The 57,671-nt window shown below is 72.1% G+C and carries 46 protein-coding genes and 1 tRNA gene (1 of these 47 running past the window's edge); 12 read left to right on the top strand and 35 right to left on the bottom strand.

The genetic code is table 11. The features are described 5' to 3' along the window. The 6 genes from ACFY0I_RS36850 to ACFY0I_RS36825 all read right to left on the bottom strand — a co-directional run. On the bottom strand, positions 1-466 hold the 5' portion of the coding sequence (locus ACFY0I_RS36850) for an ATP-binding cassette domain-containing protein (RefSeq protein ID WP_388903997.1). The gene continues 500 nt to the left of window position 1, outside the view; 466 of the gene's 966 nt are visible here — the first part of the coding sequence; the start codon lies at positions 464-466; its stop codon lies off the left edge, out of view. Positions 467-542: 76 nt separating this feature from the next. Further along, positions 543-1,184, bottom strand: coding sequence for a PadR family transcriptional regulator (locus ACFY0I_RS36845; RefSeq protein ID WP_388903996.1), 642 nt, complete (start codon positions 1,182-1,184; stop codon positions 543-545). Positions 1,185-1,220: 36 nt separating this feature from the next. Beyond that, positions 1,221-1,733, bottom strand: coding sequence for a DinB family protein (locus ACFY0I_RS36840; RefSeq protein WP_388903995.1), 513 nt, complete (start codon positions 1,731-1,733; stop codon positions 1,221-1,223). A 109-nt stretch (positions 1,734-1,842) separates the two neighbouring features. Beyond that, on the bottom strand, positions 1,843-3,924 hold the full coding sequence (mrdA, locus tag ACFY0I_RS36835; RefSeq protein ID WP_388903993.1) for a penicillin-binding protein 2: 2,082 nt from the start codon (positions 3,922-3,924) through the stop codon (positions 1,843-1,845). A 63-nt stretch (positions 3,925-3,987) separates the two neighbouring features. After that, a complete protein-coding gene (locus tag ACFY0I_RS36830; RefSeq protein ID WP_388903992.1) occupies positions 3,988-5,445 on the bottom strand; it encodes an aldehyde dehydrogenase family protein in 1,458 nt (485 codons plus the stop codon). Between the two features lie 89 nt (positions 5,446-5,534). Further along, positions 5,535-6,413, bottom strand: coding sequence for a helix-turn-helix domain-containing protein (locus ACFY0I_RS36825; protein WP_388903990.1), 879 nt, complete (start codon positions 6,411-6,413; stop codon positions 5,535-5,537). 359 nt (positions 6,414-6,772) lie between these two features. Here ACFY0I_RS36825 and ACFY0I_RS36820 point away from each other — a divergent pair, with 359 nt between their 5' ends. Then, on the top strand, positions 6,773-7,258 hold the full coding sequence (locus ACFY0I_RS36820) for an ATP-binding protein (RefSeq protein WP_388903989.1): 486 nt from the start codon (positions 6,773-6,775) through the stop codon (positions 7,256-7,258). A gap of 134 nt (positions 7,259-7,392) precedes the next feature. Here the strand turns inward: ACFY0I_RS36820 and ACFY0I_RS36815 are convergent, their stop codons facing one another. Beyond that, on the bottom strand, positions 7,393-7,638 hold the full coding sequence (locus ACFY0I_RS36815; RefSeq protein WP_356871315.1) for a DUF397 domain-containing protein: 246 nt from the start codon (positions 7,636-7,638) through the stop codon (positions 7,393-7,395). 107 nt (positions 7,639-7,745) lie between these two features. Next, positions 7,746-9,791 (bottom strand): FUSC family protein, encoded by a 2,046-nt coding sequence (locus ACFY0I_RS36810; protein ID WP_388903987.1) that lies wholly within the window; start codon positions 9,789-9,791, stop codon positions 7,746-7,748. A 146-nt stretch (positions 9,792-9,937) separates the two neighbouring features. Here ACFY0I_RS36810 and tatA point away from each other — a divergent pair, with 146 nt between their 5' ends. Then, entirely contained in the window at positions 9,938-10,120 is a 183-nt protein-coding gene (tatA, locus tag ACFY0I_RS36805; RefSeq protein WP_388903985.1) for a Sec-independent protein translocase subunit TatA, read from the top strand. A 75-nt stretch (positions 10,121-10,195) separates the two neighbouring features. Here tatA and ACFY0I_RS36800 read toward each other — a convergent pair whose 3' ends face one another. After that, a complete protein-coding gene (locus ACFY0I_RS36800) occupies positions 10,196-11,431 on the bottom strand; it encodes a DUF2786 domain-containing protein (protein ID WP_388903984.1) in 1,236 nt (411 codons plus the stop codon). A gap of 172 nt (positions 11,432-11,603) precedes the next feature. On the opposite strand from ACFY0I_RS36800, the gene ACFY0I_RS36795 reads away from it, so the two are divergent. Further along, entirely contained in the window at positions 11,604-13,283 is a 1,680-nt protein-coding gene (locus tag ACFY0I_RS36795) for a bifunctional 3'-5' exonuclease/DNA polymerase (protein WP_388903982.1), read from the top strand. A gap of 37 nt (positions 13,284-13,320) precedes the next feature. Here ACFY0I_RS36795 and ACFY0I_RS36790 read toward each other — a convergent pair whose 3' ends face one another. From ACFY0I_RS36790 to ACFY0I_RS36765, 6 genes are all read right to left on the bottom strand, one after another. Next, on the bottom strand, positions 13,321-14,574 hold the full coding sequence (locus ACFY0I_RS36790; protein WP_388903981.1) for a hypothetical protein: 1,254 nt from the start codon (positions 14,572-14,574) through the stop codon (positions 13,321-13,323). Positions 14,575-14,650: 76 nt separating this feature from the next. Then, positions 14,651-15,169, bottom strand: a complete 519-nt coding sequence (locus ACFY0I_RS36785; protein ID WP_388903979.1) for a SigE family RNA polymerase sigma factor — start codon at positions 15,167-15,169, stop codon at positions 14,651-14,653. A 99-nt stretch (positions 15,170-15,268) separates the two neighbouring features. Continuing rightward, on the bottom strand, positions 15,269-15,814 hold the full coding sequence (locus ACFY0I_RS36780) for a GNAT family N-acetyltransferase (protein ID WP_388903978.1): 546 nt from the start codon (positions 15,812-15,814) through the stop codon (positions 15,269-15,271). An 87-nt stretch (positions 15,815-15,901) separates the two neighbouring features. Next, positions 15,902-17,122, bottom strand: coding sequence for a serine hydrolase domain-containing protein (locus tag ACFY0I_RS36775; RefSeq protein ID WP_388903977.1), 1,221 nt, complete (start codon positions 17,120-17,122; stop codon positions 15,902-15,904). Between the two features lie 85 nt (positions 17,123-17,207). Continuing rightward, positions 17,208-18,002: an ABC transporter gene (locus ACFY0I_RS36770; RefSeq protein ID WP_388903976.1), complete on the bottom strand. Its 795-nt coding sequence runs from the start codon at positions 18,000-18,002 to the stop codon at positions 17,208-17,210. 5 nt (positions 18,003-18,007) lie between these two features. Next, positions 18,008-18,958: an ABC transporter ATP-binding protein gene (locus ACFY0I_RS36765; protein WP_388903974.1), complete on the bottom strand. Its 951-nt coding sequence runs from the start codon at positions 18,956-18,958 to the stop codon at positions 18,008-18,010. Positions 18,959-19,092: 134 nt separating this feature from the next. Here ACFY0I_RS36765 and ACFY0I_RS36760 point away from each other — a divergent pair, with 134 nt between their 5' ends. The 4 genes from ACFY0I_RS36760 (at position 19,093) to ACFY0I_RS36745 (ending at position 22,340) form a co-directional block, all read left to right on the top strand. Then, positions 19,093-20,715 (top strand): sensor histidine kinase, encoded by a 1,623-nt coding sequence (locus ACFY0I_RS36760; protein ID WP_388903972.1) that lies wholly within the window; start codon positions 19,093-19,095, stop codon positions 20,713-20,715. A gap of 23 nt (positions 20,716-20,738) precedes the next feature. Continuing rightward, entirely contained in the window at positions 20,739-21,401 is a 663-nt protein-coding gene (locus ACFY0I_RS36755; protein WP_388903971.1) for a response regulator, read from the top strand. 185 nt (positions 21,402-21,586) lie between these two features. After that, positions 21,587-22,051: a hypothetical protein gene (locus ACFY0I_RS36750; protein ID WP_388903970.1), complete on the top strand. Its 465-nt coding sequence runs from the start codon at positions 21,587-21,589 to the stop codon at positions 22,049-22,051. 10 nt (positions 22,052-22,061) lie between these two features. Beyond that, complete coding sequence (locus ACFY0I_RS36745) at positions 22,062-22,340, top strand: hypothetical protein (protein ID WP_388903968.1); 279 nt, start codon at positions 22,062-22,064, stop codon at positions 22,338-22,340. Between the two features lie 17 nt (positions 22,341-22,357). On the opposite strand, the gene ACFY0I_RS36740 is transcribed toward ACFY0I_RS36745, so the two are convergent. The 11 genes from ACFY0I_RS36740 to ACFY0I_RS36690 form a co-directional block, all read right to left on the bottom strand. Next, positions 22,358-22,431 (bottom strand) — tRNA-Thr (locus tag ACFY0I_RS36740). A 126-nt stretch (positions 22,432-22,557) separates the two neighbouring features. Further along, complete coding sequence (locus ACFY0I_RS36735) at positions 22,558-24,090, bottom strand: alpha/beta hydrolase (protein WP_388903967.1); 1,533 nt, start codon at positions 24,088-24,090, stop codon at positions 22,558-22,560. A 193-nt stretch (positions 24,091-24,283) separates the two neighbouring features. Beyond that, entirely contained in the window at positions 24,284-25,495 is a 1,212-nt protein-coding gene (locus ACFY0I_RS36730) for a DNA polymerase III subunit delta' (RefSeq protein WP_388903965.1), read from the bottom strand. Between the two features lie 188 nt (positions 25,496-25,683). Beyond that, positions 25,684-28,887: a dTMP kinase gene (gene tmk / locus ACFY0I_RS36725; RefSeq protein ID WP_388903963.1), complete on the bottom strand. Its 3,204-nt coding sequence runs from the start codon at positions 28,885-28,887 to the stop codon at positions 25,684-25,686. Positions 28,888-29,142: 255 nt separating this feature from the next. Further along, positions 29,143-31,980 carry a type I DNA topoisomerase gene (gene topA, locus ACFY0I_RS36720; RefSeq protein WP_388903962.1) on the bottom strand — a complete coding sequence of 946 codons (2,838 nt, stop codon included), beginning with the start codon at positions 31,978-31,980 and terminating at the stop codon, positions 29,143-29,145. 265 nt (positions 31,981-32,245) lie between these two features. Further along, the gene (locus ACFY0I_RS36715; RefSeq protein ID WP_383990691.1) at positions 32,246-32,443 is read right to left on the bottom strand and encodes a hypothetical protein; all 198 of its coding nucleotides are present in this window, start codon (positions 32,441-32,443) and stop codon (positions 32,246-32,248) included. 152 nt (positions 32,444-32,595) lie between these two features. Further along, positions 32,596-34,113, bottom strand: a complete 1,518-nt coding sequence (locus tag ACFY0I_RS36710) for a methyltransferase (RefSeq protein ID WP_388903960.1) — start codon at positions 34,111-34,113, stop codon at positions 32,596-32,598. A gap of 240 nt (positions 34,114-34,353) precedes the next feature. Next, a complete protein-coding gene (locus tag ACFY0I_RS36705) occupies positions 34,354-34,920 on the bottom strand; it encodes a small secreted protein (protein ID WP_388903958.1) in 567 nt (188 codons plus the stop codon). Positions 34,921-35,195: 275 nt separating this feature from the next. Continuing rightward, the gene (locus ACFY0I_RS36700) at positions 35,196-37,604 is read right to left on the bottom strand and encodes a sodium-translocating pyrophosphatase (protein ID WP_388903957.1); all 2,409 of its coding nucleotides are present in this window, start codon (positions 37,602-37,604) and stop codon (positions 35,196-35,198) included. A 512-nt stretch (positions 37,605-38,116) separates the two neighbouring features. Next, on the bottom strand, positions 38,117-38,557 hold the full coding sequence (locus ACFY0I_RS36695; protein ID WP_388903955.1) for an ATP-binding protein: 441 nt from the start codon (positions 38,555-38,557) through the stop codon (positions 38,117-38,119). 117 nt (positions 38,558-38,674) lie between these two features. Next, entirely contained in the window at positions 38,675-39,010 is a 336-nt protein-coding gene (locus tag ACFY0I_RS36690) for an STAS domain-containing protein (protein WP_388903953.1), read from the bottom strand. Positions 39,011-39,091: 81 nt separating this feature from the next. Between ACFY0I_RS36690 and ACFY0I_RS36685 the strand changes: the two genes are divergently transcribed. Further along, entirely contained in the window at positions 39,092-41,557 is a 2,466-nt protein-coding gene (locus ACFY0I_RS36685) for a DEAD/DEAH box helicase (RefSeq protein ID WP_388903952.1), read from the top strand. 1,038 nt (positions 41,558-42,595) lie between these two features. On the opposite strand, the gene ACFY0I_RS36680 is transcribed toward ACFY0I_RS36685, so the two are convergent. The 7 genes from ACFY0I_RS36680 to ssd are packed head-to-tail and all read right to left on the bottom strand — an operon-like array spanning position 42,596 to position 47,537. Next, a complete protein-coding gene (locus tag ACFY0I_RS36680; RefSeq protein WP_388903950.1) occupies positions 42,596-42,955 on the bottom strand; it encodes an Rv3654c family TadE-like protein in 360 nt (119 codons plus the stop codon). Then, the gene (locus tag ACFY0I_RS36675) at positions 42,952-43,329 is read right to left on the bottom strand and encodes a TadE family type IV pilus minor pilin (protein WP_388903949.1); all 378 of its coding nucleotides are present in this window, start codon (positions 43,327-43,329) and stop codon (positions 42,952-42,954) included. The genes ACFY0I_RS36680 and ACFY0I_RS36675 overlap by 4 nt, the downstream gene beginning before the upstream one ends. Further along, positions 43,316-43,513: a DUF4244 domain-containing protein gene (locus ACFY0I_RS36670; protein WP_388903948.1), complete on the bottom strand. Its 198-nt coding sequence runs from the start codon at positions 43,511-43,513 to the stop codon at positions 43,316-43,318. The genes ACFY0I_RS36675 and ACFY0I_RS36670 overlap by 14 nt, the downstream gene beginning before the upstream one ends. A gap of 58 nt (positions 43,514-43,571) precedes the next feature. Continuing rightward, positions 43,572-44,351, bottom strand: a complete 780-nt coding sequence (locus tag ACFY0I_RS36665; protein WP_388903946.1) for a type II secretion system F family protein — start codon at positions 44,349-44,351, stop codon at positions 43,572-43,574. Beyond that, entirely contained in the window at positions 44,351-45,235 is an 885-nt protein-coding gene (locus tag ACFY0I_RS36660; RefSeq protein WP_388903945.1) for a type II secretion system F family protein, read from the bottom strand. Before ACFY0I_RS36660 ends, ACFY0I_RS36665 begins: the two co-directional genes overlap by 1 nt. Continuing rightward, complete coding sequence (locus tag ACFY0I_RS36655) at positions 45,232-46,380, bottom strand: TadA family conjugal transfer-associated ATPase (protein WP_388903943.1); 1,149 nt, start codon at positions 46,378-46,380, stop codon at positions 45,232-45,234. Before ACFY0I_RS36655 ends, ACFY0I_RS36660 begins: the two co-directional genes overlap by 4 nt. Beyond that, positions 46,377-47,537 carry a septum site-determining protein Ssd gene (gene ssd / locus ACFY0I_RS36650; protein ID WP_388903942.1) on the bottom strand — a complete coding sequence of 387 codons (1,161 nt, stop codon included), beginning with the start codon at positions 47,535-47,537 and terminating at the stop codon, positions 46,377-46,379. The genes ACFY0I_RS36655 and ssd overlap by 4 nt, the downstream gene beginning before the upstream one ends. Before the next feature lie 492 nt (positions 47,538-48,029). Here ssd and ACFY0I_RS36645 point away from each other — a divergent pair, with 492 nt between their 5' ends. Beyond that, on the top strand, positions 48,030-48,899 hold the full coding sequence (locus ACFY0I_RS36645) for an HAD family hydrolase (protein ID WP_388903941.1): 870 nt from the start codon (positions 48,030-48,032) through the stop codon (positions 48,897-48,899). A gap of 444 nt (positions 48,900-49,343) precedes the next feature. On the opposite strand, the gene ACFY0I_RS36640 is transcribed toward ACFY0I_RS36645, so the two are convergent. Then, positions 49,344-50,165: an oxidoreductase gene (locus ACFY0I_RS36640; RefSeq protein WP_388903940.1), complete on the bottom strand. Its 822-nt coding sequence runs from the start codon at positions 50,163-50,165 to the stop codon at positions 49,344-49,346. Positions 50,166-50,274: 109 nt separating this feature from the next. Between ACFY0I_RS36640 and ACFY0I_RS36635 the strand changes: the two genes are divergently transcribed. Further along, positions 50,275-51,306 (top strand): ATP-binding protein, encoded by a 1,032-nt coding sequence (locus ACFY0I_RS36635; protein WP_388903938.1) that lies wholly within the window; start codon positions 50,275-50,277, stop codon positions 51,304-51,306. On the opposite strand, the gene ACFY0I_RS36630 is transcribed toward ACFY0I_RS36635, so the two are convergent. Continuing rightward, the gene (locus ACFY0I_RS36630; protein ID WP_388903937.1) at positions 51,263-52,564 is read right to left on the bottom strand and encodes a hypothetical protein; all 1,302 of its coding nucleotides are present in this window, start codon (positions 52,562-52,564) and stop codon (positions 51,263-51,265) included. The genes ACFY0I_RS36635 and ACFY0I_RS36630 overlap by 44 nt on opposite strands. Positions 52,565-52,800: 236 nt before the next feature. On the opposite strand from ACFY0I_RS36630, the gene ACFY0I_RS36625 reads away from it, so the two are divergent. Continuing rightward, positions 52,801-55,317, top strand: coding sequence for a SulP family inorganic anion transporter (locus ACFY0I_RS36625; protein ID WP_388903936.1), 2,517 nt, complete (start codon positions 52,801-52,803; stop codon positions 55,315-55,317). A gap of 178 nt (positions 55,318-55,495) precedes the next feature. Further along, positions 55,496-57,493 carry an acetate--CoA ligase gene (gene acs / locus ACFY0I_RS36620; RefSeq protein ID WP_388903935.1) on the top strand — a complete coding sequence of 666 codons (1,998 nt, stop codon included), beginning with the start codon at positions 55,496-55,498 and terminating at the stop codon, positions 57,491-57,493. The last annotated feature ends 178 nt before the right edge of the window (positions 57,494-57,671 follow it).

The raw sequence follows: 57,671 nt of genomic DNA, 5'->3' as shown, positions 1-57,671 counted from the left end.
ACAGCACCTGCGGGTCGGTGATCAGCGACGCCGCGAGGTCCAACCGGCGGCGCATGCCCCCGCTGTACCGCGCGACCGGCTTGCGGCCGGTGTCGGCGAGTTCGAAGCGGGCCAGCAGCTCGTCGGCCCGCGCGCCGGCCCGCCGGGAGCCCAGGTGGTGGAGGCGGCCGAACATCTCCAGGTTCTGCCGCCCGTCCAACTGCTCGTCGAGGGCGGCGTGCTGGCCGAGCAGTCCGATGCGGGCGCGGACGGCCGCCGGGTCCTCGCGCACGTCGTGTCCCGCCACCCGGACCACGCCCTCGTCGTGCCGCAGCAGGGTGCTCATCACCCGGACCGCCGTGGTCTTGCCGGCGCCGTTGGGGCCGAGGACCGCGTGGACCGTCCCGGCGGCCACCTCCAGGTCGAGCCCGGCGAGGGCCCGCTTCTCCCCGTACCTCTTGTGCACTCCTTCGACGGAGATCGCCAAGACCGCTCCTCATTAGTCAAATTTGATTAGCTGGATCGGCAAAGCTATGCCCGCCTCGCGGGTTAGTCAAACTTGATTACTTGCCGTCGTCCGGAGCCTGCTGCTCCGCATAGGGGTTCTCCCGGCCGTCCGCCAGGACTCCCACGAAGGGGTCGCCGCCCTCGCCCGCGAAGGAGTACGCCCCCTCCTCGATCCGGGCGATCAGCCCCCGGGTCCACTCGGCCTCGGCGTCCGACGAGTGGACCCACATGTGCATGATCTCGCCGATGTGCCCGAGCTGACCCGGGCCGCCCTCCGGCGTGTAGTAATCGGTCACCGCGGACCGCCAGCCCGCCAGCTTCGCCAACCGCTCGCCCAGCAGCGTCAACACCTCGTCCCGCGGCAGGTCGACCATGAAACCGATCGCCGCCGACAGCACGTCCGTCTTCTGGTCGTAGGCCGCCAGGGCCTCGCGCAGAAGACGGAAGTACTCCTCGCGGCCCGCTTCCGTCACCTCGTACTCGGTGCGCGGCGGCCCGCCGGCCGCGCTCGGCGCCACCTCGTGCGCGAGCAGGACGCCCTGCTTCGCCATCTGCTTGAGCGCGTGGTAGATCGAGCCCGGCTTGGTGTTGGACCACTCGTGGGCGCCCCAGTACTCCAGGTCGTTGCGCACCTGGTAGCCGTGCGCCCTGCCGTGCTGGCGGACCGCACCGAGGACGAGGAGCCGAATCGCTGACATCGGGCCAGGCTACTCATCCCCGTCGGGCGCCCCGCCTCACCCCATGGCCTTCGTCCCGTCCAGGGACTCGCGGATGATGTCCGCGTGACCGGCGTGCCGGGCGTACTCCTCGATCAGGTGCAGCAGCATCCACCGCATCGAGACCTTGCCGTTCTCCGGGAACCAGGGGGCAGGCGGCAGCGGGAAGGTGTCGTCCAGGCTCGGGACGGCTCCGATGAAGGCCTCGGTCTCCTGCCGGACGCCGTCCCAGAAGGCCAGCACCTGCGGCATCGACTCCCCGCCGACCAGACGGAAGCCGTCGCTCCAGGACTGCTCGTCGGGCGCGTCCTCGGCCTGGCGCCGCTGCGCCATCCGCAGCCAGCCGAGCTCGCACCCGGCCGCGTGCTTGAGCAGCCCGGACAGCGAGAGCTCGCTGACGGTGGGCCGGCTCGCCGCCTGCTCCTCGGTCAGACCCCGCGCCGCCTCGCGCAGCCCCTCGCGCTGGGCCTCGACGAAGGCGAGGAGCGTCCCGCGCTCGTCACCGGGGACCTCTGTGGAAACCTGAGCCATGGCCGACCGCCTACTTCCGTGGGGTTCTTCTCCTGCTGACGAGAACCACGCTACGGAGCCTTGCGGTCAGCTTCTGTCCTCAACTCGCGGCCACCGCAGCGGCCCCGCGTCACTGGCCCTGCTCGTCCTGCCGGATCACGGGCAGCGCCGTCGCGGGCTGCGGGAGCAGGGCCTTGGAGAGGTCCTGCTTGCCCGTCGGGTCGAGCCCGTACATGGCCTCGTAGATCTTGCGGACCGCCGGCCCCGAAGCGCCGGAGCCGGTGCCTCCCTGGGAGATCGTCATGACGATCGAGTAGTCCGCCGTGTACGAGGCGAACCACGAGGTGGTCTGCTTCCCCTGGACCTCGGCGGTACCCGTCTTGGCGTGCATCGGGATCTGCTTCTGCGGCCAGCCGCCGAAGCGCCAGGCGGCGCTGCCGTTGGTGGCCACCCCGGCGAGGGCCTCGTCGATGTCGTCGCGGGTCTTGGCGTCCATCGGCAGCTTGCCCTGCTCCTTCGGCGCGATCTCCCGCACCGACCGGCCGTCGGCGCTGATGACCGCCTTGCCGACGCTCGGCTGGTGGATCGTGCCGCCGTTGGCGATGGCCGCGTACACGGAGGCCATCTGGACCGGGGTGACGAGCGTGTCGCCCTGTCCGATCGAGTAGTTGATGGCGTCGCCCTCGCGCAGCTGGTTGCCCTGGCGGCAGTTCTCGTAGGCGATCTTCTCGGCGAAGGTGCCGTTCTTCTTGCCGTCCCGGCACCAGGCGGCCTTGTTCGCCTCGAAGAAGTCCTGCTTCCACTTCCGGTCCGGGATCCGGCCCGGCACCTCGTTGGGCAGGTCGATGCCGGTGCGCTTGCCCAGGCCGAACTCGTGGGCGGTCTTGAGGAACCAGTCGTTCGGGTCCTTCTTCGGCTTGATGCCGCCGTCCTTCTTCCACTCCTGGTCGGCGATGGCGTAGTAGACGGTGTCGCAGGAGACTTCCAGCGCTCGCCCGATGGTGATGTCGCCGTGCCCCTGCGACTCGAAGTTCGTGAAGGTCTGGTTGCCGACCGTGTACGCGCTGGGGCAGGGGTAGCGCCGGTTGAACGGGTAGCCCGCGTTGACCGCCGCCGCCGAGGTGACCACCTTGAAGATGGAGCCGGGCGCCGCCTGCGCCTGGATCGCCCGGTTCAGCAGCGGGTAGTTGGACTCCTTGGCGGTGAGGCCCGCGTAGTCCTTGGCGGAGATGCCGCCCACCCAGGCGTTGGGGTCGTACGTCGGGTTCGAGGCCATCGCGACGACCCGGCCGGTCTTCGTCTCCATCACCACGACGGAACCCGAGTCGGCCTCGTAGTTGCGGCGGGTGTTCCTGTCGTACCCCTTGCGCGCCTCGATCATCGCGGCGTTCAGCTCGCGCTCGGCGACCGCCTGCACCCGCGAGTCGATCGAGGTCACGATGTTCGAGCCGGGCTGCGCCGGGTCCGTCTGCCCCTGACCGAGGATCCGGCCCAGGTTGTCCACCTCGTAGCGGGTGACGCCGGCCTTGCCGCGCAGCTCCTTGTCGTACGTGCGCTCCAGGCCGGAGCGCCCCACCTGGTCGGACCGCAGGTACGGGGAGTCCGACTTCTTCGCCTTGACGATCTCCTCGTCGGTGACCGGCGACAGGTAGCCCAGCACCTGGGAGGTGTTGGCCTGGTCGGGTCCGGCGTAGCGGCGCAGGGCCGTCGCCTCGGCGGTGATGCCCGGGAAGTCCTCGGGGTGCTCGCGGATCTGCAGGGCCTGCTCGGTGGTGGCCTCGTCACTGACCGGGATCGGCTGGTACGGGGACCCGTTCCAGCAGGGCTGCTTCGTCTTGGAGTCGCAGAGCCGGACCTTGTCGAGGACCTCCTGGGGGTCCATGCCCAGGATCCCGGCGAGCCGGGTGAGGACGGACCTGCCCTTGTCCTTCATGGCGAGCAGCTCGGTGCGGCTGGCCGAGACCACGAGGTGCGTCGCGTTGTCGGCGAGCGGAACCCCGCGCGAGTCCAGGATCGAGCCGCGCACGGCGGGCTGGATCACCTGCTGGACGTGGTTGTTCTTCGCCTCGTCCGTGTACTCCTGGCCGTTGCGCACCTGTAGGTACCAGAGCCGCCCGCCGAGCGTGAGGAGCAGCGAGAAGACGACCACCTGGATGACGACGAGCCGGTTCTGGACCCGAGGGGTCCGGCCGGTCTCCGGAATGTTGCTCAACCCTGATCTCCCCCGGACGCGAGCCGTACGCCCGGCCGAGTGTAGGGGGCCGCGACCGGCGACCTAGAACGGGAACCGGGTACGACCGTGCTGGACCGATATCCACTTCTGGGTCGTGAAGGCCTCCACGGTGGCCTCTCCGCCCAGCCGGCCCAGGCCCGAGGCCTTCTCCCCGCCGAAGGCGGTGAGGGGCTCGTCGCCGATGGTCGAGTCGTTGACGTGGATCATCCCGGTCTCGACGCGGCCGGCGAACCGCACCCCGCGCTCCACGTCACGGGTGTGCACGGCGCCGCTCAGCCCGTACGGAGTGGCGTTGGCCAGCCGCACCGCCTCGTCCTCGCCGTCGAAGACGACGAGCAGCGCGACGGGGCCGAAGATCTCCTGGGTCAGCAGCGGGGAATCCTCCGGGAGCCCGGCCAGCACGGTCGGCTCGACCAGGTTGCCGCGCGTAGACCCCCGTACGAGGGCCCGCGCGCCGGATTCCACGGCCCGGTCCACGAGCGCGGTGAGCGCGTCGGCCTGGAAGGAGTTGATGAGCGGCCCGATGTGGGTGTCGGCCTCGCGCGGGTCGCCGGTCTTCAGGGCGCGCACCCGGGCGGTGAACTTCTCGGTGAACTCCTCGGCCACGGAGGCGTCGACGAGGATCCGGTTGGCGGCCATGCAGACCTGGCCCTGGAAGACGAACCGGCTGAAGACGGCCGCGTCCACCGCGTAGTCGAGATCGGCGTCGTCGAGGACGACCAGGGCGCTGTTGCCGCTGAGTTCGAGCACGGTCCGCTTGAAGTGGCGGGCGGCGACGGCTCCGACGTGCCGGCCGGTGCGGTCGGACCCGGCGAAGGAGATCACCTTGGGGACCGGGTGGGTGAGGATCGCGTCGCCTATCTCGGCGATGTCCGTGACCAGGACGTTCAGCAGCCCCGCCGGCAGACCCGCGTCCTCGAAGATCTTGGCGATGATCCCGCCGCCGGACACCGGGGCGTTCTGGTTCGGCTTGATGACGACCGCGTTGCCCAGGGCCAACGCCGGGGCGACCGACTTGAGGGTCACCAACAGCGGGAAGTTGAACGGGCTGATCACGGCGACGACCCCGACGGGCAGGCGCTGGACCCGGTTCTCCTTGCCCTGCACCAGCGAGGGGAGGATGCGCCCCTCGGGGCGGATGGCCAGCTGCACCGCCTCGCGCAGGAACTCCATCGCGAGGTGGACCTCGTACTCGGCCTTGGGACGGGTCCCGCCGAGCTCGTCGATCATCGCCTCGACGATCTCCTTCTGGCGCTCCTCCGTGATCCGCAGGGCGCGTTCCAGGACCGCGCGTCTCGCGTACGGGCTGGTGGCCGCCCATTCCTTCTGCGCCCGCTCGGCCGCGCGGTAGGCCAGGTCGACCTGCTCGACCGTGGCCACCGTGATGGCGGCGAGCTTCTCCCCGTTGTACGGATTGACGTCGATGATGTCCCACGAACCGGTGCCGGCCAGCCATTCGCCGTCTATGTACTGGTGAGCAAGGTCGGTGAATATGGACATGCCATCCCTTACTGCGAGCGCGCACCCTTGCGCTGCACCGGAGACCGGTCGGTCGTCATACACTGATCAGACGTCATAGTACGTGCGGATCAAGACAGTTGGAGCAGTCCTCGCAGGAGATCGCGGGTCCTGTCGGGATCCGGGCAGTCGGCCTGGAGCCTGCGCATCGCCCGCGCGTACTGCGCCACTTCCTCTTCTTTGTCCAGGTAGAGCGCACTGGTGAGCTGTTCCAGATAGACGATGTCCTGGAGATCGGACTCGGGGAAGCGCAGCAGTGTGAAGGCCCCGCTCTCGCCCGCGTGGCCGCCGAAGGAGAACGGCATCACCTGGAGCTGCACGTTCGGCCGCTGACTGATCTCGATCAGGTGTTCCAACTGGCCGCGCATGACGTCGCGGTCGCCGTACGGGCGGCGCAGCGCGGCTTCGTCGAGGACGGCGTGGAAGACCGGGGCGTTCTCGGAGACGAGGACCTTCTGGCGCTCCAGGCGCAGCGCGACGCGGCGGTCGATCTCGGCGGCGCTCGCGCCGGGCATGCCCCGGCTGACGACGGCATGGGCGTACGCCTCGGTCTGCAGGAGCCCGTGCACGAACTGGACTTCGTAGATCCGGATGAGCGACGCGGCGCCCTCCAGGCCGATGTACGTCTGGAACCACCCGGGGAGCACGTCGCCGTAGCTGTGCCACCAACCGGTGGCGTTGGCCTCCCGGACCAGCCCCAGCAAGGACTCGCGCTCGGCGTCGTCCGTCACTCCGTACAGCGTGAGGAGGTCTTCGACGTCCCTGGCCTTGAAGCTCACCCTTCCCAACTCCAAGCGGCTGATCTTCGATTCGGATGCGCGGATCGAGTAGCCGGCCGCCTCACGGGTGATGCCGCGGGATTCTCGGAGTCGCCTGAGCTGAGAGCCCAGGAGGATGCGTCGCACCACAGAACCGCTGGCTTCTGCGGTCACTTGTCCTGCCCTCCCCATCGCGAAGGTGTGCGCGTGGTGTGCGCGTGCTCGGCGGGGCCCCCGTACCCCGGTGCCGCAGTCTGCCACCAAAACGCATCGGCCCGTACTCGTTCTGTAACGGAATCCGGTGTCCCGGAAAAGAAGTCCGTAAGTATGCGTAGGAAGAAATGAGCAAGAACCGTCACGGGAAGGGACGGGTCGGGCGCGTGCACGTGCATCTGCCCTTGCATCCGGCTTCGGCATTCGGAACGATGGTGCCGCGCACCTGCGTGCTCTTCGCGCCGGCGCGGGACCCACCCCGCAGTTCTCCATGGACAGAGCCGCCGCTTCGTCCGCGAATCCCGGGAGTGCCTCGCATGGGGACGAATGGATCGACCATGCTCGAGCCGTTACGGCAGGGGCTGCCCCCGGTCGACCCCACGGCTGTCTCCGGATCCGCGTCGTGCGGTCTGCCCGCCCGCTTCGACGCGGTGCGGGGCGCGCGTTCGTTCACCCGGTCCACGCTGTCCCAATGGGGCCTCGACGACCGCTTCGACGACGTCTCCCTGGTCGTCTCCGAACTCGTCACCAACGCGCTGCGCCACGCGCTGCCCGACGACGCACGCCCCTGCGGCGAGCCGGAACCCGCGGTACGGCTGCACCTGATGCGGTGGAGCACCCGCCTGGTGTGCGCGGTACGGGATCCCAGCGAGGACCGGCCCGGCGGGTCGTTCGTGCCGGAGCGGACCGACGAGAACTGCGACCTGGAGTCGGGGCGGGGCCTGTTCCTGGTGGACGCGTACAGCGACAGCTGGGGCTGGCATCCCCTCGCGGGCCGACTGACCGGCAAGGTCGTCTGGGCGCTGTTCCTGCTCCAGGACTGACGCGCGCGGGGTTCGGCGGACCCCGTACGCGGGGCGCGCGATCAGGACACGAAGCGGGGCCACTGGCCGGGGTTGATCGTTTGGATCAGTCCCGGCCAGTGCACGTGCATGGCGTGAAACGATGCGCTGTTCCGTCAGCCGATCAGGTGATCGAATTCGCCGTCCTTGACGCCCAGGAGCAGGGCCTCTATCTCGGCCGGCGTGTACACGAGCGCCGGACCGTCCGGGAAACGCGAATTGCGCATGGCGACGTCGCCGCCGGGCAGTCTGGCGAACTCCACGCAGGATCCCTGCGAGTTGCTGTGTCGGCTCTTCTGCCAGGTCAGCTCAAACATGGAAGCGAGTTCTGCAGCTGCCATCCCGTTGTACGCGTGGTCCACAGGAAGCCCCCGATAGTGCAGATGTCAACTCCACCGGATCATAGCTGTGTTCATAAGCGCATGCATGGGCAGATGCACGTGCACGCGCGGTACCGGATCGATCACTGTCAGGGGCGAAGAGCCTCCGCGACCTCGTCCAGTGAGTCCAACAATCGCCGCGCCGCTCCCCCCAAAGCATCTGATTCCGGGGCATTCCACTCGGCCGGCAGCCTCCGGACCCCGTCCCAGTCGGGGACCCGCCGCTCCCGGATCGCCCGCGCCCCCGCCTCCGTCGCCCCGCGCAGGGCCTCGGCGAGCTCGGCCGCGCCGGGAACGGGGGCGTGGGTCCGGTCCGGGAGGTGGGCCTCCAGCAGCATGGCGTTGCGGCCGAAGGCGGCCACCGCGTCACCCGCCCCGTCGGCGGCGGCCCGGGACAGCCCACGGTGGCGCACCGGCTCCCCCTCGGCCCGGGCGAGCGCCTCCTGCCAGGCGATCCGGGCGTCGCGGGTCTCCAGCAGGGCCTCCCGGACGTCGGCGCGCCGGGCCCCGGCCGGGTCGGCGTACTGCCCGAGCACGGCGGCCGCGTACCTCCCGACGGCCGCGACCCAGTCGGCGAGCCGGGTGCGCAGCCTCGGCGTCTCCCAGGCCGGGTAGAGGGCGTAGCCGACCATGGCGAGGACGCCGCCCACGAGGGTCAGGGCGATCCGGTCGGGCACGGTCTGGTCCCAGCGGACGCCGCCCATCCCGAGCAGGAACACCACGTACGCGGAGACGAAGGTCTGGGCGACGGCGTACCCGGTGCGCATCAGGACGTACATCAGGCCCGCGCTGAGCACCGCGAGGAACCCCGACAGGTACATCCCCGGCTGCGCGAGCTGCACGATCGCGGTGGCGACCCCGACGCCGACCAGGGTGCCGCCGAACCGGGCCACGGCCCGGGACCAGGTCTGGGAGAAGTCGGGCCGCATCACCATCACCGAGGCCATCGGCGCCCAGTAGCCGTGCCCGAACGGCAGCGCGCCGCCGATGAGGTACCCGGAGCAGGCGACGACCGTCACCCGGACGGCGTGCCGCAGCACGGGCGAGCCCGGACGCAGCTCGGCCCGTACGGCCCGCATCACGTGCGGCACCATCCGGGGCAGGGTGGGCCGCAGCATCGCCTCGCCGGGGTCGGCGGTGCGCCCGGAACCCGGTTCGGCCGTCTCCAGTACGTCGTCCAGCAGCGCGGTGAGCCGGCGGGCCGCCCGCAGCGGCGCCCCGTCGAACAGTTCCGACAGGTCGGGGGCCTTCAGTACGGCCAGCTCGGGCGCGGGCAGCCGTACGGGCTCCCCCCGCCGGATGGCGCGCGCGGCCGAGTCCAGTACGGCCGCCGCCGCGGCGAGCAGCTCCCGCACCCGGTCCCGGGCCGGGCCCTCGGCGGGCGCCCCGACGGCCGGGTCGGCGAGCGAGGCGAGCACCGGGCGGATCCGCTCGGCGAGCCCGCGCGCCCCGTGCAGCTCGGCGGGTCGGCGGCGGGCCTGGCGGACGGTGACGGTGGCCGCGGCCCGCGCCTTCATGAGGGGCTGCGGGTCGAAGGGGGCCACGGGGTCGTGGCGCAGCCGGCGGGCGTAGTCGGCCTCGGCGGCCAGCGCGTCGGCCAGCGCGTCGCGGTGGGCGCCCCAGCGGCGGATCGGGAACAGCACGATCAGCAGCGCCTGCACCACCCCGCCCGCGGCGATCATCGCCGCGTGCCCGGCCGCCTGCGGGACGGAGGTCGGCAGGGTGACGGTGACCAACATGATCGCGACGTTGCCGGAGGCGATGATCCCGGCGGTGGGCCCGGCGGCCCACAACAGGCCCGCGGCGAAGGTCCACAGGGCGAGCAGCAGGAGGAACAGGCCGGTCTGCGCGGCGCCGACCAGGTAACCGACGAACGTGGAGACGGCCAGGGTCAGCCCGGAGGCGAGGGCGAGCACGGGGCGCGGACGCCAGCTCTGCTGGAAGGTGGCGATGGCGGCCATGAAGGCGCCGAAGGCGGAACTGACGGCCGCGCCGGGTCCGAGGAGGGCGAGGCCGGCGCCGATGACGATCGCGAGCCCGACGGCGGCCCGCAGCGCGACGAGGGGCTCCAGCGGTGTCCGGGTGACCGTCATGCCCGAGCGTGCGGTGTCCTTCAGGGCCCGGAGCCAGCTCATGGCACCGACATTAACCTTGATCGCGCCCGGATCGACGTTTCGCCGGTTTTCAGGACTTCTTCAGATTTGTCACGGGTCGTGCGGGGCGGTTCCATGGGGCCGATGTTCGAAGAAACCATCCGGATCATCCGAAAGGTGGAACGCCCATGCTCCGCAACGCCGTCGAGCCCTGGCACCTGATCGTCGTCCTGGTGGTGTGCCTGCTGGTGTTCGGTTCGAAGAAGCTGCCCGACATGGCCCGGTCGCTGGGCAGGTCGGCGCGGATCCTGAAGGCGGAGACGCGTGAACTGCGGTCGGAGGACGGCCGCGGCAGCGGCGGGGGCGGGTGACGGGGGCGCGTGACGGGGGGGCGCGTGACGGGGGGGCGCGTGACGGGGGGGCGCGGTCGGGCCCGCGTCCCGTCGTCAGCGCTTCGGAAGGGGGCGCCTGCGGCCGCCCACGTGGGCGGCGTCGGCGGCGGCCGTGCCGTCCTCCCAGCCCGCGTGGTCGGTGGCGCCGCGCAGCCGGGTCGTCGTGGTGCGGGGGAACATCTCGTCGGCCCGTGAGGTGACGGCGACGTCGCGGGCCACCAGCGCGGGCAGGTGGTCGGCGGCCCCGGTGCCGGCGTGCTCGGTGGTCGCGTGCTCGGCGGTCTCGGCGAGCCGGCGGCCCAGCCGGCTGGCGTAGGCGAGCAGGAACGACTGCCGGAAGGTCTTGGTCCGCTTGCGGCCGCCGGCGCGCTGCGCGGCCTCCGCTCGGGTCATCGCCGCCGTGCCCTGCACCAGCAGCGAGGTGTGGAGGAGTTCCACGGCCTCCAGGTCACTCTCGAAGCCGACCACCGTGGAGAACTCGAAGCCGCTGTTCCACACCGCGCGGCAGCGGTTGGCGCCGGCCACCGCGTCGAGGAGCACCGCCTTGGCCTCCTCGTACGGCGGCTCGACCCCTATCCGACAGGCCCCGGGGACCTGCGCCGGAGCCCCGCCGCGCACGGCCAGCAGCGCCTCGTCCACGGTGTGGCGGGCCATCAGCTCCTGGGCCTTGGCGCTGAGCGCCTCCGCCTCCTCGGGGAAGGTGGTCGCCTCGGCCTTCGCGAGCAGGGCCCGGATGCGGCCCAGCATGCGCGGCTCGATGTGCGCGTGCGCCGCGAGGTCGTCGACCGGGTCGCCCGGCAGCGGGCCCACCGGTTCGATCGAGGGCAACCGGATCAGCAGCCGGAAGACCTCCAGGAGAGCCGTGGCCAGCGTGAACCGGTCCGACTTCTCGCGCCGCGCGAGCTGCTCGGCCCACGCGCCGTCGCCCTCGCGGTCGGCGGCGCCCTCCTGGCCGGCGCCGGGCCCGCTCCACCACACCTCGGCGTCCGTCCAGCGCTCCGGGAGCCGCGCGTAGCGGCGCGCCTCGGCGGCGATCATGTCGGCGGTGATCCGCAGGTGGACGTCCTCCAGGTCGCGCCGCACCAACCGCAGCACGTCCGCCGGCTGCCAGCCCCGCTCCCAGGCCTGCCGCACGTACGCCTCCCCGCGCACCAGCAGCTCCCGCCCGGTCCCGGCCCAGCCGCCGGGAGCGGCGGCGAGCAACGAGGCCCCGGTGTCCAGGCCCGCGTCGTCCTGGGCGTAAAGGGCGACGGCAAAGGCACGGTCGACGGTCTCGGCGAACTCACTCACCCCCTCAGCTTGGCATGTCCCGCACGCCGCCCCGCGCCCGGCCGCGTGCGCGGACCGGCGGGTGCGCGGCCGGCGGGGCGAGCCTCGTGACGTGGCGCCCGCCGCGGCGGCCGGCGGGGCCGGCGTCGTGGCGGGGCCGGCGTTGTCAGACCCTGGTGGGACACTCGCACCCGTGAGCGACCAAGCCGGCCGGTGGGCCCTCGCCGAGTCCGAGCACGGCGACGGATGGTGGCACGCCGCGCCCGTGCCCCCCGCGACCGGGGCGCGGATCGCCGTGCGCGACCCCGCGGAGGCGGTCCGGGCCGCGCCCGTCGGCACCCGCTGGGTGTGGCGTTCCACGGCGGCCGTCTACCCCCGCCTGCTCGCCGCCGGCGTACGCGTCGAGCGGTGCTACGACATCGAGGACGCCGAGCTGCTGCTCCTCGGGCACGAGGGCCGCTTCGGCGAACCCCGTTCGGCCGCCGCCGCCCTGGCCCGGCTCACCGGCGGCCCCGTACCGCCCGATCCGCCCCAACGCGCCGCGGAACCGGGTACCCAGGACTCCCTCTTCGAGCCGCGGCCCACCGTCCCGGTCTCCCTCGACGGCCTGCTCGCCGTCCACGCCGAGCAGGAGCGGCGGCTCGCCGCCACCGCCCACCCCGACCGGATGCGGCTGCTCGTCACCGCCGAGTCCGCCGCCTTCCTCGTCGCCGCCGAGATGCACGGCGCGGGCCTGCCCTGGCGGGCCGACGTGCACCGCGCCCTGCTGACCGAACTGCTCGGCGAGCGCTACGCCGGGCGCGGCGAGCCCCGCAGGCTGGCCGAGCTCGCCGATGAGGTGTCCGCCGCGTTCGGGCGCCGGGTGCGCCCGGACCTCCCGGCCGACGTCATCAAGGCGTTCGCCGAGGCCGGGATCAAGCTGAAGTCCACCCGTCGCTGGGAGATCCAGGAGCTGGACCACCCGGCCGTGGAACCGCTGATCGCGTACAAGAAGCTGTACCGGATCTACACCGCGCACGGCTGGTCCTGGCTCGCCGACTGGGTCCACGACGGCCGGTTCCGTCCCGAGTTCGTGCCCGGCGGCACCCTCACCGGCCGTTGGGTGACCAACGGCGGCGGGGCGCTGCAGATCCCGAAGGTGATCCGGCGGGCCGTCGTCGCCGATCCCGGCTGGCGGCTCGTGGTCGCCGACGCCGACCAGATGGAGCCGCGCGTCCTGGCCGCGATCTCACGCGACCCGGCCTTCATGGAGGTCGCCGGCCGGCCCGAGGACCTGTACACGGCCATCTCCCGCCAAGGCTTCTCCGGTGACCGTGACATGGCCAAGCTGGCCGTGCTCGGCGCCGTGTACGGCCAGACCTCCGGCGACGGCCTGAAGAACCTGGCCGCGCTGCGCCGCCGGTTCCCCCGCGCCGTTGCCTACGTCGACGACGCCGCCCGGGCCGGCGAGGAGGGCCGGCTCGTGCGGACCTGGCTGGGCCGCACCTGCCCGCCGCCCGTCACACCCGCCGACGACGACGGCGAGGCCGGGGTCCCGCAGGACCGCGAGGACGGCTGGACCCCGAGCTACGCCTCCACCAACACCCGGGCCCGCGGCCGGTTCACCCGTAACTTCGTGGTGCAGGGCAGCGCCGCCGACTGGGCGCTGCTGCTGCTCGCGGCGCTGCGCCAGGCGACCGTCGGGATGCGGGCCGAGCTGGTGTTCTTCCAGCACGACGAGGTGATCGTGCACTGTCCCGCCGAGGAGGCCGGGGCGGTCGCGGAGGCGATCCGCGCCGCCGGTGACCGGGCGGGCCGGATCGCCTTCGGGGACACCCCGGTCCGCTTCCCGTTCACCACGGCGGTCGTGGAGTGCTACGCCGACGCGAAGTAGGCGGCGTGCGGTGGCCGGCTCGGTGAGGTGGTCCCCGTCAGCGCTTCCAGACGTCCTTCCACGCGTCGTCCAGCACGATGGCCTTCAGCTGCGCCAGGGTCAGCGCCGGCGTCGCACGGCTGGGGGTGCCCGTCTGCTTCGGCGCGTTGTACCCGGAGACGGTCACGCGGGTCCCGTCGGGGCGCAGGGTGTCCACCGTCCAGCGGACCACTCCCGACCCGTTCTTCTCGGCGGGCTGCTGCGTCACCTTCATCCGGATTCCGTTCGGCTGCGCGACCGCGTCCTCCGGGAAGCTCTTGCTGTCCTTCATCCGCTCGATCACGAGCTCGACCATCGACAGGCCCTTGCCGTCGTCGAGGACCGCGTAGCCGTAGCCGCCCTGGCCTCCCCGGTCGACGACGTCGATTCGGGGCTCGCGCAGCAGGACGCCCAGGGCGTCCTTGGCGACCACCTCGTTCGTGCCCGGCTTCGGGTCGCCGGGCTTCCACTCCCGGGGCGCCGCCGGCAGGTCGTTCAGGGCCGGGTGCCACTTCTCCGAGAGCACGAGGGCCTTCATCCGGGCCATCGTCAGCACCGGGTCGGGTCGGGTGACCTTCGAGTCCTTCTCCGTGGGCGCGTTGACCTCCGACGCGTCGACGAGGAAGCCCGCCGGGGTGACCAGGGTGGCCCGCCAGTCCTTGGCGTCCTTGCGCTCGTCGTCGTAGACGTACGACTGGATGAGCAGCAGGCGGGAGCCGTCGGGCAGCTTCTCCACGACGCAGGAGTCGAGGTTCTTGACGTCCTTGCGGGTGGGGCAGGTCGTCATCTCCTCGGCCATCGCGCCGGCCGGGTCGATGCGGGTCAGGCCGACGCCGAGGCTCCCTTTGCCCCGGCCGTCGTCCAGCACGCCCCGGACGTACGGGCCCGCTTCGGCCCCGGTGCCGCGGGACTCGCCGTTCGTCACGATCACCGGAGCCGTCAGTTCCCGCAGGATGCCGAGGAGTTGGTCGCCGCTGACGGCCCCGCTGCCGGCCCGGGACGCCGAGCCGTCGGCGGGTCCGGTCGTCGGCACCGGAGGCGCCGCGGCGACCTCGCCACCGCCGGGGCCGAGGTCGAGGAGGCCGGTGGTCCAGGCGCCGGCCGTGGCGACGAGGGCCAGCGCCAGCGTCGATCCGCCGACGACGGCGGCCCTGCGCCGGGCCACCAGGCGCCGGCCGCGCCGCTCGCCGCCCTCCACCAGGGCGCGGGAGTCGGGGGTGAATCCGGCACCCGCGTTGCGGAGGGCTTCGCCGAGCTCATCTTCAAAGGGCATGGGGAATGAAACCTTCCGCTTTTGGCTGGGGGATGTGTGCGACAAGAGGGACAGGGCCACGGGAAGTACGGCGCGGTCAGTGGCTCGCGAACTCGGCCAGGGATCCGCCGAGTTGGTCGCGCAGCCGGGCGAGCGCCCGGGACGACCGGGTCCGTACCGCCGCCGCGCTGACGCTCATCGCGTCGGCGGTCTCCTCGACGCTCCGGTCCTCCCAGTACCGCAGCACCAGCACCGCACGGTCCTTGGGCGCGAGTCGCCCCAAGGCCTCCAGCAGCGTCAGGCGCAGTACCGGATCGCCGGCGCCGCCGACCTGCTGCCCGCCCGGCTCGGGGAACTCCCCGACGGGGCGCTCCCCCGCCGACCGGCGACGCTGGTGGGTGAGGAAGGCCCGGACCAGCACGGTCTGCGCGTAGGCCGCCGGATTGTCGATGCGGGAGATCCGCCCCCACAGCAGGTACATCCGCCCCAGGGTCTCCTGCACCAGGTCCTCGGCGAGATGGGTGTCCCCGCTCGCCAGCAGACAGGCCGATCGGTACAACTGCCCCGACCGGCCTGCCGCGAACTCACGGAACCCGTCTCTTCGACCGTGCCGCATGCACTCCCCCTCGCGTCCGTCTCACCCCATTGACGCGGCGGCGGCGGAGGAATGTTTCACCGGTCGGCCCGGATCCTGGGATCGACCCAGCTCGTGCAATCAGCCCAGCTCGTGGAAGTAGACGTGGAACTCCTCGCGGACGAACCCCTCCGACTCGTACAGCCCCTGCGCGACGAGGTTGTCGTACGCCGTCTCCAACTGCACCCCGGCCACCCCGGCCTCGCCCGCCCGGCGCAGCACCTCGCGCAGCAGCGCCCGGCCCGCGCCGGTGCGACGACCGGCGGGGGCCACGTACAGGTCGTTCAGGATCCACGCGGTGCTCAGGGTGAGCGAGGAGAAGGCGCGGTAGACCTGCGCGAAGCCGACCGTGCCGACTCCGGGGACCTCGGCGAGCAGGACGAGCGACTCGTCCTTCGCGATCCGCTCCGCGAGGAACGCGCGCGGGCCGGCGGGGTCCGCCGGCGGCACCTCGTAGAAGTCGAGGTATCCGCTGAAGAGTTCCGCCGCGATGTCGAGGTCCGCCTCCCCGGCGACGCGCACGACGACCGCCGTGTCCTCGACCTCCGCGCCTGCCGTGCCTGCCGCGCCTGCCGTGCCTGCCGTGCCTGCCGTGCCCCAGTGTCCCGCCGCTGCCTGGTCCCGCATGAAAACTCCCTGGTCGCCGCCACGTTCGGAGGCCCCATTGTGCGCGGGCGGACCCCCGGGCCGCGCACCGGGCCCGGGGACCGGCCCTCAGTGCGCGGTGACGGGCTGGGCGGGCAGCCGGAAGACGTGCTCGGGGGTCACGATCCGCGTGATCGCCTCGCCGAACAGCGAACTCGGCTCGCCGCCCTGGTACGGGATGTCCGTGTTGAGCAGCACCACCAACGTGGCCCGCGCCTCGGGCAGGTACACGGTCAGCGACTCGTAGCCGGGCAGGGAGCCGTTGTGCCCGATCCAGCCGTCGACGTTGAAGATGCCCAGTCCGTAGCCCGTGTCGGGGAGGTCACCCGCCGGGGTCACCTTCAGCCGCTCGGCCTGCGTGGCGGGGGTGAGCAGGGTGCCCGTGGCCAGGGTCTTCGCCCAGCTCCGCATGTCACCGAGGTCGGAGATCATCGCGCCGGCCGCCCAACCCCACGAGGGGTTCCAGTCGGTGGAGTTCGCCGTCTTCCCCGTGGCCGTCTGGTCGGTGTAGCCCTGAGCGTGCGGCTTCGGGAACTCCGCGGCGACCGGGAAGAGCGTCCGCTTGAGCCCCGCCTCGGCCACGACCCCCTTGTTGACGTACTCCGCCAGCGGGCGCCCGGTCACCTTCTCGATCACCAGCCCGAGCAGGATCAGGTTGGTGTTGCAGTACTGGAACCGCGCCCCCGGCTGGAACACCACCGGATGCCGGAACGAATATCCCAGCAGCTCCTGCGGGGTGAACTCGCGCCGGGGATCGCTGGTCAGCGCCTTGAAGAAGCCCTCGTCCTCCGAGTAGTTGAACAGTCCGCTGCGCATCCCGGCGAGCTCGCGCAGGGTGATCCGGTCGCCGTTCGGCACCCCTGCGACGTACTTGCCGATCGGGTCGTCGAGCCCGACCCGGCCCTGGTCGACCAGTTGCAGCAGGGCCGTCACCGTGAACGTCTTCGTCTCGCTGCCGATCCGCATGTTCAGGTCGGTGGTCATGGGCGCCTTCGTCACCTTGTCGGCGACGCCGAAGGACCGTACGTACTCTCCCTTGCCCGGCGCCGACAGCGCCACCATCACCCCGGGCACCGCGGCCTGCGCGAGGACCTTCTTCACCGCCGCGTCGAGCTGCGCCGCCACGGCGGGCGTGAGCTGCGGGAACGGGTCCGCGGCCGGTGCGGCGGCGGCCGGCGGGGCCGCTCCGTCCGAGGCGTACCCCACCCCCGCCCCGACTCCCAGGGGCACCACCAGCAGAGCCGCCACCGACGCTCCCACCGCGGTCCTGCGCCACCGTCGTGTCCTCATGGCCGGCCTCCTGCCCGCACTACGCCAGGCCCCCCGGTCCCTCCACGCTAGCCCCGGCCCCCGGACGGGGGCGACCGGAGGCGCCTCAGGCGTCGCGCCGGCGGAGCACCGCGTGGCCGGCGACGGCCGCGCCGAGGGACCAGAGCAGCAGGACCAGCACCGCCGTCCCGCTCCCGTACGGCGAGGTGTCCTGCGTCATCAGGACGGCGCCGGCAACGCTCGGCATGTACTCGCCGGCCGTTTCGAGCCACTCGGCGCCGATGACGTTCATCAGCTGCGGCAGCGCCAGCAGGACCATGATGAGCGTGGTGATCGTGCCCGCCGCGCTGCGCAGGACGGTACCGATGCCGATGGACATCACCGCGAGCGCACCGAGGTAGACCGACGCCCCGATCGCCGTCGCGAACAGGTCGCCGCCGGTGTGGGCGCCGTCCTTCCCCATGAGGGCGGCGGTGGTCAGCGAGGCCAACACGCTGAACACGAACCCGGCGACCGCCACCACCGCCACGACCACGCCCGTCTTGGCCAGCAGCATCCGGCCGCGGGCCGGCACGCTCTGGAGCGTGGTGCGGATGGAACCACTGGCGTACTCACCGGTCAGCGCGAGCGTCGCCAGCACCACCACGGTGAGTTGGGAGATCAGGAACGCCTGGGCGGCGACGTGCGGGGCCGGCGAGGCGACGTCGACCCCCTTGGCGGCGCTGGCCGAGGCCGACATCCCGACCATCGCGGCGAAGCCCACGGTCAGGACGAGGCCGACGGCGAGGTTCCACCAGGTCGCCCGGACGCTGATGAGCTTGGTCCACTCGAAGGCCAGCGCCCCGCGCAGACCTCCGCCCTTGACGGGTCCGACGAGCTGCGGTGCGGTTGCTGTCGACATGTCGATCACGCCTTCCGGGCGTCGGCGGCGGCGTCGAGGGAAACGGCAGGAGCGGCGTACTCGACGCTCGCGGCGGTGAGTTCCATGTAGGCCTGCTCCAGGCTGGCCCTGCGCAGGGTGAGTTCGTGCACCGGGACCTCGCTCGCGAAGGCCACGTCGCCGATCTGCTCCGGGCTGCCGCCGACGACGATCAACTCGCCGTGGCGCGCGTCGTCCTGCGGCTCGACGCGCATCCCGAAGCGGACCAGTTCCCGGCGCAGGACGTCGGGCCGCGTGGTGCGCACCCTCACCGCGTTCAGCGAACTGCCCGCGATGACCTCCTCGATGGGGGCGTCGGCGATGACCTTGCCCCGCCCGATGACCACGAGGTGGTCGGCGGTCTCCTGCATCTCGCTCATCAGGTGACTGGAGACGAAGACCGTACGGCCCTCCGCGGCCAGCGAGCGCATGAGCTCGCGGACCCAGCGCACCCCGTCGGGGTCGAGGCCGTTGACCGGCTCGTCGAACAGCAGCACCTCGGGGTCGCCCAGGAGCGCCGCCGCGATGCCGAGCCGCTGGCCCATGCCGAGCGAGAAGGACCCGACCCGCTTCTTGGCGACCTCGGAGAGCCCGACGCCCTCCAGCACCTGGTTCACCCGCGAGGCCGGGATCCCGTTGCTCCGGGCCATGCCGAGCAGGTGGTCGCGGGCGGAGCGACCGGGGTGCCCGGCGCGGGCGTCGAGCAGGGCGCCCACCTCCCGCAAGGGGTGGGCGAGCGCCCCGTACGGCTTCCCGCCGATGAGCGCCCTGCCCGTCGTCGGCGAGTCCAGGCCGACGATCATCCGCATGGTGGTCGACTTGCCCGCACCGTTGGGGCCGAGGAACCCGGTCACCCTGCCCGGGTTGATCTCGAAGGAAAGGTCGGACACGGCCGTCCTGTCGCCGTACCGCTTCGTGAGTCGGTCCAAAGTGATCATCGCCTGCCGGCTCCTTCCGAGGGGATACCCGGACCCTAGGAATTCCGCGGACCCGAGACATCTGCCGATCGGCAACGAACCCACACGACTTTCGACAGGTCCTCACGGCGCGCACCCTCTTGTAGCTTACGGGCATGCAGCGATGGCGTGCCGTCCGCGGGCGGGCGGAGCGGTTGACGGCACGGGTCCCGGCAAGCCCGGGGGCCCGACCCTTCGGCGAGCGCGGCACCCTGGTGCTGCTCGCCGTCCTCCTGGCGCCGGCGGTGCTGGAAGCCGGCCGGCTCGCCTCCGCCCCCGTGCCCCGGCTCGCGGCCCTGCTGATGATCACCGCCGCGGTCGCGGTGGAACGTACCGTCCCGCTGCTGTCCCTGCTGCTCGCGGCCTCGCTGTGCGGGCTCCACCCCTGGCTGGGCAACAGCGCGTGGACCGCCGTGGCGGCCCTCGTCCTCAGTTTCCTCGCCGGCAACAGGCTGACCGCGCCCGCCCGGGCACACGCCGTGTTCGCGCTCGTGGCCCTCACCGGGCTGGCCGTGACGACCGGGTTCGCGGAGCTGAAGGACTGGCTCAGCCTGCTGATGGTGGGCTTCGCGACCTCCGTCCTGCCGTGGTGGGTGGGCTACTGGTGGAGCCGGCGCGCCGCGCTCATGCACGCCGGATGGGAGCGCGCGGAACGGCTGGAATGGAAGCAGCGCTACATCGCCGAGCAGGCCCGGCTCAAGGAACGCTCGCGGATCGCCGAGGACATCCATGATTCTCTCGGCCACGAACTGAGCGTCATGGCCCTGCTGTCCGGGGCCCTCGAACTGGCCCGGGGGGTTCCCGAGGAACACCGGGCGACGCTCACACAGTTGCGCGAGCGCTGCACGCGGGCCTCCGAGCAACTGCACGAGGTGATCGGGCTGCTCCGGGACGAGGGCGGCCCCTCCCCGCTGAGCCCCTCCGACGAGTCGATCGCCGATCTGGTGAGCCGCTTCGAACGGTCCGGGATGGCGGTGCGCTTCGTCGAGGAGGGCGAGGGCGCCCCGCCGCTCGCGCTGCTCGCCGACCGGGCGGCCCACCGGGTGGTGCAGGAGGCCCTGACGAACGCGACGAAGCACGCGCCGGGCGCGGCGATCACCGTACGGCTCACCCACCGTCCCCGCGAGTGCGTCGTGCGGGTCTTCAACGAGCTGCCGGACCGGCCGGCCGCCGCCCCCGCCGTGGGCAGCGGTTCCGGGCTGATCGGGCTGGACGAACGGGTCCGGCTGGCCGGGGGTTCACTGCGGACGGGCCCCGCATCGGGCGGGTTCGAGGTCCTGGCACGGCTGCCCCGGAACCCGACGGCGGGGACCGGGCCGCACCCGCACCCGCACCCGGAGGCGCCGCCGGCGCCGAGCGGCAGCCCCTCGGGGGCGGCCCTCGGCCGGGCCCGGAGCCGGCTGCGGCGCGACGTGCGGCGGGCCGGGCGGATCCCCGTACTGATCGGCGCGGGCCTCGTCGCCCTGCTCGCCGGGCTCTACGTCCTCACGTCCGCGCTCACCTCGCTCGACCCCGGGGACTACGCGCGCATCCGCCCGGGTCAGCCGCGCACGGAACTGACCGCGGTCCTGCCCGAGCGCCGGATCAGCAAGCCGCCGCCGGTCGTCCGCGAACCCCCGGCGCCGCCGGGGGCCTCCTGCGAGTACTACCGGAAGGGCGGCAACGTCCTCCAACTCACCAACCGCATGTACCGGTTGTGCTTCAAGGATGATCTGCTGGTGGCCAAGGACAGGCTGTGAGAACGAAGCCCGAGGAGCGGACGATGCGCGTACTTCTCGCCGACGACGAAATGATCATTCGGGCGGGGGTCCGTTCCATCCTGACCACCGACCCGGACATCGAAGTGGTGGCCGAGGCCCGCGACGGCCGCGAGGCCGTCGAACTGGCCCGGATGCACCGGCCCGACGTCGCCCTGTTGGACATCCGGATGCCCGAGATGGACGGCCTGACGGCCGCCGGGGAGCTCCGCGGCACCAACCCCGACACCGGGGTGATCATGCTGACCACGTTCGGCGAGGACAAGTACATCGAGCGGGCCCTCGACGCCGGGGTGGCCGGGTTCCTGCTGAAGGCCTCGGACCCCCGGGACCTGATCGCCGGCGTGCGGGCCGTGGCCGCCGGCGGCTCCTGCCTGTCCCCGCTCGTCGCCCGCCGCCTGATGACCGACCTGCGCCGGGCGCCCGCCCAGCGCGGCGAGGACCGGGCCGACCGCACCGACCTGCTGACGCAACGCGAGCGCGAGGTCCTCGGGATGCTGGGCGCCGGCCTCTCGAACGCGCAGATCGCCGAGCGCCTCCACCTGGTCGAGGGCACCATCAAGACGTACGTGAGCGCCATCCTGTCCCAGTTGGGCGTACGCAACCGAGTACAGGCCGCGATCATCGCCTACAAGGCGGGCCTACTGAACAACGACACCCCCCGGTAAACCCCCGCCACCACTCCCGCACGCCCGCCCGCCCCGAAGTCGAGAGACGACTCAGGTTCGGCAACGCTCCGTCAGCACCCATCCGAATCGATCACTCTTCGTGGTGGACCGGCCGTCCAGGCAGAACCTCCGTGCCTACAAGAGGAGTTCCGTATGTAGAGATACTCCGCCAGAAGGGGACACCCATGGGCAAGCGCCTCACATCCCACATCATCGTCGCTCTCACCACAACAGCCGCGTTCGCCGTCTTACCCAGCACACCGGCGCACGCCGGCGCCATCGGCTCGACCCCCGTGGCGACCTTCGACTACCAAGTCGGAGGAGTCACCATGAAGGTCCCGACCGGCTGCATGTTCACCCACATCGTCCGCGGCGAAGGCAAGAACATCACCTACCAGAACGCCGGCGTGGACTGCGGCTTCGTGGGCGCCCTCAACGCCGGCTTTTGCAACTGGCGCATCGACTTCACGTACGTGGACACCAACAACAAGACCTACCGCACCTCCCGCGGCAAGACCCACACCGAGTGCAGGATCAATCCGATGCGGGACAACGCTCCCCAAAAACTCCCGCGCTACGGAAAAACGTGCGCGCACATCCACGTCAACAACGTTCGCCGGGCCGGCCAGTGCCACCACATCACGAAGTGAGCCGCCGCACATGAGCACTCAGCCCACACCCGAAGACCCCACCCGGGTAACCGAACGACGCCGTCCCGGCATCATCGCCTTCCTCACCGGCGCCGCGGCGTCCCTCGCCTTCTTCGCGTTCTTCCCCGGCCTCCCCCACGTCATCGACTGGGGCGCGATCATCACATCCGTAGCCGTGGGCGCCCTCACGCGCTGGGCCTGGCAAGCCCGAGCCGCGCGCCGGAACGGCCGGCGACACCACGCCCGGCCCGGCGAAGGGCATGAAAAAGCCCCAGGTCACGGCGAGTGAGTCCTGGGGCTAATCCGAGCCGCCTTCGGGATTCGAACCCGAGACCTACGCATTACGAGTGCGTTGCTCTGGCCAACTGAGCTAAGGCGGCACCGCTGGGAAGACAAGAATTTCCCTGGTGGGAGGCTCTCATCAGCAGCGGCGCCAAGTCTACAGGGTTAAACGGGGTGCCCCGAACCGGGTCCCCGGGGGCGGGGTTCGGGGCGGTTCGGACCGGTCAGCAGCGCTTGCCGTCCTTCGGGGCGACGCCCTGGAGGAGGTACTGGTTGATCGCGGTGTCGATGCACTCGCTACCGCGTCCGTACGCCGTGTGCCCGTCGCCGTCGTACGTCAGGAGGGTGCCCGAGTCGAGCTGGCCGGCCAGGGCCTGGGCCCACTTGTACGGGGTCGCCGGGTCCCGCGTCGTGCCGACCACCACGATCGGCGCCGCGCCCTTCGCGGGCAGCGCCTTCGCCTCGCCCGTGGCCTTCACCGGCCAGTACCCGCAGTTCAGCGAGGCCCAGGCCAGCCCCGCGCCGAACACCGGCGAGGCCTTCTCGAACGACGGCAGCGCGGCGTCGACGGCGTCCGGACCGGTGAAGGCGGGCGGCTGGTCGAGGCAGTTCACGGCGGCGTTCGCGAACATCAGGTTCGCGTACTTGCCGTCCGCCCCGCGCTCGTAGTAGCTGTCGGCGAGGGCCAGCAGCCCGGCCCCGTCGCCGTCCATGGCGTTGGTGAGCGCTTCACGCAGCTGCGGCCAGGCGCTCTCGTCGTACAGCGCCGCGATCACGCCCGTCGTCGCGAGCGACTCGCCCAACGGGCGGGAGCCGTCGCCGGACGGGACGGGCTGCGCGTCGAGCTTGCGGAAGAACTCCTTCAGGCGCTGCGCCACGGCGTCCGGGTCCCCCTGGCCCAGTGGGCAGTCGGACTGCTTCGCGCAGTCCTTGGCGAAGGACCGGAAGGCCGTCTCGAAGCCGGCCGTCTGGTCCCGGTTGAGTTCGAGCGCGGGCCGGGAGGGATCCATCGCACCGTCCAACACCAGCCGGCCGACGCGGTCCGGGAACAGGTCCGCGTACGTCGCGCCGAGGAAGGTGCCGTACGAGGCCCCGACGTAGTTGAGCTTCGCATCGCCCAGCACCCCCCGGAGCATGTCCATGTCGCGGGCGGCGTCGACGGTGGAGACGTGCGGCAGGATCCGCTGCGAGCGGGTCTGGCAGCCCGCCGCGAACTCCTTGAACGCGGCCACCAGCCGGGCCCGCTCCGCCTTGTCGTCCGGCGTCTGGTCCACCTGGGTGAACTTGTCCATCTGCGGTCCGGACAGGCACTCGACGGGGCTGCTGCGATCCACCCCGCGCGGGTCGAAGGAGACCATGTCGTACTGGGCGCGCACGGCCGCCGGGTACCCGATGCCCGCGTACGCCTGGAGGTAGCCGATGCCGGAGCCACCCGGTCCGCCCGGGTTCACCAGGAGGGAGCCCAGCTTCTTGCCGGGGCCGGTGGCGGTGCGGCGGGCGACCGCGAGGTCGATGTCCTGGCCGGCGCCGGGGTTCCCGTAGTCCAGCGGCGCCTTCATCGTGGAGCACTGGAAGCCGGGGACACCGCACTCGCGCCAGCTCAGCTTCTGCTCGTAGTACGGACGCAGCCCGGCCGGGACGGCGGACGGCCCCGACGAGGCCGCGACCCCCGAACCACCGGAAGTGCACCCGGAGAGCAGCAGACCGGCGGCCGCGATCACGGTCCCGGTGGTACGCAGCAGGCGACTGGTGTCCATGCCAGGAGCCTACGGCTCGGGCCCGCCCACCGTCGGGTGGAGCCGGTCCGGGCAGCGGACGGCCGACCGGCAAAAGCCCGTCGCCCGCCCGGAGCGGCCCGTCCCGTACGGGGCGCGCCGGACCGCTCGTACGGGTGAACCGCCGAGGCGTCCGCTGCCCGGATCCCGGATCGGCGTCACCCGTCAGCCCGCGTCAGCCCGCGCGCAGCGCCATCGTCATGGCCTCCACCGCGAGCAGCGGCGCCACGTTGCGGTCGAGGGCGGTCCGGCAGGCGATGATCGCCTCAATGCGCCGCAACGTGCGCTCGGGGCCCGAGGCACGGGCGATCCGGTCGAGGTCCGGCCGTATCTCCTCGTTCGCGATGGCGAGGCCGGAGCCGAGCTGGAGGGCCAACACGTCCCGGTAGAAGCCGGTCAGGTCGGTCAGCGCCAGGTCGAGGCTGTCGCGCTGGGTACGGGTACGGCGGCGCTTCTGGCGGTCTTCGAGTTCCTTCATCACGCCCGCGGTGCCGCGCGGCATCCGGCTGCCCGCTCCGGCTCCGGCGCCGAGCGCCGCCCTCAGCTCCTCGGTCTCCTTGCCGTCGACCTCCTCCGCGACCTGCTTGGCGTCCTCCGCCGCCGCGTCGACCAGTTCCTGCGCCGCCTTGAGGCAGCCGCCCACGTCGTCCACGCGCAGCGGGAGCCGCAGGACGGCGGTGCGCCGGCTCCGGGCGGCCGCGTCGGTGGCGAGCCGCCGGGCCCGCCCGATGTGCCCCTGGGTGGCGCGGGACGCGGCCGCGGCGGCCTCGGGCTCGACCCCGTCGCGCCGCACGAGGAGATCGGCCACCGCCTCCACGGACGGGGTGCGCAGGGTCAGGTGCCGGCAGCGGGACCGGATCGTGGGCAGCACGTCCTCCAGGGAGGGCGCGCACAGCAGCCACACCGTCCGCGGAGCGGGTTCCTCCACGGCCTTGAGGAGCACGTTCCCGGCACCTTCGGTGAGCCGGTCGGCGTCTTCGAGGACGATGACCTGCCAGCGCCCGACGGCCGGCGAGAGCTGGGCCCGGCGGACGAGGCTGCGGGTCTCCTTGACGCCGATGGACAGCAGGTCGGTACGGACGATCTCCACATCGGCGTGGGTACCGATCACGGTGGTGTGGCAACCGTCGCAGAACCCGCAGCCGGGTTCACCGCCGAGGGCCCGGTCGGGGCTGACGCACTGGAGCGCGGCCGCGAAGGCGCGGGCCGCCGTGGCGCGCCCGGAGCCGGGCGGTCCGGTGAACAGCCAGGCGTGGGTCATCTTGGAGGCGGCGGGCACCGGGGTGCCGTCCGAGATGGCGGTGACCAGGGAGTCGGCGTCCCGGGCGGCAGCGGCCAGCTGCGCCTGCACGCGGCCTTGTCCCACGAGGTCGTCCCATACGGGCATCCCGCCCACCACCCTTCCCACTCCGTGTCGATCCGGGGTCGGGCGACCCCGTTGGTCATGCGCCCCGGCAGCCCGAGGGCCGGGCAGCCGCTCGTGACCGCTGACGGCCGTCGGAGGCCACGCGCGTGCCGTTCCCATTGTGGCGCGCGCCACCGACAATCCCGGCCGCCGCAGCCGGACCGCCGCCGTCAGCGCCTGCGGCGCGGGCGGCGGCCCTCGTCCTCGTCGTCGTCGTCGCGGCGCGAGCCCAGCAGTTCGTCCGCCAGGGTCGGCAGGTCGTCCATCGGGGTCGCCTCGGCCCAGTCGGAGGGCTCGCGGCGCGGCCGCCCGTCGTCCCCGACGACGGGGAGCTCGCGGGTCACGTCGTTCCCGGCGTCACGGAAGATGCCGGGCGGAACCCGCTCCGTCGGGTTCTCCTCGGACCGGCGGGCCGTCGGACGCGACGCGGAGCCGCTCCGACCGCCGGAACCGGTGGCCGGCGCGGTCCGCCGCCCCGCGGCGCCGGAGGCACCCGCGGCACCGGAGGCACCCGGACCGCCCGCCCCGTCGGGGCGTACGGCCGGCAACACCGCCGTCTCGTCCGCCGCGCCCCGCGCCGGATCGACCTTCGGCACCGGGACGGTCTGAGTCACGTCGTCCGGCTGGACGACCCGCCTGACCACCGGGGTCTCGACGGTCACCGCGTCGTCCGGCAGCGGGTCCTTCCGCATGCCGACCTTGGGACCGGGCGCCGCCGCAGCGGGCGCCGAAGCAGCGGGCCCCGACGCCGCAGCCGCCGAAGCCGAAGCGGACGCCGCCGCCGCGGCAGCCGCAGAAGCCTCCGCCTGCCGGCGCGCCTCCTCCGCCCGCAGCAGGGCCTCCTCGGCCCGACGCTGCTTCTCCAGCCTCCGCGCCTCGGCCTCGGCACGCAGCCGGGCCTCCTCCGCCTCCTGCAGCCGGAGCCGTTCCTGCTCGGCGGCGCGAGCCTTCGTCTCGGCCTCGGCGCGCAGCCGTTCGGCCTCGGCCCGGGCCCGGGCCTCCTCCGCGACGCGCAGCCGCTCCTCCTCCGCCTTGCGGGCGGCCTCCGCCTCGGCCCTGATCCGGGCCTCCTCGGCCTCCCGGGCCAGCCGGGCCTCTTCCTCGGCCTTCAGCCGGGCCTCCTCCGCCTTGCGGGCGGCCTCCGCCTCGGCCTTGCGCCGGGCCTCCTCCTCCGCGAGCCGGCGGGCTTCGATCTGCGCCGCGACCTCCGCCTCGGACAGCGGGAGCATCCGGTCCAGGCGGTGCCGTACGACGGTGGTCACCGAGCCCGGGTCCTGGCCCGCGTCGACGACCAGGTAGCGACCGGGGTCGGCCGCGGCGAGCGTCAGGAATCCGGCGCGCACGCGCTGGTGGAACTCCGCCGGCTCCGATTCCAGCCGGTCGGGCGCCTCGGTGAAACGTTCCCGGGCGGTCTCCGGGGACACGTCGAGCAGGACGGTCAGGTTCGGGACGAGTCCACCGGTGGCCCAGCGGGAGATCCGCGCGATCTCGGTCGGGGCGAGGTCGCGGCCGGCTCCCTGGTAGGCCACGGAGGAGTCGATGTAACGGTCGGAGATCACCACGGCGCCACGCTCCAGCGCGGGCCGGACGACCGTGTCCACGTGCTCCGCGCGGTCGGCGGCGTACATCAGCGCCTCGGCGCGGTTGGACAACCCGGCGGAGGAGACGTCGAGCAGGATCGAGCGGAGCCGCTTGCCGACCGGCGTGGCTCCCGGCTCGCGGGTCACGACGACCTCGTGCCCCTTGCCCCGTATCCAGTCCGCGAGGGCCTCCGCCTGGGTGGACTTGCCGGCCCCGTCACCGCCTTCGAGGGCGATGAAGAACCCGGTCGTGGAGGGGGCCTGGACCGGGTCCCCGCCGCGCAGCGCCTCGCGCAGGTCGCGGCGCAGCGGTACTCCGCCGCGGTCGTCGGCCTTGGTGAGGACCAGCACGGCGACGGGCAGCAGCAGTGCGCCGACGAGCATCAGCGTGAAGGCCGCGCCGCCGTACGCGACCACGACCTCGCCGCCGCCCACCCGGTGCGGGCCGATCGCGGCGGCGAGCAGCGGCGCCACGACCGCGCCCAGCGCCACCGCGACCCGGACCGCGGCCTGGAGGTGCTCGGTGACCCGGACCCGCCGGAACTCCTCGGTCTCCTGGTCCAGCAGGGTGTGCCCCGTGTTGGCGGCGACGCCCGCGGCGGTACCGGCGAGCAGGGCCAGGAACAGCACGGTGGCCGTGTCCGGGACGAGCCCGGTCAGCAGCAGCGCGAGGCCGGTCACGCCCGTGGCCAGGGCCAGCAGGCGGCGCCGCGACAGCGTGGGCAGCACCTTGCCGGCCTGGGTGGCGCGGATGCCGATGGCGGTGCCGCCGACGAGGGCGAGCACCAGCAGGGCGTACGCGGCGGGGCCGGCGCCCAGGTCGAAGGCCAGCAGCACGGCGACGGAAGCGGCGGAAGCCACCGCTCCGGCGACGGCCGCGCAGGCCAGGACGAACAGCCGGAGGCTTCCCGTACGCCCCTTCTCGCGCTGGTCGCCCGCCTTGGGGGCCCGCAGGCCCTCCAGCGGTGAACGCGGCCGCGGGGTCTTCGTCGCGGGCAACACGAGCGGCAGCAGCAGCGAGACGGACGCGGAGAACAGGCCGGCCGCCACGTAGGAACCGAGCGCCGCCTGGTTCGCGGCGAACCAGTCCACGCCCAGGCCCAGGGCCCGGCCGACGAGGGTCGCGGCGAGCAGCGCGCCGGCGGCGACGGGCATCGCCGCGAAGGCCGTACGCAGCGTCAGGCGCCGCAGGGCGTCGAGGTGGTCCGGGAGCGGCCGTACGGTCGCCCCCTCGGGCGGCGGCTCCGGCAGCAGCGCGGGCGCGGCGCTCTCCTTGGCCAGCGTCCACACCCGCTCGGCGGCGCCGGAGACGAAGACGGTGGCGAGCAGCGCGGTCGTGGCCTGCCCGGGGATCCAGTCGAACCAGAGCGGGGCGACGACGAACAGGCAGATCCGCAGCCCGTCCGCCCCGACCATCGTCCAGCGGCGGTCCAGCTTGCCTCCGGGGGCGGTGAGCTTGGCCAGCGGGCCGAGCAGTACCGCTCCGAACAGCACGGTGGCGAGGATCCGCACGCCGAAGACGGCGGCGACGGCGAAGGCCGCTCCCCGGTAGCCGTCACCGAAGACACCTCCGGGGGCCGCGCCGACGGCCGCCTGGAGCGTCAGCAACACCAGGACGAGCAGGGCGAGGGCATCGCCGATGCCGCTCACCAGCTGCGCGCTCCACAACCGGCGCAGTCTGGGGGTGCGCAGCAGCGCGCGCACCGCTCGCTCGCGGGAGTCCGCGGCCAGGGCTTCGTCGTAGGCGGTGTTCTCGGAGTCGGTCACGACCGTTGGCTGCTCGGCTCGCGTCATCCGCCCAGCCTATCCGCTGTCCCTGGCGGTTGCGTTGGCCTGTGGACAGGGCCTCGTGTGACCCCGCACCCACTCGTCCCGCGCCCCGGTCCGCCGCGCCCGAGGGCCCCGCGCGGATCGCGCGGGGCCCTCGGGGAAACGGACCGAAACCCGGACGGAAGAACCGGGAACGGACGCAGGAGCGGGCGCACCCGCCGGCCGGTCGACCCGCCGGCCGGTCGACCGGCCGACCGGAACCGCCGGCCCGACCGGCCGCTACGCCTCCGAAGCCGGAACGGCAGCCGTCTTCTTGGCCGTCGTCTTCTTCGCCGCGGCCGTCTTCGTGGCGGCGGTGGTCTTCTTGGCCGCCGTCGTCTTCTTCGCTGCGGCGGTCTTGGTGGCCGTCGCCTTCTTCGCCGGGGCCTTCTTGGCCGGCGCCTTCTTCGCGGGAGCCTTCTTCGCGGTCTTCTTCGCCGGACCCTTGGCCCGCTTCTCCGCGAGCAGCTCGTAACCCCGCTCGGGTGTGATCGTCTCGACGTCGTCGTCCCGGCGCAGCGTCGCGTTGGTCTCGCCGTCCGTCACGTACGGACCGAAGCGACCGTCCTTGACCACGACCGGCTTCTCGCTCACCGGGTCCGTGCCCAGCTCCTTCAGCGGGGGCTTGGCCGCGGCCCGCCCGCGCTGCTTGGGCTGCGCGTAGATGGCCAGGGCCTCGTCGAGGGTGATCGCGAAGAGCTGGTCCTCGGTCTCCAGGGACCGCGAGTCCGTGCCCTTCTTCAGGTACGGGCCGTAGCGACCGTTCTGGGCCGTGATCTCGACGCCCTCCGCGTCCACGCCGACCACGCGCGGCAGCGACATCAGCTTGAGCGCGTCGTCGAGGGTGACGGTGTCCAGGGACATCGACTGGAAGAGGGAGGCCGTCCGCGGCTTGACCGCGTTCTTGCCCGTCTTCGGGGTGCCCTCGGGAAGGATCTCGGTGACGTACGGCCCGTAGCGACCGTCCTTCGCGACGATCTGGTTCCCGCTCACCGGGTCGGCGCCGAGTTCGAATTCACCGCTCGGCTTCGCGAACAGTTCCTCCGCGTACTCGACCGTCAGCTCGTCCGGAGCCATGTCGTCCGGTACGTCGGCCCGCTGGTGGCCCTCGGCGTCCTTCTCGCCGCGCTCCACGTACGGGCCGTAGCGGCCGACGCGCAGCACGATGTCGTCGCCGACGGGGAAGGAGGAGATCTCCCGGGCGTCGATCGCGCCCAGGTCCGTGACCAGCTCCTTCAGGCCACCGAGGTGGTCACCGTTGGCCGGGACGACCTCGGAGGCCTCCTCGGAACCGAAGTAGAAGCGCTTGAGCCACGGCACGGACTGGGCCTCGCCGCGCGCGATGCGGTCGAGGTCGTCCTCCATCTTCGCGGTGAAGTCGTAGTCGACGAGCCGCCCGAAGTGCGTCTCCAGGAGGTTCACCACGGCGAACGACAGGAAGGACGGCACGAGAGCCGTGCCCTTCTTGAAGACGTAGCCGCGGTCGAGGATCGTGCCGATGATCGACGCGTACGTCGACGGGCGGCCGATCTCCCGCTCTTCGAGCTCCTTGACCAGCGAGGCCTCGGTGTAGCGGGCCGGCGGCTTGGTCGAGTGGCCGTCGACGGTGATCTCCTCGGCCGACAGCGCGTCGCCCTCGCTGACCTGCGGCAGCCGCTTCTCGCGGTCGTCGAGCTCGGCGTTCGGGTCGTCGGCGCCTTCGACGTAGGCCTTCATGAAGCCGTGGAAGGTGATCGTCTTGCCGGAGGCGCTGAACTCGGCGTCCCGGCCGTCCGACGCGGCGCCGCCGATCTTCACGGTCACCGAGTTGCCGGTCGCGTCCTTCATCTGGGAGGCGACGGTCCGCTTCCAGATGAGCTCGTACAGGCGGAACTGGTCGCCGGTCAGGCCGGTCTCGGCCGGGGTGCGGAAACGATCACCCGAAGGTCGGATCGCCTCGTGCGCCTCCTGCGCGTTCTTGACCTTGCCGGCGTAGACGCGCGGCTTCTCCGGCAGGTAGTCGGCCCCGTACAGCTGGGTGACCTGCGCGCGGGCCGCGTTCACCGCGGTGTCGGAGAGCGTCGTGGAGTCCGTACGCATGTAGGTGATGAAGCCGTTCTCGTACAGCTTCTGCGCCACCTGCATGGTCGCCTTCGCACCGAAGCCCAGCTTGCGCGAGGCCTCCTGCTGGAGCGTCGTCGTGCGGAAGGGGGCGTACGGGGAGCGGCGGTAGGGCTTGGAGTCGACCGACCGCACCGCGAACGACGTCTGCTCCAGCGCGGCGGCGAGCGCCCGGGCGTTGGCCTCGTCGAGGTGCAGCACCTCGCTCTTGAGCTGCCCGGTCGAGCCGAAGTCACGACCCTGGGCCACGCGTTTGCCGTCGACCGTGTTCAGCCGGGCGACCAGCGTGGAGGGGTCGGAGGCGTCACCGGCGCGGCCGGTGGCGAAGGTTCCGGTCAGGTCCCAGTACTCGGCGGAGCGGAAGGCGATGCGCTCGCGCTCCTTCTCCACGACCATGCGGGTGGCCACCGACTGGACGCGGCCCGCCGACAGCTTCGGCATGACCTTCTTCCACAGGACCGGCGAGACCTCGTAGCCGTAGAGGCGGTCGAGGATGCGGCGGGTCTCCTGGGCGTCGACCATGCGCTGGTTGAGCTCGCGCGGATTGGCGACGGCGTCGCGGATCGCGTCCTTGGTGATCTCGTGGAAGACCATGCGGTGGACGGGGACCTTGGGCTTGAGGACCTCTTGCAGGTGCCACGCGATGGCTTCGCCCTCGCGGTCCTCATCGGTGGCGAGGAAGAGTTCGTCGGACTCGGCCAACAGGTCCTTGAGCTTGCGGACCTGCGCCTTCTTGTCCGCGTTGACGACGTAGATCGGCTGGAAGTCGTGTTCGACGTCCACGCCGAGGCGGCGCACCTCGCCGGTGTACTTGTCGGGAACCTCGGCCGCGCCGCTGGGGAGGTCGCGGATGTGCCCGACGCTCGCCTCGACGACGTATCCCGGGCCGAGGTAGCCCTTGATCGTCTTCGCCTTGGCAGGGGACTCGACGATGACGAGTCGGCGGCCGCCCTTTGCGGTCTCGCTAGTCGGGGACAACTTGGCTCTTCTCTCCGGTCGGCACTCGGTCGCAGTACGGCGACGCTGCGGAGTGTGACGGTACAACCCGCCCCCGTGTCAAACGGCACAAGCCCGCAACGGCCACTCGAACGGTAACCCGACAAGTGCCGTTTCTGCCGCCCGGATGCCGCGCCGGACCCCTTCCGGTCACCGCCCGGGGTGGCCCGAGGGCCGTCTGGCCCCGCCCCCGCACCCGTCTCGACGTCGGGTTTCACCCCGTACGGAGATCATCGGCGGACCCGCCTCAGAAGCGCTGGAGGCACCAGACGCCGAGGGCCAACGAACCCGCGCCGGCCAGCAGGGCCAGCGGTACGGCCACGACGGGGCGCACGCCCTCAGCCACCGGCGCGCGGTGCAGGGCGCGCGCCCCCGTCCAGACCAGCAGAGCGGCCCCGAACAGCAGGAACACGGCTGCCGCGAAGATCGCCGGACCGCGTTCCATGCCGTTCCCCTTTGCCCCTGGGCCGCTCGGGGATCCCCCCGGATCCCGCTGCACCGGAGCCTGCCGGCCGTGGGGATACGGCGGGCGAACCCCGGGTTACATCACGGGTACGCAGAGATGTTCCGAGGCCCCCGGAGCGGCCCGGGGAGGCCTCAGGGGGTGCTCTCGCCCGCCAGCGGCTCCAGGAAGCCCTGCTCCACCAGCAGCCGGATCGCCTCCGGGGTGCGGTCGCGCAGGACGACCGGATCCTCCTCCATCAGCTGGGCGATCGCGTCGAGGATCCGTCCCGCGCTGAGTGAGCCGTCACACACTCCGGCGAAACCCGCCCCGACCGTGTCGACCTTGGTGGCCCGACGCATTCCGCGGTTCTGCCGCAGCACCACGTGCTCCGGGTCCTCCGCCCCCGGCGCGCCGACCTGCTCCTGGACGACCTCGGCGGTCAGCCGGAAGTAGCCGGCCAGCAGGGCCGCGTCATCGTGTTCGCGCAGGTAGTCCTGCCGGGCGAAGTGCGCCAGGACGGAATCGCCGAGCGGCTGCTCGACCGAGTGGGGCCACTCCTCGACCACGATCGAGGGCTCCGCCGCGTCGGTGCGGCGCAGGGTGATCCAGCCGAAGCCGACCGCTTTGGTGCCGCGGGCCTCGAACTCGTCCAGCCAGTCCTCGTACCGGCGGGTGTACTCGGCCGGGTCGGTCCGGTGGTCACCCGCGTCGCGCAGCCACAGCTCCGCGTACTGCGTCACGTCCTGCACATCACGCTGCACGATCCAGGCGTCGCAGCCGCGCGGCACCCAGGAACGGAGCCGGTCGTGCCAGTCCTCGCCCTCCACGTGCTGCCAGTTGCCGAGGAACTGGGCGTACCCGCCCGGGTTGAGGTGCGCACCCGCCTGCTGGACCAGCGTCCGGCACAGGTCGTCGCCGCCCATGCCGCCGTCGCGATAGGTCAGCCGGGCGCCGGGGGAGATCACGAACGGCGGGTTCGACACGATCAGGTCGTACATGGCGTCCCCGACGGGCTCGAAGAGCGAACCGGCGAGCAGTTCGGCCTCCGGCGCACCCGAGAGAGCCAGCGTCAAACGGGTGAACTCCAGTGCGCGCGGGTTGACATCGGTGGCCGTGACCCGGGTCGCGTGCTGGGCGGCGTGCAGCGCCTGGATACCGGATCCGGTGCCGAGGTCGAGGGCGGAGCCCACGGGGATCCGCACGGTGATTCCGGCCAGCGTGGTGGACGCCCCGCCCACGCCGAGAACCACGCCCTCCTCCCGACTGCCGATCCCGCCGGCCCCGCCGACGGCGCAGCCGAGGTCCGAGACGATGAACCAGTCCTCGCCCTCGGGACCGCCGTACGGGCGTACGTCGACGGTGGCGTGCACCTCGTCCCCCTCGCGCCGCAACCAGCCGTCGGCGAGGGCGGCCTCGACGGGCAGCGCGGCCGCGGCGTGCACGTACGGCACGGGCTCCTGGAGGAGGAAGAGCCGGACCAGGCTCGCGAGCGGGGTGGCGCCCGCGGTGCGCGTGGCCCGCAGGGCCGGCACCGTCTCGCTGCGGGCCAACGCCGCGTAGGCGGGGGCTCCGAGCAGGTCGAGCAGCCCGTCGGCGGTGAAACCGGCGGCGAGCATCGCGGCGCGGAGTTCGGCGGCACGGTCGGACGAGGGAAGGCTGGTGGTACTCACGCGTCCATTGTGGCCGCTGGGACCGGCAAACCGAACGACCCCCGACGCGCGGCAGGGCGGCCGGCCCCACGGGGGAACTCCGGCCGCCCGGAGCGGCGATCGACCGGCGCCACGAGCAACCCGTACGACGATCGGCCCGTACGACGAACAACCGCTGGGCCACCGGCCCGTACGACGAACCACCGTTGGGCGATCGGTCCGCACGGCGATCTGTCCGCACGGCGATCGGTCGTACGGCGATCAGCCCGTCGCGGGCGTGGTGACCTGGCAACCCTTCTGGCCGTAGATCACCTTGAGCCCGGTGGACTCCAGCTTCTGCTTGCTCGCCGTCTCGTTGGCCGCGACCTCGGTCAGGCCGCCGGCGACCTGCTGGAGACCTTCCGCGAACTTGCTCTGGTCCTTCGCGTCGAGCGCGTCGATCTTCGTCTTCAGTTCGGTGTAGCTCTTGGAGATCTGGTCGTAGCTCTTCACCACGGCGTCCTGCGCGCTCTTGCCGTCCTTGACCGGCGCCTCACCGGCCGCGGTCAGCGCCCCGCCCATGGACTTGTAGGCGTCCGACAGTGACTGGAACGCGGCCGAGTCGGTCTGCTGGACCTCCTCGGGCTTGTTGCTCTGGGTGGCCACCCGCTTCAACTCGTCATTGGTGGTCTTGATCTTGGTGAGCTCGGGCTCCCACTTGTCACAGACCTTCTTGGCCCAGGCGTCGGCCTTCTGCTTGCTGTCGTCTTCCCCGTCGCCGCCGCAGCCGGACAGGACGAGCATCAGTACCGCACCGCCGGACACCGCGGCCGCAAACTTCTTGTTCACCGGATTGGTCCCTTCGAAGGCTCTCGGCCCGGAAGATACACGCCCACCCTCCACAGACGCACAAAGGCGGACAGACGACGCGTCGCTACGCGTCGCCCGTCCGCCGTTCGGGCGCATCTTCGAGCCGGTCGCCCGAGGAGGTCAGCACCCTTGAGCGCGAGGGCCCGGAGGGTCCGGAGTACGAGGGCCCGGAGTACGGGAGTCCGGAGCACGGGAGTCCGGGGGCCACAACTCCGGAGCCCGGGACTCCGGAGCGGCGGCCGGTGGTCGGGGCGTCAGGAAACCACCGCCGGGCCGGGGGACTGGGCCACCCGCTCGGCCTGCGAGTCCTCGTCCTCCCCCTCGTCGCCGACGGCGATGCCCCGGCGCTTGGACACGTACACCGCGCCGATGATCACACCGATGGCGAGGACCGCCACGATGGCCCGTACCGTCGGGCTGGTGTCGTCCCCGTAGCTGAACTGGACGATGGCCGGGGCGATCAGCAGCGCCACCAGGTTCATCACCTTCAGCAGCGGGTTGATGGCCGGGCCGGCGGTGTCCTTGAACGGGTCGCCGACCGTGTCGCCGATGACGACGGCGGCGTGGGACTCGCTGCCCTTGCCCCCGTGGTGGCCGTCCTCGACGAGCTTCTTCGCGTTGTCCCACGCGCCACCGGAATTGGCGAGGAACACGGCCATCAGCGTGCCGGTGCCGATGGCACCCGCGAGGAACGAACCGAGCGCGCCGACACCGAGCGAGAAGCCCACCGCGATCGGGGTGAGGACGGCGAGCAGCCCGGGCGTGGCGAGTTCGCGCAGGGCGTCCTTGGTGCAGATGTCCACGACGCGGCCGTACTCGGGCTTCTCGGTGTAGTCCATGATCCCGGGGTGCTCGCGGAACTGCCGGCGCACCTCGTAGACGACGGCGCCGGCCGAGCGGGACACGGCGTTGATGGCCAGGCCCGAGAACAGGAACACGACGGCCGCGCCCAGGATCAGACCGACCAGGTTGTTCGGCTGGGCGATGTCGAGACTGAGGTTCATCTCCCCGGCCTTGGCCCCGACCTCCTTGACGGCGCCCGCGATCGCGTCGTTGTACGAGCCGAAGAGCGCGGCCGCGGCCAGCACGGCGGTGGCGATCGCGATGCCCTTGGTGATGGCCTTGGTGGTGTTGCCGACGGCGTCCAGGTCGGTGAGGACCTGCGCGCCCGCCCCCTCGACGTCGCCGGACATCTCCGCGATGCCCTGCGCGTTGTCCGAGACCGGACCGAAGGTGTCCATCGCGACGATGACGCCGACCGTGGTCAGCAGGCCGGTGCCGGCCAGCGCCACGGCGAAGAGCGCCAGCATGATCGACGTACCGCCGAGCAGGAAGGCCCCGTACACGCCGAGGCCGATCAGCAGCGCCGTGTACACCGCGGATTCCAGACCGACGGAGATGCCGGCGAGGATGACGGTGGCCGCGCCGGTCAGGGACGACTTGCCGATGTCCCGGACGGGACGCCTGCTGGTCTCGGTGAAGTAGCCGGTCAGCTGCTGGATCAGGGCGGCGAGCACGATGCCGATCGCGACGGCGACGATGGCCAGGACCCTCGGGTCACCGGCGTGGTTCGCGATGGCGGCGTCCTCGACTCCGACGAGCTCCTTGTACGTGCCGGGCAGGTACGCGTAGACGGCGATCCCGACGAGCACCAGGGAGATCACGGCGGAGATGAAGAAGCCGCGGTTGATGGCGGTCATGCCGCTGCGGTCGGACCGGCGCGGGGAGACCGCGAAGATGCCGATCATGGCGGTGATGACGCCGATGGCGGGCACGATCAGAGGGAAGGCGAGCCCGAGGTCGCCGAAGGCCGCCTTGCCCAGGATGAGGGCGGCCACGAGGGTGACGGCGTACGACTCGAAGAGGTCGGCGGCCATCCCCGCGCAGTCGCCGACGTTGTCGCCCACGTTGTCGGCGATGGTCGCGGCATTGCGCGGATCGTCCTCCGGAATGCCCTGTTCGACCTTACCGACAAGGTCGGCGCCGACGTCGGCGGCCTTGGTGAAGATGCCGCCGCCGACACGCATGAACATGGCGATCAGCGCGGCGCCGAGGCCGAAGCCCTCCAGGACCTTGGGCGCGTCGGCCGCGTAGACCAGGACGACGCAGGACGCGCCGAGCAGGCCGAGGCCGACGGTGAACATGCCCACCACGCCACCGGTGCGGAAGGCGATCTTCATGGCCTTGTGGGCCACTTCGGTCAGGTCCTTGGCGGGTTCGCCCTCGGCGGGGGTGGCCTCACGGGCCGCGGCCGCGACGCGGACGTTGGCGCGCACCGCGAGGCGCATGCCGATGTAGCCGGTGGCGGCCGAGAACAGCGCGCCGACGAGGAAGAAGGCGGAGCGGCCTCCACGCTGCGACCAGTCGTCGGCGGGAAGCAGGAAGAGCAGGAAGAAGACGACCGTCGCGAACACGGCGAGGGTGCGCAACTGGCGTCCGAGGTAGGCGTTGGCGCCTTCCTGGACGGCCGCGGCGATCTTCTTCATGCTCTCGGTGCCCTCGTCGGCGGCGAGGACCTGACGGGTCAGGATCTGCGCGACGACGAGAGCGGCCAACGCGACGACGGCGATGACGATGACGATGAGCCGATTGTCATCGGTGAGTACTGCGGCTGCCAGATCATGTGCGCGATCCGGCGCGATAGGGGTGAAGAGCCCCGTCATTCGTCCTCCTTGACGTGATGAGCTCAAGATGTGGACGGATTGTAGGGAGCGCGACCTGATCAAAACAGTGGGCGTGAAACGGAATTGGCCCGCACTTGCTCCTCAGCAATAGATCGCGTCACTCCATTACCCTCAAAAGAGGTAATGGGGCAAAGGCATTGACGACTGATCAACGATCTAGAGAGTTTTTCGGAGAAATGCAAAAGGCCCTGCTCAGCAGGGCCTTGATAAAGATCGGACGATACGATCCGCGTCGCCCCGGCGATGCGCCGGGCGCGTGAGGGGACGTACGTCGCAGTGCGCGCGGCACGCGGGTGGGCCCCGGCGGTCTTCGCGGGCGGGACGGCGTTCCGGCTCGATCCGCCGACCTTCGGGACATGGCCGGGGCCGGCGACGGCAGGACGAAGCCGCGACGCCGAGGGCGGCGATGACGAGGAAGCGAAGCCGGGGAAGCGAAGCCGAGGAAGAGACGCCGAAGGAGAGACGCCGAGGGCGGGGACTTCGGCCTGACGCTACGAAACCTGGGCGGACCCGGAGACGGGCCAGCTCATCCGAATCGTTCCGCCCGACTCGTCCGCGGACACGGAGACGTCGTCGACGAGCCCGCTGATCACGGCGAGACCCATCTCGTCCTCACCGTCGATGTCCGGGTCCAGGACGGCCGCTATGCCCGGAACGGCGTCCAGGTCACCGCCGGCCGGCCCGGGTACCTCGTCGCCGACCTCGATGGAGAACGACTTCTCCTCCTCGGTCAGCACCACCCGGACGGGCGCGGTCAGTCCGTTGCTCCGGTGCAGTCCGACGGCACGCGAACACGCTTCGCCCACGGCGAGGCGAACCTCGTCGAGCACGGCTTCCTCCACCCCTGCCCGGCGCGCCACGGCGGCCGCGACCAGGCGGGCCGTCCGGACGTGTTCGGGCTGGGCGCTGAAGCGCAGTTCAACGGTGGCCATGTGCGTCCCCCTCGGACTACGGGCGTGACTTGACAGGGGTCCGGACCGCCCATGGTCCGGTACCCCCGCTCCTCGTCGGCGCCTGCGCCGTTTCCGGCGGCAGCCGCCAGGAGCACGTCAGTCGGTGGCTGCGACGGCGTCTTCCACCGTGGTGTGAATCGGGAACACCTTGGTCAAACCGGTGATACGGAAGATCTTCAGGATGCGCTCCTGGTTGCAGACCAGACGCAGCGAGCCCTCGTGCGCGCGGACGCGCTTGAGGCCTCCCACGAGCACACCCAGGCCGGTGGAGTCGAGGAAGTCCACTCGCTCCATGTCGACAACCAAGTGGTAGCTGCCGTCGTTCACCAACTCCACCAACTGCTCGCGCAGCTTGGGCGCGGTATACACATCAATCTCGCCACCGACCTCTACGACCATGCGGTCGCCGACAGTGCGAGTCGACAGGTCCACGGATCCTCCAGCACCTTGCTATCGAGCGGCGCCCCCCAGGGGCCTCCCCACCCGAAGGTAGGGGAGGGATCGGCTGCCGCGATGGCATTCAATCACTTACCGGCAGGCGCGCACGACGCCTTGGGACCATTGTCCCGCACGCCAGTGACACACTCGGTTCCAATGGCCAACACTCACCGCCCCGGTCGGCCCACGGCGCCCGCGGACGCACGACCCACTCCCGACACGGTCCTGGACCGGTTGTCACGGGGGCCTTCCCGAGCTGCGCGCATCACTCATACGGAGCACTTGCCCCCTCGGGCGGGTCGTCATGCGGTCTGGCCCGATCGCATCCGAACGGATGTCGTGGCGGCGATTTCGGCCGCCGGCATCGAACACCCGTGGGAGCATCAGGCCGCCGCCGCGGAGCTCGCTCTCGACGGCGAGTCGGTGGTCGTGGCGACCGGCACCGCCTCGGGCAAGTCGCTGGCCTACCTCGCCCCCGTGTTCTCCGCCCTCGCGGACGGTGCCGAGGCCCCGAACGGCCGGGGTGCGACCGCGCTCTACCTCGCCCCCACCAAGGCTCTGGCCGCCGACCAGCGGCGCGCCGTCCGGGAGCTGGCGGCGCCGCTGGGAAACGCCGTCCGGCCCGCCGTGTACGACGGCGACACCCCGTTCGAGGAACGGGAGTGGGTGCGCCAGTACGCCAATTACGTCCTGACCAACCCGGACATGCTGCACCGGGGGATCCTCCCCGCCCACCCCCGCTGGGCGTCGTTCCTGAAGGCCCTGCGGTACGTCGTCATCGACGAGTGCCACACCTATCGGGGGGTCTTCGGGTCCCACGTCGCCCAGGTCCTGCGCCGGCTGCGGCGGCTGTGCGCCCGCTACGGCTCCGACCCGGTCTTCCTGCTGGCGTCCGCCACCGCGAGCGACCCGGCGGCGGCCGCTTCCCGACTGACCGGGGTACCCGTCACCGAGGTCTCCGACGACGCCTCTCCGCGCGGCGAGGTCGTCTTCGCCCTGTGGGAGCCGCCGCTGACCGACCTCAAGGGCGAGAAGGGCGCCCCCGTACGCCGCACCGCCACCGCCGAGACCGCCGACCTGCTGACCGACCTGGTCGTCCAGGGGGTCCGTACGGTTGCCTTCGTCCGCTCCCGGCGCGGAGCGGAGCTGATCGCCGTGATCGCCCAGGAACGGCTGGCGGAGGTGGACCGTTCCCTGCCCGGGCGTGTCGCGGCGTACCGGGGCGGCTACCTGCCCGAGGAACGCCGCGCCCTGGAGCGGGCCCTGCACTCCGGCGAGCTGCTGGGCCTGGCCGCGACCACCGCGCTGGAACTGGGCGTGGACGTCTCGGGCCTGGACGCCGTCCTGATCACCGGCTATCCCGGCACGCGGGCCTCCCTGTGGCAGCAGGCGGGCCGGGCCGGACGGTCCGGGCAGGGCGCACTGGCCGTCCTGATCGCCCGCGACGACCCGTTGGACACCTACCTGGTCCACCACCCCGAGGCGCTCTTCCGGCAGCCCGTGGAGGCCACCGTCCTCGACCCGGACAACCCGTACGTCCTGGCCCCGCACCTGTGCGCGGCGGCCGCCGAGCTGCCGCTGACCGAAGCGGACCTGGACCTGTTCGGCCCGGCCGCGCACGGCCTGCTGCCCCAGCTGGAGGCGGCGAAGCTGCTGCGGCGCCGGGCGACGGCCTGGCACTGGACCCGCCGCGAGCGCGCCTCGGACCTGACCGACATCCGGGGTGGCGGCGGGCGCCCCGTGCAGATCGTCGAAGCCGCCACCGGACGACTGCTGGGCACGGTCGACGAGGCCGCCTCCCACACCGCCGTCCACGACGGGGCCGTCCACCTCCACCAGGGCCGCAGTTACCTGGTCAAGCACCTGGACCTGGAGGATTCGGTGGCCCTCGTCGAGGAGTCGAACCCACCGTTCTCGACCACGGCACGCGACACCACCTCCATCTCGATCCTGGAGACCGAGACCGAGATCCCGTGGGGCGCGGCCCGGCTCTGCTTCGGTTCCGTGGAGGTCACCAACCAGGTGGTCTCCTACCTGCGCCGCAAGCTGATCACCGGCGAGGTCCTCGGCGAGGCCAAGCTGGACCTGCCTCCGCGCACCCTGCGCACCCGGGCCGTGTGGTGGACGGTCACCGAGGACCAGCTCGACGAGGCCCGGATCAACCCGGAGATCCTCGGCGGCGCCCTGCACGCCGCCGAGCACGCCTCCATCGGCCTGCTGCCGCTGTTCGCCACCTGCGACCGCTGGGACATCGGCGGCGTCTCCGTACCGCTGCATCCCGACACCCTGCTGCCCACGGTGTTCGTGTACGACGGCCACCCGGGCGGCGCCGGCTTCGCCGAGCGGGCCTTCCACACGGCGCGGGCCTGGCTGACGGCCACCCGGGACGCCATCGCCGCCTGCGAGTGCGAGGCGGGCTGCCCCTCCTGCATCCAGTCCCCCAAGTGCGGCAACGGCAACGACCCCCTCCACAAACGCGGGGCCATCCGCCTCCTCACCCGCCTCCTCACCCCCGCCGACCCTCCTCCCCCCATGCCCTGACCCGGCCCCGCCCCGCCCTGGTTCGGCAGTCCGAACGCGGCCCCACCCCGCACGGTCGTCACCCCGACTGCGCCCGGGTCGCGTCAGGCCGAGCACCCGCTCCTGCCGTCGACCCCGCGCAAGCCGGGGCCCCACCCCGCACGGTCGTCACTCCGACTGCGCCGGGGTCGCGTCAGGCCGAGCACCTTCTCCTGCCGTCAAGCCCGCGCTAGCCGGTGGTTCAGGGAGGTCGCACATCGCCGCACCGCCGACGGCCCCGACCGCGCCCGCTCCGGTCCCGCAGGCCGGGGCGTCAGGGCCCCGCCACCGGCCCCAGGGCAGACACCGGCCCCTGTGGGCCGGGGCGGCGTCCGAAGCCCGGCAAACCGCCCTCAGGGCCTGCGGGGCCGCACTCCGAGCGGCCGCCCACGAACCGTTCCGAACCAGCCCAGAACGCCCCTCGCGATCCGAGCGCGAGGCGCCCACACTCCACCCCCGAGATGGCTGAAAATCGCCCCTCCGTCCCCTCCTGAAGCCCCACCCACCCGCCAAAAGCCCATGCCCACGGCTAGCCCGCCCGGGTTACCCCCGACCTGGCCACTCCCGGGGGCGCGCGCCCCGGATCCCCCATCCGCCCCTCCCACCGCCTCACTCAGGTAGGTCTGTATCGACCAGGTCCGTCCGTATCGACATCCCGACCGCCCCGACCCGACCAAGCCTGCCGACCCAACCGAACCCGCCGGACCGACCAGGCCGCCCGTACCTGCTGGACCCGCCGGACCCGCCGAACCTGCCGAACCTGCCGGACCTGCCGACCCGCGCGGCTCTGCCTTCCGGACTGACCGGCCGGACCTGCCGGACCGTCCGGACCGACCGGACCGACTGACCTGCCGAACCGCCCGGTCCGCCCGACCCGCCGGACCCGCCGGACCCGCCGGAGCGACAGCCCTGCCGGCCCGATCGGCTCAGCCGCACCCGCCGCGCCCGAGCCGTTCGGGTGCCGCACCGACCCCCAGGCGCCTCCCGGGCCGCCCCCTCACGCAGGGAGGCCGACGCCCCTCACCGCGCCCCCGCCGGAGGTGACGACATCGGCAGCGGTGGGCCGGCGCGGGAGTGGAGGGTCGGGGCGAAGGGGCCCGCTCGGACGCGGGCCGTGATCTCGGCGACCTCTCCCTCGACCCGGCACTCGGTCACCCGCGCCCCTTGCGCCCCCGCCACCCTGGCCGCCGCGGCGCAGGCCGCGACGGGACCGTGGGACCAGGTCGCTGCTGCCGCCAGGGCGGCCAGGTCCGCCGCCGCACCCGCCCGGTGGCGGGCCGCGACCGCCTGGCCGAGGAGCAGCACGCCCCCGAACACGGCCCCCAGGACCGTGACGGCCACCGTGGCCCACACCGTCGCGGAACCCCGGTCCCGGCTCACGGCGGTGACCCCACGCTGTCCTCGGCCAGGGCCACCGCTTGCGCCCCGATCCGTACGGGCAGCCGGTCGGAGCCCGGTGCGGACGCGGCGACCCTGACCCGCCACAGGTCGCCCGCCCGCTCCACCTCGACCTCCGCCCCCGGCGGGGCAGCCGCGCGGGCCGCCGCCAGCGCCACCTCCACCGGCTCGGAACGGGCCGCCGCCCGCGCCCCCGCCCGGGCCGCGTCCACACATCGGATCTGCGCGGCGGCCGCCATCAGCGCCCACACCAGCAGCGCTGCGAACAGCACCAGGGCCGGGATCACCATGGCCGCCTCTGCCGTCACGTATCCGCGGTCCGCGTTTCCCGCCGACTTTCGCTCAGAACGGCACATCGAGCGCCTTTCCGATGGTCGACTGAAGCGCCGTCGAGACCACGTCGCTCGTCACCACCTTGTACAGAACGGCTGCGAACGCACACGCCGCGATCGTGCCCATGGCGTATTCCGAAGTCGACATTCCGGTGTCGCCGCCGCGATCGCGCAGAGCCTTACGCAGTCGGAACCAGATGATCCTCATGACAAACCTCCTGTGGGATTACGTTCTTGATGTGATTTCAGGTCGTGCTTCGCGTTTTTCAGTTCCCGGAGAGCAGCCCGGACGCCATTCCGATCACCACAGGGGCCACTCCGACCGCAAGGAACGCGGGAAGGAAACAGAGCCCCACCGGCGCCGTGACGAGGACCGCCGCCCGCTGCGCCCTGGCTCCCGCCTGCCGCATGCGTTCCGCCCGCAGGCCGGCCGCCAGGCGGGAGACCGGCTCGGCGGCAGGAGCCCCGGTCCGCGCGGCCCGCTCCAGGCACTCCGCCAATGCCCGAGCCCCCGGTATCCCGGCCAACCTCCCCCACGCGGAACCCGGTTCGCCTCCGAGCCGCAGCTCGGCTCCGGCCAGCGCCAGCCGCTCACCCACCGGGCCGCCCACCGACTCCCCCACCACCTCGGCGGCTTCGACCGGACCGGCCCCCGCCGCCAGACACGCGGCCAGCAGGTCGGCGGCGAAGGGCAACTGCCGCTCGGCTTCACGGGAATCGCCCCCGGCCGGCTGCCGTGCCGACCTGAGCAGCAGGCGCCGTGCCGCGAAGGCCGCCGCGCACCCCACCAGGAGTCCCGTCGGGCCACCGACCACCCACCAGGCCGCCATCAGGGCGCCGCCCGGACCGGCCCACGCCGTGACCGCTGCCCCGGTCGCGGGTTTCCACCGCGGGCGGCGGTGCCCCTGTTCTCCGCGGAAGAGGCCCGCGATCCTGCGCCGCGCCGCGCGGCTCCGCAATCCGGCCCACAGCATGGAGGCCGCCCACCACGCCAGCGCCGCCAGGTAGCACGCCGTCCCCAGCCTGTGGACATCCGGCCCGCCCATCACCGCTCCCCCGCCCGTACGATCCGACGGCACCAGAGCAACCCCGCCGCCTCCAGCACCCCGCCCGCCACCAGGCAGCCCCACCCCATCGGCGAGTGCAGCAGCACGCGTAGCGGGTCGGCTCCCAGCCCGGTCCCGATCAGCAGCCCCACGAGCGGCAACAGCGCGAGCACCACCGTCGTGGATCTGGCACCCGCCAACTGGGCCCGCAGCGATTCCTCCCGGTCCCGCTCGGCCCGCAACGCCCCTTCCAGTCGGTCCAGTCCGGCAGCGAGACCGGCCCCACCGTCCACGGAGACCCGCCAGCAGGCGGCCATCCCGGCCAGCCCCTCCGCACCCGGCTCCCCCGACGCCTGGCGCAGCGCACCCGGCACGTCCCCGCCGAAGGCCGCGGCGGCCAGTACGCCCGCCTCCGCCGCCCCCGGACCGCCGGGGCCCGCGACCGTACGGCGCATCGCCACGGTGAGGGCCTGTCCGGGCTGGGCTCCGGCCCGCAGCTCCCCCACGACGGCTCCGCACAGCGCCATCACGCCGGCGGCCCTGGCCGTACGGGCACGCTCGCGCTCCGCGGTCCGCAGCCAGCGCCTCAGCAGCGGCACGGACGCCGCCCCCAGCAGCAACGGGATCACCGATCCGCCCCACACGGCGACCAGCAGGGCGATCGCCGGAACGGCCCACTCCCGCCACCGCCCGGCCCGCACCCGCACCGCGGCCACCAACCGCCGCACACGCACCGGCCCGCCGGGTAACGCCGCGCCTCCCCCGGCAAGCACCAGTCGAGCCCGCCGCTGCCCCTGATCACCCCCGCTCAACACCCAGGCGGCCGCTCCGGCACACAACAGCCCGGCGAACACGGGCACCGACCCGACCGGCACGGCGCTCACCGGGCACCTCCCAGCAGCGGCCCCAGCCGCGCCCAACCCTGTTCGCGCACGAAGCCACGGATCCCCCAGCGCAGGGCGGGCACGGTCACCACCAGCCCCGCCGGGTCCCGTTCCAGCACGTGCACCTCGGCGACCCGCCGACGCCCGTTCCGGTCGCGGATCAGGTGCACCACCAGGTTCAACGCCGCCGCCAACTGGCTGTGCAGTGCCGTCCGGTCCAATCCGGCAGTCGTTCCCAACACCTCCAGCCGGGCCGGGACGTGCGCGGCGGCATTGGCGTGCACCGTGCCGCAGCCGCCCTCGTGCCCGGTGTTCAGCGCGGCCAGCAGGTCGGCGACCTCGGCGCCGCGCACCTCGCCCACCACGAGCCGGTCGGGCCTCATCCGCAGGGCCTGCCGGACCAGGTCCGCCAGGGTCACCAGGCCCGCCCCCTCCTGGTTCGCGGGGCGGGTCTCCAGCCTCACCACATGGGGATGGTCGGGGCGCAGTTCGGCGGAGTCCTCGGCCAGCACGATCCGCTCGGCCGGTCCGACGAGCCCGAGGAGTGCGCTGAGCAGGGTGGTCTTGCCCGTTCCGGTCCCGCCGGAGACGAGGAAGGAGAGCCGGGCCTCGACCATCGCCCGCAGGAGGCGCTGCCCGCCGGGCGGCAGCGTCCCCGCGGCGACCAACTCGTCCAGCGTGAACGCCTTCGGCCGTACCACCCGCAGGGACAGGCACGCCGAACCGACCGCCACCGGAGGGAGGACGGCGTGCAGCCGTGTCCCGTCGGGCAGCCGGGCGTCCACCCAGGGCCGGGCGTCGTCGAGGCGCCGCCCGGCGACGGCGGCCAGCCGCTGGGCCAGCCTGCGGACGGCCTCGGCGTCGGCGAAGGTCACCCCTGTCAGTTCGAGCCCGCCGCCCCGGTCCACCCACACCCGGTCCGGGGCTGCGACGAGCACGTCGGTGACCTCGGGGTCGGCGAGCAGCCGCTCCAACGGACCGGCACCGACGAGCTCGGACCGCAACTCCGCGGCCACGCCGAGCACCTCCGCGTCCCCGAGCAGGCGACCCTGCGCCCGTAGCGCCGCGGCCACCCGCGCCGGGGTCGGCTCTCCGCCGCTCTCGGCGAGGTGCTGGCGCACCGCGTCCAGCAGGACCGTGCTCATGCCGACACCCCCTGGGCGGCGCCGAGCGCACGCTGCCAGAATCCGTCGCAGAAGCGGGCCAGCATGCCCCGCGAACCCGGCGGTTCCCCTTCGGCCACCCGCCCCGGCAACCCCACCTCGACCGGCACTTCTCCTGCCAGCGGCACGCCCAACAGCCGCGCCACGGCCTCGGCGTCGAGCCCGTGGGCGCAGCGGCCCCGTACGACCACGCGGACGTCCCGGGCCACCATGCGGACCCCGGCGGCCACCCGCCCGGCGGCGGCCACCGACCGGAGTTCGCCGGGCACCACCATCAGCACCAGGTCGAGCTGGGCCAGCACCTCGGCCACGGCTTCGTCGACCCGGCGGGGCAGGTCGACGACGACCACTCCGCCCCGGCGTCGGGCGGCGGCCACGACGGACCGCATCGCGGCGGGCGGCACGACCACCCGGTCTCCGCGATCCCAGCTCAGCACCCGCAACGCGTGCAGTTCCGGCAGGGATTCCTCCAGCGCCCCCGCGCCGACCCGGCCGCGGGAGGCGGCGAAGTCGGGCCAGCGCAGCCCTTCGGCGCGCTCGCCGCCCAGCAGCACGTCCATGCCGCCGCCGAGCGGGTCTCCGTCGATGAGGATGGTGCGCTCCCCGGCGCGGGCGGCGCGCAGGGCGAGGGCGCAGGCGAGGGTGGACGCACCGGCGCCACCGCTGCCGCCGATCACTCCGACGGCGAGGGCGGGTAGGCCGGCCCCTTCCACCACGTCGGCGATGCGGTCGACGAGCAGGCCCTCGGCGTCGGGCAGCCTCAGTACCTCTTCCGCTCCGATCTCGACGGCCCGCTGCCAGACCCGGGGGTCATCGAGGTCACGCCCGACGAGGAACACGCCGTCCCTGCGAGGCGCTCCGCGCACCCGGCGGGCGGCGTCGTCCCCGACGAGGACGAGCGGGGCGCTCTCCCAGCCCCTTCCCCCGACCGGTCCGGCGGGGTCACGGCCGCCGCCCCGGTCGCCGCCGGCGCCACCCTGTTCGGGCACCGCATGGTGCACGTGGGGCTCGGCGCCCGCGGCGGCGCACAGCCGCAGCAGGTCGTCCAGCAGCACGGGATCCTCGGTGATGATCAACGGCCGACCCCCACCCGGGCCGGTGCCACCGGCCGACTCGGGCAGTCCGCCCTTGCCCGGCATCAAGGTTTCCGGTGCTTCACACGACTTCGATCCAGCCACGATCTCCGCCCCCTTCTCACTGCAAATCCAGGAACCGCGGACTTCGCGGCTGGAATCACGGTGCAGGGAACCGGAAAATGAAGTGGATCTTGCGTGAAAACTGTGGACAAGAAGGCGGTTGTGAATAACTTCGCCACACCATCAGGTGAGTTCCGGAGCGCTTCGGAACAACTACACAGCGTCACGAGTCTGAGAGGGTGTGGGCCTTCGCCACGAGGGCCGTCCAGAGAGGGAGGGCCGCGGAGATGGTCCATGAAGGTCGTGAACATCGGACGCAAACCGCGTCCGGACATGCGACGACCCCCGCCGGGGGGGAGAGCGGGGGTCGTCCCCACGGTCCGACTCGGGGGGGGAGGAGCCAGACCGGGTTAGCACGGTCGCGAACGATCCGTGACTTCCATGGTGTACCCGAGAGCCTTCTCAAGCAAACCCACGCGCCGCACCTTACGCCGAATGGTGGGCGCATATGCTCGGGTCGTGGAAAATCAGCCCTTGCCGCACTCCTCGCCTCGGACCGCTGCCTTCTTCGACCTGGACAAGACGGTCATTGCGAAGTCCAGCGCCCTGACGTTCAGCAAGTCCTTCTACCAGGGCGGCCTGATCAACAGGCGGGCCGTGCTGCGCACCGCGTACACGCAGTTCATCTTTCTGGCCGGTGGCGCCGACCACGACCAGATGGAGCGGATGCGGGAGTACCTCTCCGCCCTCTGCAAGGGGTGGAACGTCCAGCAGGTGCGGGAGATCGTCGCCGAAGCCCTGCACGACCTGATCGACCCGATCATCTACGACGAGGCCGCGTCGCTGATCGAGGCCCACCACACCGCCGGCCGTGACGTCGTGATCGTGTCGACCTCGGGGGCCGAAGTCGTCGAGCCGATCGGCGAGATGCTCGGGGCGGACCGGGTGGTGGCGACCCGGATGGTGGTCGGCGAGGACGGCTGCTTCACCGGGGAGATCGACTACTACGCCTACGGCCCGACGAAGGCCGAGGCCGTCCGGGAACTCGCCGAGTCCGAGGGCTACGACCTCGCGCGGTGCTACGCGTACAGCGACTCGATCACCGACCTGCCGATGCTGGAGGCGGTCGGACACCCGCACGCGGTGAACCCCGATCGGACGTTGCGCCGCGAGGCCGTCGCCCGGGAGTGGCCGGTGTTGGTGTTCAACAAGCCGGTACGCCTGAAGCAGCGGCTGCCCGGGCTGTCGATGCCCGCACGCCCCGCCCTGGTCGCCGCGGCGGCCGTCGGTGCGGCAGCGGCCACCGCCGGACTGGTCTGGTACGCGAGCCGCCGCCGGGCAGCCGCCACCGGAGCGTCGGCCTGACTTCCGGCCGGTCGGGACACCCGCCCCCGCCCGGTCCCGCCCGGGCCGACCTCCCCCAGCGAGGTCGGCTCCCCCGCGGCCATAAGAGCGTCCGGATCGCCCCATATCGTCCAGGAAAGTAAAGAACTGTGGCCAGGGGTTTCGCTCCGCCGGGAAGCGGAGTACAAAGGAATCACGGCCCGCGAGACCAAAGAACATCCGAGAGGATCATCTTTAAAACGCAGTAAGGCCCACGGACCGAAGCACGAACGCCGAGCACCCACGCGACGTCGACCCGTCGATTACGGGCCAGCCGCACCAGGGAACGGGCAAAGCTCCCGACCTGATGGGCAATCATCGAGGACGCTTGGTAACTGGGCGCAAGTGCCAGCGGCGACACCAAAGCAAGACGGTGTCGCCGCAACCCACGTTCGGGGACGGTTCATCGCCGCCCCGCGCCCGCCCTCAGGCCGCGCCGCGCTGGAGCGCCTCGCAGACGGCCGTCGACTCGCGCACCCCGAGTTCGATCGCGCGGCCGCAGTGCGCGATCCACGCCGCCATCCCCTCCGGAGTCCCGGAGACGTAGCCCTCGAAGGCGGCCAGGTACTCCGCACGACCCTGTTCCGCGTGACCGGCCTCCGCCGGGCAGATCGCCTTCGGGTCGAGGCCGCTGTTGATCAGCACGATGCGCTCGGCGGCGCGCGCGACCAAGCCGTTGTGGGAGCCGAAGGGGCGCAGGGCAAGCAGCTCGCCGTGCACGACCGCGCCGGTGATCAGGGCCGGGGCGGAACCGCCCGCGATGATCAGCCGGGACAGCCCGTCGAGGCGTCCGGCCACCTCCTCGGCGCCGGGCAGCGGGAGCGCCACCAAGGGTTCGTCCACCGTCTCCCCGGCCAGTCGGGGCCGCCCCACGACCTCCCCGGCGTCCGTCGACCCGGAGGCGACGAGGTGCAGCCGGGCCAGGACGCGGAGCGGCGACTGGCGCCAGATGCTGAGCAGTTGACCGGCCTCGGCCGTCAGGCGCAGGGCCGCACCCACCGTCCGCGCCTGCGGCTCCGCGCCGAAATCGGTACGCCGACGGACCTCCTCCAGCGCCCAGTCGGCGCCGGACAGCGCCGCACTGCCCCGGGCGCCGCGCAGCGCGGCCTCCGAGGTGATCTCCGCGCTGCGGCGGCGCATCACCCGGTGCCCGTAGACCCGGTCCACTGCCTTGCGTACGGAATCCACGGACTCGGCGACACCCGGGAGCGAGCCCAGGGGCGCCAGCGGGTCAGAAGCACTACTCATAAGTAGGGAGCCTACGCACTGCTCACCCATAGCACCGACCCCTCCTTGGAGTGGTCTTCTTCACTCGGCTTGACCACCGAACGCGATCGACCCACTACCCTTGGTGAACATGAAGATCGCTTTCGTGGGAAAGGGCGGCAGCGGGAAGACCACGCTGTCGTCCCTCTTCATCCGCCACCTCGCAGCCAATGAAGCCCCCGTCGTCGCGGTGGACGCCGACATCAACCAGCACCTCGGCGCGGCCCTCGGGCTCGACGAGGACGAGGCCGCCGCGCTGCCCGCCCTGGGCGCGCACCTGCCCCTCATCAAGGAGTACCTGCGCGGGTCCAACCCGCGCATCGCGTCCGCCGACAGCATGATCAAGACCACCCCGCCCGGCACCGGCTCGCGGCTGCTGCGGATCACCGAGGACAACCCGGTCTACGAGGCCTGCGCGCACACGCTGCTGCTCGACGGGGATCCCGTCAGGCTGATGGCGACCGGACCGTTCACCGAGGCCGATCTCGGGGTGGCCTGCTACCACTCGAAGGTCGGCGCGGTCGAGCTCTGCCTCAACCACCTGGTCGACGGCCCCGACGAGTACGTCGTCGTCGACATGACGGCCGGTTCCGACTCGTTCGCCTCGGGCATGTTCACCCGCTTCGACGTGACCTTCCTCGTCGCCGAACCGACCCGCAAGGGCGTCTCCGTCTACCGCCAGTACAAGGAGTACGCGCGGGACTTCGGGGTCGCGCTCAAGGTGGTCGGCAACAAGGTGCAGGGGCCGGAGGACATCGAGTTCCTGCAGGACGAGGTGGGTGAGGACCTGCTGGTCACCTTCGGGCACTCCGACTGGGTGCGGGCCATGGAGAAGGGGCGGCCGGCCGCGTTCGAACTGCTGGAGGCGACCAACCGGCTCGCCCTCCAGGCCCTCCAGGACACGGCCGAGGACTCCTACGCCGCCCGGGACTGGGCCAAGTACACCGAGCAGATGGTGCACTTCCACCTGCGGAACGCGGAGAGCTGGGGGAACGCCAAGACCGGGGTCGACCTGGCGGACCAGGTCGACCCCGGCTTCGTGCTGAACGAGGCCGTCGGGATCCGCGACGACGTGCTGGTCAGCCCTCGTCCGACTCCGCGGCCCGCCCCTCAGCCGGCTTGACCCCGGCAGCACCCGACGGGGCGGCCGGCGCCGCCGGCGGCCCCGCGGTGAGGAACTTGTTCCAGCCCTCCTTGGGCGTCTCGCCGACGTCGAGGGTGCGCATCCACTCCAGGGCCTTGGGGTCCTGGGCGTCCAGCCAATCGGCGAGCTCGCGGAACGGAACGCAGCGGACCTCGGGCTTGGTGCACATGCTCTTGATCGACTCCTCGACGGCACGCATGTAGGTGCCGCCGTTCCACGACTCGAAGTGGTTGCCGATGATCAGCGGCGCGCGGTTGCCCTGGTAGACGCGGTCGAAGGCCTGGCGCAGGCCGTCGCGCATCTGGTCACCCCAGTACTGGTGCTGCGAGGGGTCGCCCTGGGACGTCGTCCCCGACTGGTTGACCATGTAGTTGTAGTCCATGCTCAGCGTGTCGAAGGCGCGGCCCGGCATCGGGACCAGCTGGAGCGGAATGTCCCAGAGACCGTCCGTCTTCTTGGGCCAGATCTGCTTGCTGATGCCGCTGGAGTCATAGCGGAAGCCCAGGTCCTTCGCGGCCAGCATGAAGTTCTTCTGGCCTTCGAGGCAGGGGGTGCGGGCTCCGATGAGCTCCTTGTCGTAGTCGAAGGGCAGGGCTTCCATGTCCTTGAGGCCCGCGTTCGTCTTCCAGTTCTTGACGAAGGACTTGGCCTGGTTGATCTCGCTCTTCCACTCCTCCACGGACCAGGTGCCGACACCCCCCTCGGGTCCGCAGAAGTGCCCGTTGAAGTGCGTGCCGATCTCGTTGCCCTCGAGCCAGGCGGCCCGGACCTGGGTGGCGGTGTCCTTGATGCCCTGCAGGTCGCCGAATCCGATGTCGGAGCGGCCGGAGTCGTGCTGCGGGGCGGTGTAGAGGGAACGTTTCTCCTCAGGCAGCAGGTACACGCCGCTGAGGAAGTAGGTCATCCGGGCGTTGTACTTCTTCCCGACCTCACGGAAGTGCGAGAAGAGCTTCTGGCTGTCCTCGCCGGCCCCGTCCCACGAGAACACCACGAACTGCGGCGGCTTCTCGCCCGCCTTCAGCTTCTGCGGCTTCGCCACGTTCGGCTGGGGACCGGTGTAGGCGGTGGAGCCGTCCCCGATCGGCCGCATGACGCTGCCGGGGGCCTCCGGGGCGGCCTTCTTGGCGTTCGGGCCGCCGGCGGGCTTCGCGGGCTCGGACGTGCTGCACCCGGCGGCGCCGAGCACCAGGGCCGTGGCGACCAGGCCTCCGGCGATCTTCTTCGTGGCGGCGATCATCCGCACACCTCTCCCTCGCAGTTCCCAACGCAGGACTTCCGCGCCGCAACGTCCCACGGGGGCCGGTTTGAGGAAGGTATGACAAGCCGGACAAAATGCTTATTCACCTTTGAGTGCTAATTCGTAGACCATTTGCCCCTATTATCCTCGCCTTCCCTTTACTCTCCATTACCATCCATTTACCGAGTGTTGAGACTCCCGCCGCTTCATCCCTCCTCAGAGGAGACGGGAACCCCATGACAGCCCCCACCCCGGCCGTGCCGAGCCCGGCCACCACCAGCACGACGCACGCCCCCACAACAGCCGCCACGGCAACCCCACCAACCGACGCGAAGAACGGCCGAGGCGCCGGAGACGCAAAAGGCGTCCAAGGGCCGCGCGGCAAGCTCTCCGCGGACCTGTCGGCGTCCATCGCCGTCTTCCTGATCGCCCTGCCGCTCTCCCTCGGTATCGCGCTCGCCACCGGAGCACCGCTGCAAGCGGGGCTGGTGGCCGCCGCGGTCGGTGGGATCGTGGCCGGACGGTTCGGTGGAGCCCCCCTCCAGGTGAGCGGGCCCGCGGCCGGACTGACCGTCGTCACCGCCGAGTTGATCCAGCGCTACGGATGGCGCACCACCTGCGCCATCACCGTGCTGGCCGGCTGCTGCCAGCTCGGGCTGGCCTTCCTGCGGACAGCCCGGTCGGCGCTCATGGTGAGCCCGGCGATCGTGCACGGCATGCTCGCGGGCATCGGCGTGACCATCGCCCTGGCCCAGCTCCACATCGTGCTCGGCGGCAACCCGCAGAGCTCCGCCGTGGCCAACGTCCAGGGATTGCCCGGCCAGTTGGCCGACCTCCATCCGGCGGCGCTCGGCGTGAGCGCGCTGACCGTGTGCGTGCTGCTCGCCTGGCCCCGGTTGCCCGGGCGCGTCGGCGCGGCCCTGCGGAAGGTCCCGGCGGCCTTGGCCGCGGTCGCCGCGGCCACCGCGTTCGCCGCCCTCGCGGGGCTCACCCTGCCCCGCGTCGACCTCCCCTCGTGGCGCAGCCACGCCTTGCCGGAGCTGCCCGAGGGGCCGGTGCTCGGCCTGATCGCAGCCGTCCTGACGATCACGCTGGTCGGCAGTGTGGAGTCCCTGCTGTCCTCCGTGGCCACCGACAAGCTGATCGCCTCCGAGCGCGGTACGGAGAACCGTCCGCCCCGCGCCGACCTCGACCGCGAGCTGCGCGGTCAGGGCGCCGCGAACATCGTGTCCGGGGCGCTGGGCGGGCTTCCGGTGACGGGGGTCGCCGTCCGCAGCGTGGCCAACGTCAAGGCCGGTGCCGTCAGCCGCAGATCGGCCATGTTCCACGGCCTGTGGGTGCTGGTCGCGGCCGGGCTGCTCGTCCCGGTCCTCGATCTGATCCCGCTCGCCGCGCTCGCCGCGCTGGTGATGGCCGTCGGAATCCAGATGGTGTCCATCACGCACCTGCGTACGGTCACCCGGCACCGCGAGGTCCTGGTCTACGCGACGACCATCGTGGCCGTCGTGCTGGGCGGGGTCCTTGAAGGGGTGGCCATCGGCATCGCCGTGGCCGTCGCGGTGGCCCTGCACCGGCTCGCCCGGACGCGGATCACGCTGGAGGAGCTGGACGGCGTCCACCACGTCCAGGCGCGCGGGCAGTTGACCTTCCTCGCGGTACCGCGGCTGAGCCGCGTGCTCAACCAGATCCCGCACAAGGGCCGGGCGGTGATCGAGGTCGACGGCTCCTTCATGGACCACGCCGCCTACGAGACCCTGCAGGACTGGCAGGACTCCCATCGGGCGCACGGCGGTTCGATCGAACTGACCGGCCGCGCGGGCGCCGCGATCTCCGGGGACCACCCGGCCTCGGGGACGGGGCGGACCGGCCGGACGACCGACGGCCAGGACCGCGCGGGCGCGGCCCCGCGCGGGACGCACCAGTGCTGCCGCCCCTGGACGCCCTGGCAGAACCACTGCGATCACCGCGCCGTGAGCGCGGCCACCTCGGGCGCCGCGGACGCAGACCGTCGGCAGGACTCCGGCGCGGCGCAGGCCCGTACGCTCCCCGGGTCGGCCGTGACGCCGGCCGCCGGCCGGCGGCGCGGCGCGGGCCAACTGGCCAACGGCATCAGCGCCTTCCAGCGGGACACCGCACCCCACGTCCGCGACGAGCTGGCCAGGCTGGCGCGCGAGGGCCAGCGGCCGTCGCAGCTCTTCCTGACCTGCGCGGATTCCCGCCTGGTGACCAGCATGATCACCGCGAGCGGCCCCGGGGACCTGTTCACCGTCCGCAACGTGGGCAACCTGGTCCCGCTGCCCGGCGCCGAGTCCACCGACGACTCCGTCGCCGCCGCCATCGAGTACGCGGTGGACGTGCTCAAGGTGGACAGCATCACCGTGTGCGGGCACTCGGGCTGCGGGGCCATGCAGGCCCTGCTGAACTCCCACCCGGAGGCCCCGATGACACCGCTGCGCCGCTGGTTGCGGCACGGTCTGCCCAGCCTGGAGCGGATGGGCAGCCGGCACCACGCCTGGGCCCGGATCTCGGGGCGGCTCCCGGCCGACGCCGTGGAGCAGCTGTGCCTGACCAACGTGGTGCAGCAGCTGGAGCACCTGCGCGCCCACGAGTCGGTGGCCCGGCGGCTCGCCGAGGGCACGCTGGAACTGCACGGCATGTACTTCCACGTGGGCGAGGCACAGGCGTACCTGCTGTCCGAGGGAGAGGACTTCTTCGACTGTCGGGTTTTCGACAGCGTCGGTCAGAGCGTCTGAGACGCGGCGCACCTGAACCGATACTCTCCCGGAACCGTGTAAGCGGATGGCCCTTTCCCGTGCCCTGCGGCGGGAAGGGGCCATTCGTGCGTCGTCCTCAGCACGGGCTCAGCCGTGGTATAGGTCTAAACCAATTTTCGGCTACCCCTTGTCACCTGGGCGTCTGAACTGATGAGCTATGCCCGGGGACACAACGGACACCCTGGGAAAGGGAGATGTCGTGAGCAATGACAGCCTGGCCAATCTGCTCAAAGAGGAGCGTCGGTTCGCACCGCCCGCCGCTCTGGCCGCCGCCGCCAACGTGACCGAGGCGGCGTACGCGCAGGCCGACGCGGACCGGCTGGGCTTCTGGGCCGAGCAGGCCCGGCGGCTGACCTGGGACACGGAGCCGACGGAGACGCTCGACTGGAGCAACCCGCCCTTCGCGAAGTGGTTCGCGGACGGCAAGCTCAACGTCGCGTACAACTGCGTGGACCGCCACGTCGAGGCCGGCAACGGCGAACGCGTCGCGATCCACTTCGAGGGCGAGCCCGGTGACAGCCGCTCGATCACCTACGCCCAGCTCAAGGACGAGGTCTCGCAGGCCGCCAACGCCCTCACCGAGCTCGGTGTGCGGGCCGGCGACCGGGTCGCCGTCTACCTGCCGATGATCCCCGAGGCCGTCGTCGCGATGCTGGCGTGCGCCCGCGTCGGCGCCGCGCACTCGGTGGTCTTCGGCGGCTTCTCCGCCGACGCCGTCGCCTCCCGCATCCAGGACGCCGACGCCAAGCTGGTGATCACCGCCGACGGCGGCTACCGCCGGGGCAAGCCCAGCGCGCTCAAGCCCGCCATCGACGAGGCCGTCGGCAAGTGTCCGCAGGTCGAGCACGTGCTCGTGGTGCGCCGCACCGGCCAGGACACCGACTTCACCGAGGGCCGGGACGTCTGGTGGCACGACGTGGTCGGCCGCCAGTCGACCGAGCACACCCCGCAGGCCTTCGACGCCGAGCACCCGCTCTTCATCCTGTACACCTCGGGGACCACGGGTAAGCCGAAGGGCATCCTGCACACCTCGGGCGGCTACCTGACGCAGGCCGCGTACACCCACCACGCCGTCTTCGACCTGAAGCCGGACACCGACGTCTACTGGTGCACGGCCGACATCGGCTGGGTGACCGGCCACTCCTACATCGTCTACGGGCCGCTCGCCAACGGCGCCACCCAGGTGATGTACGAGGGCACGCCGGACACCCCGCACCAGGGCCGGTTCTGGGAGGTCGTCCAGAAGTACGGCGTCACCATCCTCTACACCGCGCCCACGGCGATCCGTACGTTCATGAAGTGGGGCGACGACATCCCCGCGAAGTTCGACCTGTCGAGCCTGCGCGTGCTGGGCTCGGTCGGCGAGCCGATCAACCCCGAGGCGTGGATCTGGTACCGCAAGCACATCGGCGGCGACCGCTGTCCGATCGTGGACACCTGGTGGCAGACCGAGACCGGCGCGATGATGATCTCCCCGCTGCCGGGCGTCACCGAGACCAAGCCGGGCTCCGCCCAGCGCGCGCTGCCGGGCATCTCGGCCACCGTCGTGGACGACGAGGCGCACGAGGTCGACAACGGCGGGGGCGGCTACCTGGTCCTGACCGAGCCGTGGCCGTCGATGCTCCGCACCATCTGGGGCGACGACCAGCGCTTCATCGACACCTACTGGTCGCGCTTCGAGGGCAAGTACTTCGCGGGCGACGGCGCCAAGAAGGACGACGACGGCGACATCTGGCTGCTCGGACGTGTCGACGACGTGATGCTGGTGTCCGGCCACAACATCTCGACGACCGAGGTCGAGTCGGCCCTCGTCTCGCACCCCTCCGTCGCCGAGGCGGCCGTGGTCGGTGCCGCCGACGAGACGACGGGGCAGGCCATCGTCGCCTTCGTCATCCTGCGCGGCAGCGCCTCGGAGACGGACACCCTGGTCGGCGAGCTGCGCAACCACGTCGGTGCCACGCTCGGCCCGATCGCGAAGCCGAAGCGGATCCTGCCGGTGCAGGAGCTGCCGAAGACCCGTTCGGGCAAGATCATGCGCCGTCTGCTGCGCGACGTGGCGGAGAACCGAGCGGTCGGTGACGTCACCACCCTGGCCGACTCCTCCGTCATGGACCTGATCCAGAACAAGCTGCCCAGCGCCTCCGACGAGGACTGACGACAGCACGCGCGAAACGGCCCGAAGGACTGACGGACAGCGGGCGAGCACCATCGGGGGCGGGGGGGGGCCCCCCCCCCCGCCCCCCCCCCCCCCCGGATAGTGTAAATAAAACAATTAAACCCCCCCCCCCCCCGTAAATTAAAATAACCCGCAATATTTTAGCGCGAAAAAAACC

The organism is Streptomyces sp. NPDC001568 (genome assembly GCF_042893755.1).
Classification (GTDB): Bacteria; Actinomycetota; Actinomycetes; order Streptomycetales; family Streptomycetaceae; genus Streptomyces.
Note: the sequence above shows the minus strand (reverse complement) of the source record. Positions and strands in the feature narration are given on the sequence as shown.

Bases quoted from the DNA above. Each gene is read 5' to 3' on its own strand.
- ACFY0I_RS36845 (WP_388903996.1), bottom strand. From the start codon at position 1,184: ATGTCAGCGATTCGGCTCCTCGTCCTCGGTGCGGTCCGCCAGCACGGC.
- ACFY0I_RS36840 (WP_388903995.1), bottom strand. From the start codon at position 1,733: ATGGCTCAGGTTTCCACAGAGGTCCCCGGTGACGAGCGCGGGACGCTC.
- ACFY0I_RS36830 (WP_388903992.1), bottom strand. From the start codon at position 5,445: ATGTCCATATTCACCGACCTTGCTCACCAGTACATAGACGGCGAATGG.
- ACFY0I_RS36825 (WP_388903990.1), bottom strand. From the start codon at position 6,413: ATGGGGAGGGCAGGACAAGTGACCGCAGAAGCCAGCGGTTCTGTGGTG.
- ACFY0I_RS36820 (WP_388903989.1), top strand. From the start codon at position 6,773: ATGCTCGAGCCGTTACGGCAGGGGCTGCCCCCGGTCGACCCCACGGCT.
- ACFY0I_RS36810 (WP_388903987.1), bottom strand. From the start codon at position 9,791: ATGAGCTGGCTCCGGGCCCTGAAGGACACCGCACGCTCGGGCATGACG.
- tatA (WP_388903985.1), top strand. From the start codon at position 9,938: ATGCTCCGCAACGCCGTCGAGCCCTGGCACCTGATCGTCGTCCTGGTG.
- ACFY0I_RS36790 (WP_388903981.1), bottom strand. From the start codon at position 14,574: ATGCCCTTTGAAGATGAGCTCGGCGAAGCCCTCCGCAACGCGGGTGCC.
- ACFY0I_RS36785 (WP_388903979.1), bottom strand. From the start codon at position 15,169: ATGCGGCACGGTCGAAGAGACGGGTTCCGTGAGTTCGCGGCAGGCCGG.
- ACFY0I_RS36780 (WP_388903978.1), bottom strand. From the start codon at position 15,814: ATGCGGGACCAGGCAGCGGCGGGACACTGGGGCACGGCAGGCACGGCA.
- ACFY0I_RS36775 (WP_388903977.1), bottom strand. From the start codon at position 17,122: ATGAGGACACGACGGTGGCGCAGGACCGCGGTGGGAGCGTCGGTGGCG.
- ACFY0I_RS36770 (WP_388903976.1), bottom strand. From the start codon at position 18,002: ATGTCGACAGCAACCGCACCGCAGCTCGTCGGACCCGTCAAGGGCGGA.
- ACFY0I_RS36765 (WP_388903974.1), bottom strand. From the start codon at position 18,958: ATGATCACTTTGGACCGACTCACGAAGCGGTACGGCGACAGGACGGCC.
- ACFY0I_RS36760 (WP_388903972.1), top strand. From the start codon at position 19,093: ATGCAGCGATGGCGTGCCGTCCGCGGGCGGGCGGAGCGGTTGACGGCA.
- ACFY0I_RS36755 (WP_388903971.1), top strand. From the start codon at position 20,739: ATGCGCGTACTTCTCGCCGACGACGAAATGATCATTCGGGCGGGGGTC.
- ACFY0I_RS36750 (WP_388903970.1), top strand. From the start codon at position 21,587: ATGGGCAAGCGCCTCACATCCCACATCATCGTCGCTCTCACCACAACA.
- ACFY0I_RS36745 (WP_388903968.1), top strand. From the start codon at position 22,062: ATGAGCACTCAGCCCACACCCGAAGACCCCACCCGGGTAACCGAACGA.
- ACFY0I_RS36735 (WP_388903967.1), bottom strand. From the start codon at position 24,090: ATGGACACCAGTCGCCTGCTGCGTACCACCGGGACCGTGATCGCGGCC.
- ACFY0I_RS36730 (WP_388903965.1), bottom strand. From the start codon at position 25,495: ATGCCCGTATGGGACGACCTCGTGGGACAAGGCCGCGTGCAGGCGCAG.
- tmk (WP_388903963.1), bottom strand. From the start codon at position 28,887: ATGACGCGAGCCGAGCAGCCAACGGTCGTGACCGACTCCGAGAACACC.
- ACFY0I_RS36715 (WP_383990691.1), bottom strand. From the start codon at position 32,443: ATGGAACGCGGTCCGGCGATCTTCGCGGCAGCCGTGTTCCTGCTGTTC.
- ACFY0I_RS36700 (WP_388903957.1), bottom strand. From the start codon at position 37,604: ATGACGGGGCTCTTCACCCCTATCGCGCCGGATCGCGCACATGATCTG.
- ACFY0I_RS36695 (WP_388903955.1), bottom strand. From the start codon at position 38,557: ATGGCCACCGTTGAACTGCGCTTCAGCGCCCAGCCCGAACACGTCCGG.
- ACFY0I_RS36685 (WP_388903952.1), top strand. From the start codon at position 39,092: ATGGCATTCAATCACTTACCGGCAGGCGCGCACGACGCCTTGGGACCA.
- ACFY0I_RS36675 (WP_388903949.1), bottom strand. From the start codon at position 43,329: ATGTGCCGTTCTGAGCGAAAGTCGGCGGGAAACGCGGACCGCGGATAC.
- ACFY0I_RS36670 (WP_388903948.1), bottom strand. From the start codon at position 43,513: ATGAGGATCATCTGGTTCCGACTGCGTAAGGCTCTGCGCGATCGCGGC.
- ACFY0I_RS36665 (WP_388903946.1), bottom strand. From the start codon at position 44,351: ATGGGCGGGCCGGATGTCCACAGGCTGGGGACGGCGTGCTACCTGGCG.
- ACFY0I_RS36655 (WP_388903943.1), bottom strand. From the start codon at position 46,380: ATGAGCACGGTCCTGCTGGACGCGGTGCGCCAGCACCTCGCCGAGAGC.
- ssd (WP_388903942.1), bottom strand. From the start codon at position 47,537: ATGCCGGGCAAGGGCGGACTGCCCGAGTCGGCCGGTGGCACCGGCCCG.
- ACFY0I_RS36645 (WP_388903941.1), top strand. From the start codon at position 48,030: ATGGTGGGCGCATATGCTCGGGTCGTGGAAAATCAGCCCTTGCCGCAC.
- ACFY0I_RS36640 (WP_388903940.1), bottom strand. From the start codon at position 50,165: ATGAGTAGTGCTTCTGACCCGCTGGCGCCCCTGGGCTCGCTCCCGGGT.
- ACFY0I_RS36635 (WP_388903938.1), top strand. From the start codon at position 50,275: ATGAAGATCGCTTTCGTGGGAAAGGGCGGCAGCGGGAAGACCACGCTG.
- ACFY0I_RS36630 (WP_388903937.1), bottom strand. From the start codon at position 52,564: ATGATCGCCGCCACGAAGAAGATCGCCGGAGGCCTGGTCGCCACGGCC.
- ACFY0I_RS36625 (WP_388903936.1), top strand. From the start codon at position 52,801: ATGACAGCCCCCACCCCGGCCGTGCCGAGCCCGGCCACCACCAGCACG.
- acs (WP_388903935.1), top strand. From the start codon at position 55,496: ATGCCCGGGGACACAACGGACACCCTGGGAAAGGGAGATGTCGTGAGC.